Source organism: Massilia sp. WG5, assembly GCF_001412595.2.
Taxonomy (GTDB): Bacteria; Pseudomonadota; Gammaproteobacteria; order Burkholderiales; family Burkholderiaceae_D; genus Telluria.
In genome coordinates, this window is record NZ_CP012641.2 from 57,672 (window position 1) to 113,930 (window position 56,259).

General features: G+C 58.7%; 51 protein-coding genes and 3 pseudogenes (2 of these 54 running past the window's edge). 21 read left to right on the top strand and 33 right to left on the bottom strand.

All coding sequences use genetic code 11. The features are described 5' to 3' along the window. The 4 genes and pseudogenes from AM586_RS27180 to AM586_RS27195 all read right to left on the bottom strand — a co-directional run. Positions 1 to 1,080, bottom strand: partial view of a DEAD/DEAH box helicase family protein gene (locus AM586_RS27180; protein WP_047824925.1) — the beginning only. 1,293 nt of this gene lie to the left of the window's left edge; 1,080 of the gene's 2,373 nt are visible here — the first part of the coding sequence; it begins with the start codon at positions 1,078 to 1,080; its stop codon lies beyond the left edge, outside the window. Beyond that, positions 1,073 to 1,624 carry a hypothetical protein gene (locus AM586_RS27185; RefSeq protein WP_060567226.1) on the bottom strand — a complete coding sequence of 184 codons (552 nt, stop codon included), beginning with the start codon at positions 1,622 to 1,624 and terminating at the stop codon, positions 1,073 to 1,075. The genes AM586_RS27180 and AM586_RS27185 overlap by 8 nt, the downstream gene beginning before the upstream one ends. Before the next feature lie 338 nt (positions 1,625 to 1,962). After that, a pseudogene (locus AM586_RS27190) lies at positions 1,963 to 2,892 on the bottom strand (IS5 family transposase). 346 nt (positions 2,893 to 3,238) lie between these two features. After that, a complete protein-coding gene (locus tag AM586_RS27195; protein WP_060567211.1) occupies positions 3,239 to 4,279 on the bottom strand; it encodes an IS110 family transposase in 1,041 nt (346 codons plus the stop codon). Between the two features lie 254 nt (positions 4,280 to 4,533). Between AM586_RS27195 and AM586_RS27200 the strand changes: the two are divergent. Next, positions 4,534 to 5,685: pseudogene (locus AM586_RS27200) on the top strand (IS30 family transposase). Here the strand turns inward: AM586_RS27200 and AM586_RS29125 are convergent. The 9 genes from AM586_RS29125 to AM586_RS27245 all read right to left on the bottom strand — a co-directional run bounded on the left by AM586_RS29125 (position 5,643) and on the right by AM586_RS27245 (position 14,335). After that, on the bottom strand, positions 5,643 to 5,765 hold the full coding sequence (locus AM586_RS29125) for a hypothetical protein (RefSeq protein WP_257791544.1): 123 nt from the start codon (positions 5,763 to 5,765) through the stop codon (positions 5,643 to 5,645). The pseudogene AM586_RS27200 and the gene AM586_RS29125 overlap by 43 nt on opposite strands. Further along, positions 5,762 to 6,994 carry a Gfo/Idh/MocA family protein gene (locus tag AM586_RS27210; RefSeq protein WP_047824921.1) on the bottom strand — a complete coding sequence of 411 codons (1,233 nt, stop codon included), beginning with the start codon at positions 6,992 to 6,994 and terminating at the stop codon, positions 5,762 to 5,764. The genes AM586_RS29125 and AM586_RS27210 overlap by 4 nt, the downstream gene beginning before the upstream one ends. Before the next feature lie 2 nt (positions 6,995 to 6,996). Next, entirely contained in the window at positions 6,997 to 7,938 is a 942-nt protein-coding gene (locus tag AM586_RS27215; RefSeq protein WP_229412968.1) for a PDR/VanB family oxidoreductase, read from the bottom strand. A 65-nt stretch (positions 7,939 to 8,003) separates the two neighbouring features. Beyond that, complete coding sequence (gene nadC / locus AM586_RS27220; RefSeq protein WP_060567207.1) at positions 8,004 to 8,864, bottom strand: carboxylating nicotinate-nucleotide diphosphorylase; 861 nt, start codon at positions 8,862 to 8,864, stop codon at positions 8,004 to 8,006. Further along, positions 8,864 to 9,697: a sulfite exporter TauE/SafE family protein gene (locus AM586_RS27225; RefSeq protein WP_060567205.1), complete on the bottom strand. Its 834-nt coding sequence runs from the start codon at positions 9,695 to 9,697 to the stop codon at positions 8,864 to 8,866. Before AM586_RS27225 ends, nadC begins: the two co-directional genes overlap by 1 nt. A 14-nt stretch (positions 9,698 to 9,711) precedes the next feature. Then, positions 9,712 to 10,701: a hypothetical protein gene (locus AM586_RS27230; RefSeq protein ID WP_060567203.1), complete on the bottom strand. Its 990-nt coding sequence runs from the start codon at positions 10,699 to 10,701 to the stop codon at positions 9,712 to 9,714. A gap of 28 nt (positions 10,702 to 10,729) precedes the next feature. After that, entirely contained in the window at positions 10,730 to 11,992 is a 1,263-nt protein-coding gene (locus AM586_RS27235) for a Rieske 2Fe-2S domain-containing protein (RefSeq protein ID WP_373995248.1), read from the bottom strand. A 384-nt stretch (positions 11,993 to 12,376) separates the two neighbouring features. Continuing rightward, positions 12,377 to 13,987: an aldehyde dehydrogenase family protein gene (locus AM586_RS27240; protein WP_082439913.1), complete on the bottom strand. Its 1,611-nt coding sequence runs from the start codon at positions 13,985 to 13,987 to the stop codon at positions 12,377 to 12,379. A gap of 30 nt (positions 13,988 to 14,017) precedes the next feature. Next, positions 14,018 to 14,335, bottom strand: a complete 318-nt coding sequence (locus tag AM586_RS27245; protein WP_047824831.1) for a non-heme iron oxygenase ferredoxin subunit — start codon at positions 14,333 to 14,335, stop codon at positions 14,018 to 14,020. Positions 14,336 to 14,581: 246 nt separating this feature from the next. Between AM586_RS27245 and AM586_RS27250 the strand changes: the two genes are divergently transcribed. Continuing rightward, positions 14,582 to 15,871 (top strand): citrate synthase, encoded by a 1,290-nt coding sequence (locus AM586_RS27250; RefSeq protein ID WP_047824832.1) that lies wholly within the window; start codon positions 14,582 to 14,584, stop codon positions 15,869 to 15,871. A gap of 36 nt (positions 15,872 to 15,907) precedes the next feature. On the opposite strand, the gene AM586_RS27255 is transcribed toward AM586_RS27250, so the two are convergent. The 4 genes from AM586_RS27255 to AM586_RS29130 form a co-directional block, all read right to left on the bottom strand. Further along, the gene (locus AM586_RS27255) at positions 15,908 to 16,474 is read right to left on the bottom strand and encodes a MarR family winged helix-turn-helix transcriptional regulator (protein WP_047824833.1); all 567 of its coding nucleotides are present in this window, start codon (positions 16,472 to 16,474) and stop codon (positions 15,908 to 15,910) included. A 111-nt stretch (positions 16,475 to 16,585) separates the two neighbouring features. Further along, positions 16,586 to 17,608, bottom strand: coding sequence for a 2Fe-2S iron-sulfur cluster-binding protein (locus AM586_RS27260; protein ID WP_047824834.1), 1,023 nt, complete (start codon positions 17,606 to 17,608; stop codon positions 16,586 to 16,588). Between the two features lie 322 nt (positions 17,609 to 17,930). Further along, on the bottom strand, positions 17,931 to 18,593 hold the full coding sequence (locus AM586_RS27265; protein ID WP_156328180.1) for a hypothetical protein: 663 nt from the start codon (positions 18,591 to 18,593) through the stop codon (positions 17,931 to 17,933). Between the two features lie 146 nt (positions 18,594 to 18,739). Continuing rightward, positions 18,740 to 18,868, bottom strand: a complete 129-nt coding sequence (locus AM586_RS29130) for a hypothetical protein (protein ID WP_257791543.1) — start codon at positions 18,866 to 18,868, stop codon at positions 18,740 to 18,742. Positions 18,869 to 19,095: 227 nt separating this feature from the next. On the opposite strand from AM586_RS29130, the pseudogene AM586_RS29025 reads away from it, so the two are divergent. Then, positions 19,096 to 19,694: pseudogene (locus AM586_RS29025) on the top strand (IS5 family transposase); the annotation flags it as partial. A gap of 55 nt (positions 19,695 to 19,749) precedes the next feature. Here the strand turns inward: AM586_RS29025 and AM586_RS27285 are convergent. Together AM586_RS27285 and AM586_RS27290 are read right to left on the bottom strand one after the other, a co-directional pair. Then, positions 19,750 to 20,679 (bottom strand): IS5 family transposase, encoded by a 930-nt coding sequence (locus AM586_RS27285; protein WP_047824837.1) that lies wholly within the window; start codon positions 20,677 to 20,679, stop codon positions 19,750 to 19,752. Positions 20,680 to 21,023: 344 nt separating this feature from the next. Then, complete coding sequence (locus AM586_RS27290; RefSeq protein WP_060567200.1) at positions 21,024 to 22,064, bottom strand: IS110 family transposase; 1,041 nt, start codon at positions 22,062 to 22,064, stop codon at positions 21,024 to 21,026. A gap of 1,486 nt (positions 22,065 to 23,550) precedes the next feature. Here AM586_RS27290 and AM586_RS27295 point away from each other — a divergent pair. After that, positions 23,551 to 24,825, top strand: a complete 1,275-nt coding sequence (locus AM586_RS27295; RefSeq protein ID WP_052233892.1) for a site-specific integrase — start codon at positions 23,551 to 23,553, stop codon at positions 24,823 to 24,825. Between the two features lie 354 nt (positions 24,826 to 25,179). On the opposite strand, the gene AM586_RS27300 is transcribed toward AM586_RS27295, so the two are convergent. The 3 genes from AM586_RS27300 to AM586_RS27310 form a co-directional block, all read right to left on the bottom strand. Then, positions 25,180 to 25,371, bottom strand: coding sequence for a hypothetical protein (locus AM586_RS27300; protein WP_047824839.1), 192 nt, complete (start codon positions 25,369 to 25,371; stop codon positions 25,180 to 25,182). A gap of 546 nt (positions 25,372 to 25,917) precedes the next feature. After that, positions 25,918 to 27,069, bottom strand: a complete 1,152-nt coding sequence (locus AM586_RS27305; protein WP_047824840.1) for an IS5 family transposase — start codon at positions 27,067 to 27,069, stop codon at positions 25,918 to 25,920. Between the two features lie 83 nt (positions 27,070 to 27,152). Then, positions 27,153 to 27,980, bottom strand: a complete 828-nt coding sequence (locus AM586_RS27310) for an IS5 family transposase (protein WP_047824841.1) — start codon at positions 27,978 to 27,980, stop codon at positions 27,153 to 27,155. Between the two features lie 108 nt (positions 27,981 to 28,088). Between AM586_RS27310 and AM586_RS27315 the strand changes: the two genes are divergently transcribed. The 8 genes from AM586_RS27315 to AM586_RS27360 all read left to right on the top strand — a co-directional run bounded on the left by AM586_RS27315 (position 28,089) and on the right by AM586_RS27360 (position 33,797). Next, entirely contained in the window at positions 28,089 to 28,640 is a 552-nt protein-coding gene (locus tag AM586_RS27315) for a site-specific integrase (protein ID WP_082439917.1), read from the top strand. A gap of 556 nt (positions 28,641 to 29,196) precedes the next feature. After that, a complete protein-coding gene (locus AM586_RS27325; protein ID WP_047824843.1) occupies positions 29,197 to 29,490 on the top strand; it encodes a hypothetical protein in 294 nt (97 codons plus the stop codon). A gap of 15 nt (positions 29,491 to 29,505) precedes the next feature. After that, a complete protein-coding gene (locus AM586_RS27330) occupies positions 29,506 to 29,823 on the top strand; it encodes a hypothetical protein (RefSeq protein ID WP_047824844.1) in 318 nt (105 codons plus the stop codon). A 69-nt stretch (positions 29,824 to 29,892) separates the two neighbouring features. After that, positions 29,893 to 30,270, top strand: coding sequence for a hypothetical protein (locus tag AM586_RS27335; protein ID WP_156328181.1), 378 nt, complete (start codon positions 29,893 to 29,895; stop codon positions 30,268 to 30,270). 79 nt (positions 30,271 to 30,349) lie between these two features. Further along, positions 30,350 to 30,568 carry a hypothetical protein gene (locus tag AM586_RS27340; RefSeq protein WP_047824845.1) on the top strand — a complete coding sequence of 73 codons (219 nt, stop codon included), beginning with the start codon at positions 30,350 to 30,352 and terminating at the stop codon, positions 30,566 to 30,568. Between the two features lie 61 nt (positions 30,569 to 30,629). After that, positions 30,630 to 30,932, top strand: coding sequence for a hypothetical protein (locus tag AM586_RS27345; RefSeq protein WP_047824846.1), 303 nt, complete (start codon positions 30,630 to 30,632; stop codon positions 30,930 to 30,932). Between the two features lie 101 nt (positions 30,933 to 31,033). Next, the gene (locus AM586_RS27350; protein ID WP_047824847.1) at positions 31,034 to 32,209 is read left to right on the top strand and encodes an ATP-binding protein; all 1,176 of its coding nucleotides are present in this window, start codon (positions 31,034 to 31,036) and stop codon (positions 32,207 to 32,209) included. Positions 32,210 to 33,044: 835 nt separating this feature from the next. Then, complete coding sequence (locus AM586_RS27360) at positions 33,045 to 33,797, top strand: DUF3883 domain-containing protein (RefSeq protein WP_052233894.1); 753 nt, start codon at positions 33,045 to 33,047, stop codon at positions 33,795 to 33,797. 57 nt (positions 33,798 to 33,854) lie between these two features. On the opposite strand, the gene AM586_RS27365 is transcribed toward AM586_RS27360, so the two are convergent. From AM586_RS27365 to AM586_RS27380, 4 genes are read right to left on the bottom strand one after another with little or no spacing between them, the layout of a single operon-like run. After that, the gene (locus AM586_RS27365; protein WP_307164129.1) at positions 33,855 to 34,355 is read right to left on the bottom strand and encodes a Mov34/MPN/PAD-1 family protein; all 501 of its coding nucleotides are present in this window, start codon (positions 34,353 to 34,355) and stop codon (positions 33,855 to 33,857) included. Then, a complete protein-coding gene (locus AM586_RS27370; protein WP_082439910.1) occupies positions 34,348 to 36,132 on the bottom strand; it encodes a ThiF family adenylyltransferase in 1,785 nt (594 codons plus the stop codon). The genes AM586_RS27365 and AM586_RS27370 overlap by 8 nt, the downstream gene beginning before the upstream one ends. A gap of 6 nt (positions 36,133 to 36,138) precedes the next feature. After that, on the bottom strand, positions 36,139 to 37,341 hold the full coding sequence (locus tag AM586_RS27375; protein WP_082439909.1) for a nucleotidyltransferase: 1,203 nt from the start codon (positions 37,339 to 37,341) through the stop codon (positions 36,139 to 36,141). 8 nt (positions 37,342 to 37,349) lie between these two features. Beyond that, on the bottom strand, positions 37,350 to 38,981 hold the full coding sequence (locus AM586_RS27380) for an SAVED domain-containing protein (RefSeq protein WP_109370614.1): 1,632 nt from the start codon (positions 38,979 to 38,981) through the stop codon (positions 37,350 to 37,352). A 315-nt stretch (positions 38,982 to 39,296) separates the two neighbouring features. On the opposite strand from AM586_RS27380, the gene AM586_RS27385 reads away from it, so the two are divergent. After that, positions 39,297 to 39,929, top strand: coding sequence for a hypothetical protein (locus tag AM586_RS27385; protein WP_047824850.1), 633 nt, complete (start codon positions 39,297 to 39,299; stop codon positions 39,927 to 39,929). A 964-nt stretch (positions 39,930 to 40,893) separates the two neighbouring features. Here AM586_RS27385 and AM586_RS27390 read toward each other — a convergent pair. Both AM586_RS27390 and AM586_RS27395 read right to left on the bottom strand, forming a co-directional pair. Continuing rightward, on the bottom strand, positions 40,894 to 42,147 hold the full coding sequence (locus AM586_RS27390; protein WP_082439908.1) for a site-specific integrase: 1,254 nt from the start codon (positions 42,145 to 42,147) through the stop codon (positions 40,894 to 40,896). Further along, positions 42,144 to 42,857: a hypothetical protein gene (locus AM586_RS27395; RefSeq protein ID WP_156328182.1), complete on the bottom strand. Its 714-nt coding sequence runs from the start codon at positions 42,855 to 42,857 to the stop codon at positions 42,144 to 42,146. The genes AM586_RS27390 and AM586_RS27395 overlap by 4 nt, the downstream gene beginning before the upstream one ends. A 246-nt stretch (positions 42,858 to 43,103) precedes the next feature. On the opposite strand from AM586_RS27395, the gene AM586_RS27400 reads away from it, so the two are divergent. From AM586_RS27400 to AM586_RS27415, 5 genes are all read left to right on the top strand, one after another. Beyond that, a complete protein-coding gene (locus AM586_RS27400) occupies positions 43,104 to 43,916 on the top strand; it encodes a hypothetical protein (protein ID WP_162600617.1) in 813 nt (270 codons plus the stop codon). A 288-nt stretch (positions 43,917 to 44,204) separates the two neighbouring features. Beyond that, the gene (locus AM586_RS27405) at positions 44,205 to 44,738 is read left to right on the top strand and encodes a hypothetical protein (RefSeq protein ID WP_047824854.1); all 534 of its coding nucleotides are present in this window, start codon (positions 44,205 to 44,207) and stop codon (positions 44,736 to 44,738) included. Positions 44,739 to 45,005: 267 nt separating this feature from the next. Beyond that, positions 45,006 to 45,155, top strand: a complete 150-nt coding sequence (locus tag AM586_RS28495) for a hypothetical protein (protein ID WP_156328184.1) — start codon at positions 45,006 to 45,008, stop codon at positions 45,153 to 45,155. Then, positions 45,152 to 45,910: a hypothetical protein gene (locus tag AM586_RS27410; protein WP_156328185.1), complete on the top strand. Its 759-nt coding sequence runs from the start codon at positions 45,152 to 45,154 to the stop codon at positions 45,908 to 45,910. Before AM586_RS28495 ends, AM586_RS27410 begins: the two co-directional genes overlap by 4 nt. After that, the gene (locus tag AM586_RS27415; RefSeq protein ID WP_047824856.1) at positions 45,911 to 47,941 is read left to right on the top strand and encodes a phage integrase family protein; all 2,031 of its coding nucleotides are present in this window, start codon (positions 45,911 to 45,913) and stop codon (positions 47,939 to 47,941) included. It abuts the gene before it with no gap. Between the two features lie 758 nt (positions 47,942 to 48,699). Here AM586_RS27415 and AM586_RS27420 read toward each other — a convergent pair. Continuing rightward, the gene (locus AM586_RS27420; protein WP_047824960.1) at positions 48,700 to 49,098 is read right to left on the bottom strand and encodes a group I intron-associated PD-(D/E)XK endonuclease; all 399 of its coding nucleotides are present in this window, start codon (positions 49,096 to 49,098) and stop codon (positions 48,700 to 48,702) included. Between the two features lie 343 nt (positions 49,099 to 49,441). On the opposite strand from AM586_RS27420, the gene AM586_RS27425 reads away from it, so the two are divergent. Both AM586_RS27425 and AM586_RS27430 read left to right on the top strand, forming a co-directional pair. Further along, entirely contained in the window at positions 49,442 to 49,996 is a 555-nt protein-coding gene (locus AM586_RS27425; protein WP_047824857.1) for a hypothetical protein, read from the top strand. A 291-nt stretch (positions 49,997 to 50,287) separates the two neighbouring features. Beyond that, a complete protein-coding gene (locus AM586_RS27430; RefSeq protein WP_052233897.1) occupies positions 50,288 to 51,772 on the top strand; it encodes a glyoxalase superfamily protein in 1,485 nt (494 codons plus the stop codon). Between the two features lie 63 nt (positions 51,773 to 51,835). Here the strand turns inward: AM586_RS27430 and AM586_RS27435 are convergent, their stop codons facing one another. The 3 genes from AM586_RS27435 to AM586_RS28500 form a co-directional block, all read right to left on the bottom strand. Continuing rightward, positions 51,836 to 52,129, bottom strand: a complete 294-nt coding sequence (locus AM586_RS27435) for a hypothetical protein (RefSeq protein WP_060567194.1) — start codon at positions 52,127 to 52,129, stop codon at positions 51,836 to 51,838. 625 nt (positions 52,130 to 52,754) lie between these two features. Continuing rightward, positions 52,755 to 54,134, bottom strand: coding sequence for a DNA polymerase Y family protein (locus AM586_RS27445; protein ID WP_052233932.1), 1,380 nt, complete (start codon positions 54,132 to 54,134; stop codon positions 52,755 to 52,757). A 111-nt stretch (positions 54,135 to 54,245) separates the two neighbouring features. Next, positions 54,246 to 54,563: a hypothetical protein gene (locus AM586_RS28500; RefSeq protein WP_162600618.1), complete on the bottom strand. Its 318-nt coding sequence runs from the start codon at positions 54,561 to 54,563 to the stop codon at positions 54,246 to 54,248. A gap of 285 nt (positions 54,564 to 54,848) precedes the next feature. Between AM586_RS28500 and AM586_RS27455 the strand changes: the two genes are divergently transcribed. Further along, positions 54,849 to 55,259, top strand: coding sequence for a hypothetical protein (locus AM586_RS27455; RefSeq protein ID WP_060567191.1), 411 nt, complete (start codon positions 54,849 to 54,851; stop codon positions 55,257 to 55,259). A 73-nt stretch (positions 55,260 to 55,332) separates the two neighbouring features. Here the strand turns inward: AM586_RS27455 and AM586_RS27460 are convergent, their stop codons facing one another. Beyond that, on the bottom strand, positions 55,333 to 56,259 hold the 3' portion of the coding sequence (locus tag AM586_RS27460; protein WP_162600619.1) for a M48 family metalloprotease. The gene runs 57 nt beyond the window's last position; 927 of the gene's 984 nt are visible here — the last part of the coding sequence; the start codon falls outside the window, past its right edge — the gene reads right to left on this strand; its stop codon occupies positions 55,333 to 55,335.

Sequence of the window (56,259 nt, forward strand, 5' to 3'; positions counted from 1 at the left end):
TGCCTTGTAAAACTCGGGGTTCTGAAAAGCGGCCAGACGGATCAGCCGGTTCGCCAGCGTCTGCGGCAATTGCGCCTTTTCGAAGTAAATGAGGTTGGCCAGCGTCACCGTTAGCGATCCGGGCATGGGCCCGGTCAGCAGCTTGGTCGACGTATTCTCTCGCTTCCACGGCATGACCATGTCTTCATCGTCGATAAAGGTAACGTCCAGCGGATGTACGCCGTCCGTGGCCCTGAGGATTGTCGCGTCTATGTCATGAGCAGCCATCGGCTGGATCGACGCCAGGAACGCCCATTGATCCGGGTGCGGGTGGAGTTCGACATCGACGAATATGCTGTAGCCCCTTTCCCGCGGCAACTTCTGTAGCGGCAAGGCGATCAGATTGCCGAAGCCACCTTTGGGCATCGTGTCCTGGTTCGGAAACAGGCGGTCATAGGATGCAAGCTTCAGTTGCCGGGTCCGAGAGCAGGTATGGCTGATGATGGCAGTGCCCAAGCGTCGGGCATCACGGGCGGAAACGCGGCTGGCAAAGAAAACCCAAGCGTGCGCCCCGTTGCCGGATCGCGAAATTTCCAGCGCAGCGGGAACACCGAGCTCTTTACACGATTGCATGAAAGCCCGGGCATCGTCGCGCCAATCGGCTTCGTCAAAGTCGGCCGCCAGGAAATAGCAGGTGTCATCCTCTAGCAGCGGATACACCCCGACTGTGTGCTTGCCGGCTAAATGGTCATAGATCACCGCATCGGACAGCGGGATCAACAGGCGGTTGGTGCAATCTCCACATTTGATGCGCGGCTTCTCGCAGATTCCGGCGCGCCACTCGTTGGCGCAAGCGGGAGCGTAGCCTGACTTGCCCGTAGTTTTACCTTCCCAGCGGATCGGGAAGACGTCCGTGCGCCCGCGAAACAGGCGCCTGAATAGCATCACCTTCTCAGCGGTGGAAAACCGTGACGATTCCGGCTCCCGCGCTACACGAACGGCCGGTTGAGGTGGCCGCCATTCTATGTCGTGGGCTTCGAGCAGCGCGATCAGACGGGCGTTTTCGGCCTGAAGGGCCGCAATGGCAGACTGGTCAGTCATCGAACCCGTGCTCAGACAGCAATTCGTCCATCTCGTCGCCGACGCCGTAACCGAAGTTATGGCTGATGCGTCGAACCTCTTTCAGGCGCTCCAAAAGAGATAATCGCGCCGCGTCAGGCAAGGCGACAATGGTTTTCAATGCCTGCCCGAACATTCGCACGAGCGCATCAAAATATCCATCGTCCTGCAGACCAACATCGTTGCCGAACCCGGCCCCCCTCTCGCAGTAGAAAACGATCAGTTCCGCAAGCCCGTCAGGTTGACCAACCGCCTTCTTGTAGTCCGCAATTGCCTTCTTGGCTTTGGCGACCGAAGTGTCCTGGTTCTTGGACATATCCGGCCACAGCCAACGATCAATAGTAGCCTTGTACGATTTCAACATATGGTCGCCAAGCGCCAAGCGAGTGTGCAGGAAAGTCTGATTGTCCTTGCTGGCCGTGTACAGGCCATGTACCAGCTCGATCAAGCCGCCGCGGTCATAGTCAGCCAGCTTCGCTTTTACGTCGCGCCAGGAAAGGGAGAGCTTCTTCTTTTCAATACTCATCACTAAGACCAACCGGGCTTTTCGTTCTGCAAGGGTTCAAGCGATACACACATCACGCTCGGGCATCGGCAAATCTGGACAGGCTGAGTTGGCGGAAAGCGCGGCTGCCAGAATTTTTCTTCATAATGTCCCTCTGGCCATTGTAATCGCCTACCGGCCGGATCAGATGCGCAGTGCAAAAGACGGAAAATTCCTCGGTGCGGTGTCGTGAATTCATCAGGCTTATTGTGCAAGATGACGGTGTGACGCGTTGGCGCTGATCTGTTCGAAAGGAATGAAGAGGCTTTAATGTTGCGTAAATCGAGCGAAGGCCGAGCTAACGCCATTTGTAGTTCGTTTTATAACACTGGGACCGTAATCGGAGTACCCAGCCGAGTGAACCGGTTCAGCACGGCAGCCCGCACTTGTAACTCGGCAACCTGACGGTCAAAGTCGCGCGCTATGACACGCTCGCCCAGCAGCTTGAAGCAGCGCATCTTGGTTTCAACAAGGCTGCGCCGGTGGTAGCCGCTCCATCTCTTCCATATTGCCCGTCCCAGCCTTTTTGTCGTCCGCAGGATGTCGTTACGTGCATCGGCACCGCAGCGGTTTGCCTTCCAGGGCTTGGCGTTCTTACGGGTCGGGATAATGGCATGCGCGGCGCGCAACGCGATGGCTTCATGACAGTCCTTCGTATCGTAAGCGCCGTCGCCGCTGACGCTGGCAATCTTCTCGTCAGCAGGAATCTGGCCCAGCAGCGCTGGCAGGACAGGTGCGTCGCCGACACTGTTGTCGGTGACCTCCATGGCCCGGATCTCGAGCGTGGACGCGTCGATCCCGAGATGCACCTTGCGCTACTGGCGGCGGTACTCTGCACCATGCTTCTTCGTCTTCCATTCGCCTTCGCCCAGCATCTTGATACCCGTGCTGTCCACCAGCAGATGCAAGCCTGTCGTGGTCGGCACGGCGCCAATGGCAACCTGCAGCGTCTTTTGCCGACGGCTCACCGTGCTGTAGTCCGGCGCCGGCCAGTCGAGCCCAGCCAGGTGCAGCAGGCTTTGCGTCATCCCCATGGCCTGGCGTAGTGGTAAATTGAACAGGCACTTGATGCTCAGGCAGAACTGGATCGCCTCGTCGCTGAACGTCTGGCTGCGCCCGCGCTTGCCGCTCGGCTGGCTGTGCCAAGTCATCGCCGGATCGAGCCAGATGAGCAGCGAACCGCGTGACTTCAACGCTTCGTTGTACGTCTTCCAGTTGGTCGTGCGGTACTTCTGTGGAGCTGGTTTCATCCTGCTCAGGCTACCAGACCTACGCCTTCTACGCTGGCCGAGCCTGATTTACGCAACATACATGGACGCATCCTGGTTTGCCAGGTTTTCGATTCTGTGATGTGCAATGAGGTAGATTGCAGCCATACATCCGGACTTTGTTTGAGACGGTGCCTCTGTCCCTGATGGAATTTGCTGACCAGCTCCTGATCAAAGCCACGAGCTTAACGCTCCTTGTTGCGTGCAGGGTTTGCCGGTCCCGGTCTGACCTGTCTTGCCATCACATCTTCAATCGCCTGAGCAATCGGTGGAAGGATCCTTGCCAATCCTCCTTGAAATCGGTTGAGAAGTAACCTGGCCGTGTCGATTACGTGCCTGCGGCAGTAGGGACGTAATCGGCACGGAACCGCCTTTCGTCATACATGAGAAGTGCCCATACCCGACGCGCGTTCTTGTTGGCCAACGCGACAGTGGCGACATTCTTGTTTCGTCGCGACAGCAAGTGCCCGAGCCAACTTGTGGCAGTCTCCACCTTGTGCTCGGCATGTCGGAGCACGGCACGTGCCCCATGAATCAGCAGCGCGCGTAGGTAGCCGTCGCCCCGCTTGCTGATACCGAGTAAGACCTGCTTGCCTCCGCTCGAGTGCTGCCTGGGCACCAGGCCCATCCAGGCAGCCAACTGTCGACCATTCTTGAAGCAGCGTGCATCGCCAATTGAAGCCACTAGTGCAGTTGCGGTAATCGGTCCAATTCCTGGAATCTCGGCCAGTCGGCGGCTGGTTTGATTGTGCGCGTGCCAGAGCCCGATCTCTTTTTCCAGCTCACGAACCTGCAGGTCCAACTGCTTTAGATTCTCGGCAAGCCGCTGCAGCAAAGTGCAGAAGCTGCCGGGTAACTGTCCGGTAGACTCATCAGAGAGCAATCCCAACCGAGGGCCGAGATTGCACAGTCCCTTCGGGATAACGATCCCGAATTCGGCCAGCAGGCCCCGAATCTGGTTGGCCTGGGCAGTTCTCGCCTTAACGAAGCCTTGTCGTGCGCGGTGGATTGCCAGCAACGCCTGCTGCTGTTCTGTCTTGATCGCCACGAAACGCATATTGGGCCGAGTAACTGCCTCACAGATGGCTTCAGCGTCGGCCGCATCGTTTTTGTTTGTCTTTACATAGGGCTTGACGAACTGCGGAGCCATCAGCTTGACGGTGTGTCCCATTTCGCTCAGCTTGCGCGCCCAGTAGTGGGCGCTGCCGCAAGCTTCCATACCAATGAGGCACGGCTCGAGCTTCACAAAAAACGTCAGCATCTCAGTGCGCCTGAGTTGTCTGCGCAGGCAGGGCTTACCGTGAAGATCGACACCATGTACTTGGAACACTGCCTTTGCCAGATCAATGCCGCATGCACTCAGCTTCATTTTGGACGCTCCTTTCCGGTTGTGGATACCTCTACACATCCACTTTGGCATATCAATGCCGTGTCAGGAAGGATGCGTCCATTCCATTAAAGCCATGTATAGCCATTATCTTGCAAAGCCCTCGGATCGAATGCTCTTTGCGAGCATCTCAAATGAAGGCGTACATTACCCGTACATCTTATTAAGGTACGCAGCGGTGAGTTCAACTGGTCAGCGCAACAGTTCTGATTTAATGGCGTTTTTATGGAGATGTAATGCCAAGAACTGGAAGACCAGGACTGTCTGTTCAGCAGAAAAAAGAGTTGTGGATTCGATGGAAGGACGGCCAGTCCTTATCTGAAATCGGGCGGGCACTAGGAAAACATGCCGGGTCGATTCACGGCGTACTTGCGGCCTCTGGCGGCATCGCGCCCCGTGAACGACGCCGCCGTCCGGATGCATTGACGGTGTTAGAGCGCGAAGAGATATCGCGTAGTTTGGCAGCCGGGTGCAGTCTTCGCGCTATTGCTTCCCGCCTTGGCCGTTCGCCGTCGACAATCTGCCGTGAGGTCAGCCGGAACGGCGGCGCAAAGCGCTATCGTGCGGCGACAGCCGAGCTTTTTGCCGTAGAGCGATCGCGTCGGCCTAAACAGTGTAAGTTGGCTCTCAACAAACCGCTTAATGCTCTCGTGGCGGAGCGGCTAGCAGAAGACTGGTCGCCGCAACAGATTTCCGGATGGCTTGCTAAGTACCATAAAGGCCAGCCAAATATGCAGGTATCACATGAAACGATTTACCGGTGCCTGTTTGTACAAGCGCGTGGCGTACTGAAACGAGAGCTGATTTCACGACTGCGCAGCCGTCGCATGATGCGTCGCGGGAAAACGTCGACTACCGATGGACAGCCGCGAGGCCGGATCATTGACGCTGTTTCAATCCACGAACGGCCGGCTCAAGTGGAGGATCGCCGCATACCGGGTCATTGGGAAGGCGACTTACTCTCCGGCGCAAAAAACACCCATATCGCTACCTTGGTCGAGCGTCGATCCCGTTACCTGATGCTTGTAAAGCTCGAAGGGAAGGACACCGACAACGTAGTCAGGGCACTTGTCCGAGAAGTGAATGCTCTACAGGCTGGCAAAATGAAGACACTCACATGGGATCGGGGCACTGAACTGGCACAACATAAGCGGTTTACGGCAGCTACCGCAGTCCAGATGTATTTTTGCGATCCGCGTAGCCCGTGGCAGCGTGGCACCAACGAAAACACCAATCGATTACTACGCCAGTACTTCCCGGACGGCACGAACTTGGCGGAGTAGTCGCAGAGTGACCTCAACTCCATCGCGCACAAGCTGAATACGCGCCCCAGGAAAACTCTTGCTTATATGGCGTCGATCGATAAAATTGCCGAGCCGTTGCGTTGACCGGTTGAACCTGCCGCGGCCTTTTTTAAGATATCGCGCTCCTCGGTAACGCGTTTCAGCTTGGCCTTCAGACGCTTCATTTCCGCCTGCTGGTCGTCAGCCCTTTGTCGCTCGGCCCACCCACCTGATGCTCCAGCTTCACGTCGCACTGCTTGCGGCCCGATTCCAGCAGCGCCAGGCAGATTTCGAGCGTGGCCTTGGCCCACGGTCCGTCGTGAAGCGGCGCCGCTCCGTGCACGACCGCCGCATACAGCTCATCGATGACTTCAAAGCGCGGTACGGCCGGCGGCGCCAGCGCGCGCCGCTCGCGCACGGCATCGCCGTACACCACCACGGCGTCGGGCATCGGCCGGACATCTGCGCGCTCGCATGCGACGACGATCGGTCCGAAATGCTGGTGGTGGCCCGGCGCGGCGCTCGCGCCTCGCCCGGGCGGCGCCCGATAGGCCGGGCCGCCATAGGTAGCGGCTGCCTTGAGGCGGGCCTCTTCCACCGGTGACGCGATGGCGGCAAGGCGACGGCGCGCGCCGCCATACTCGTCGGCGTCCTTCGGCGCGCCCATTTCTCCCGTCCAGCCGCACCATTCGTCCGAATCGAAATGCCCGAATCCGCTGTAGACCAGCGAGGCGAACACACCGTCCTCGAACCACAACATCGCTGCGTATGCCCCCTCGGTGGGCCGCGCCGGATCCCAGGCACCCAAGGTGGCGCGCACATGCGTCGCCCGGCTGCCCGCCAGCAGACGCACCACGTCCACCTGGTGCGCCGCCTGGCTGAAGACGACGCCGCCGCCGGCATCGGTGTCGAGCTCTTCGGGGCGGCGCGGACGGTACAGGAAGTCAGTGTAATTGAGCGCCTGGATCATCTTGACTTTGCCGAGTTCGCCGCTGCCGATGATCGACCGCGCCGCCAGATAGGGCGAGTCGAAACTGTGGCAATGGCCGACGACCAGGTGCACGCCCGCGGCCCGGCAGGTTTCGATCATGTCGTCGCACTCGGCCATGCTCAGCGCCATGGGCTTTTCGACCAGTACGTGTTTTCCATACGAGGCGGCAATGCGGGTGTGCTCGGCATGAAACTGATGCGGGCTGGCGACGTAGATCGCGTCCAGCAAGGGGTCGGCGGCAAGCTGTTCCACGCTTTCGTAGACCCGCGCCGAGAAGTCGCTCGCAAACTGCGCGCGTGCCGCCATGCGCGGGTCGCAGGCTGCGACCAGCTGGATACGGGGATCGGCGCCCAGGGTTGGCAACATCAGCGTGAAGGCGCGGCCAAGGCCGACCACGCCGAGGCGGAGGCGACGTTGGTCCATGATCACAGGTCCAGCACCAGTTCGGCCGACCTGGCGCGCGACACGCACACCATGATCTGCGACTCCATTTCCTCGGGCATCAACACCATGTCGCGATGATCCGCTTCGCCCGCCAGCAAGCCGGTGCGGCACGAGCCGCAGGTGCCGCTTTCGCATGACGACGCCACGTTGCAGCCACTTTCGCGTAGCACATCGAGAATCGATTTGCCGACCGGTACCTCGAGGCTGCGGCCGGATTTTGCCAGCTGCACCACGAACGGCGTGTCGTCGGGCCGTGGCCGGCTGCCGTCGGCGAAGCTTTCGAAGTGAATGTTCGAATGCGGCCAATGGCCGGACATGTCGCGCACCGCGTCCATCAGGCCCTGCGGGCCGCAGCAGTACACATGGGCCCCGCTCGACCGTTCCAGCACCGGCCACAGGTCGAACGACGCCGCTGGGTCGCCATGGTCGTGGTGCACATGGACACGTCCGCGCAGTTCCGGTGCGTTCAGTTCCTCCAGGAACGCGGTGGTTTCGGGCGAGCGCGTGAAATAGTACAGTTTCCAGGGCGCGGCAGGCAGCTCGCCCATGGAGGCGATCATCGACAAGATCGGCGTGATGCCGATCCCGCCGGCGATGAAAATATAGGATGGGGCGGTTTCCACGAACGGAAATGCGTTCTCGGGCACCGAGGCCAGCAAGGTGTCCCCGACCCTGGCGTCGTCGACCAGGCTGATCGAGCCGCCCTGCCCGCGCTCGTCGCGCTTGACGGCGATGACGTAGCGGCCGCGCTCGGCCGGGTCGTTGCACAGCGAGTACTTGCGGATGGCGCCGTTCGGCACCCGGATCTTGATGTGCGAACCGGGCGTAAAGACCGGCAGCTGCGCGCCATCGGGGTGGACCAGCTCGAAGCTGCGGATACCCTCCGCCACGTCGCGCACGTGCGCGATACGCAGCGGTGTCATTCCATCAGGGGTTGCCGGGCCTTCCATAGGTGCTTGGGGAGCGGCTTTGTGGGCATCGATCAGGCTCATTGGAGCACCCGTAGCGACAGGTCGATGGCGCTGACATCCTTGGTCAGTTTGCCGCTCGATATGCGGTCGACGCCGGTGGCGGCAATCGCGCGCAGCGTCTCCAGGCTCACCCCGCCGGACACTTCGAGCAACGCGCGCCCGGCATTCAGGGCGTAGGCGCGGTGCATGTCCTCCAGCTCGAAATCGTCGAGCAGGACGCTGGTCGCGCCTGCGGCCAGGGCCTGTTCCAGCTCGTCCAGGCTTTCCACCTCGATCTGGAGCGGGACGCTGGCGTCGAGCGCACGCGCCGCGGCAAGCGCCGCGGCAATGCCGCCGGCTGCGGCGATATGATTTTCCTTGATCAGGATCCCGTCCCACAGCGCCATCCGGTGGTTGGTGGCGCCGCCGGTCCGCACCGCATATTTCTGCGCCTGGCGCAATCCGGGCAAAGTCTTGCGGGTATCGAGCACCACGCAACCGTTCGGGTTCGGCGACACCCCGGCGATCACGTCCGCGTAGCCACGGGCCCGGGTCGCCACCGCCGACAGCATCTGCAGGAAGTTCAGTGCCGAGCGCTCGGCACTGAGGATGGCGCGCGCATTGCCGCCGATCCGGCACAGAGTGGTCCCGGCGGCGACGCTGGCGCCCTCGGCACAGAGCCAGTCGACCGTGGCGCCCGGGTCGAGCGCATGAACGCAGTCCTCGAACCAGGGCTGGCCGCACACCACCGCGGCTTGCTTGGCCACCACCTGCGCGGTCATCAGCTGGTCTGCCGGCACCAGCTGTGCGGTCCAGTCGCCGCGTCCCAAGTCTTCCAGCAGGGCGTCGCGGACATTGCGCTTGCGCGCCTCTTCGAGTGTCTCATTATGATCAAACATCATTTATTCCAGAATTTGAAATTCGCGCTGGGCGGCGCATGGGTCAGCTCAGTCGCCTGCAACAGCAAGGCCGCTGCGCTGACAGCCAGGAAAGCAAGGATGGTTCTCCGAAACCACAACTCGCTGAAAAAACCGCGCAACCATTTGCCGATCAACAGTCCGCACGCCATCGGGAGCAGGCCGACCAGCGACACCGCCAGTTCACTCGCACCCAGCCGGCCATGGGCCGCCAGCGACGCGTACAGCGGGATGGCGCTGAACAGGTAAATCACGCTGATGCAGCCGATGAAATCCTCGCGCTCGAGTTTCAGCGCCGACAGATAGGCGATCACGACCGGTCCGGTGAGCGAAGAAACGCCACCGACCACGCCCGCCAATGCCCCGACGGCGACGCCAGCCAGCCGTTGACGGTGCGCTGGAATATCGAATTGCGGCCGGAACGCCATCGACAGTGCCGCCAGCAACACCGCCAGCGCCACCATCAAGGTCAGCATGCCCGAGGGCATGGCCAGCGCCAGCGGGACCGTCACCAGGGTCGCTCCTACCAGCGCCGCCAGCAGCGGGAAAAAGCGGCGCAGGCTGCCGATCGCGACACCGCTGTCGATTGCCTGCCACAGGTTGGCCGCGAGCACCGGTATCGCCAGCAAGCTGATGGCCTGCGGGGCCGGCATCACCAGCGACAGGGCCGGCACCATGACCAGCGGCAGCCCCACGCCGAGGATGCCCTTGACGATGCCGCCCGCCACGAACGCGGCGGCGACGCCGACCACGATGACAAGTCCGGCCAGGTTGACGCCGCGGAACGAGCTGAGCAGGTCTGTTATGGAAATCATTGCCTGTGCATCGATCAGATCTTGAAGGACTCGTAGCTGCCGGCGTGGAAGATCTCGTCGACCGACATCCGGCGCGCCGACAGTCCCTGCGAATGATGGTGGCGCACGAATGCTTCCAGGGTCGGCCGGTTGTTGGCCACACCGTAGGACCAGTAATCCTGTCCCATCGACTCGCGCGCCGTCTTCAACTGCTCTTCCACGAACGGCAGGGTCACCTTGGTGGCCGATGTGTCGCCCAGCCTGGCGAGCGCGGCCGACTTGGCCTGTTCGAACGCTTTGAGCACGGCACCCGGCAGCCACGGATGCTGCGCCGCCAGTTCGTTGCGGATGCCGACCACGTGCATGATCGGGAAAATCCCGGTGCGCTTGTAGTAGTCCTTGGCGGTGGCGGTCGGATCGGCAAACAGCCAGCCGACGTTGGGATTATTGGCGGCCGCGCCGCCAGGGGGGCGCGGCGCGATGAACGCGTCGATATCGCCGCGGTCGAGCATTGCAGAGATGGTGTCGCCTTCCGGCGCATTCTCCATCCGCACGTCGGGTGGCAGCGCAAGCTTGATTTTTTCGGGACGGCCCGGCTCGTCGATGCCGCCGCGCACCCAGGTCACATCCTCGGGCCGCACGCCGTAATCGTCCTGCAGGATCGAGCGTGCCCACACGTTGGCGGTCAGTTGGTATTCGGGCACCCCAATGCGGCAGCCTTTCAGGTCTTCCGGCTTGCGGATGCGGTCGGTGCGCACATAGATCGAGGTATGGCGGAACGCACGCGACAGGAATACCGGCACCGCCACATAGGGGCTTTCGCCCTTCGAGGCCTTGACCAGATAGCTGGAAAAGGACAGTTCGCTGATGTCAAACTCGGCATTGCGGAAAGCGCGGAAGAATATCTCTTCCGGTGAGAGCGTCATGCAGACCGGATCGACGCCGTCGATCTGCACGCTGCCGTCGAGCAGCGCGCGGGTGCGGTCATAGTCGCCCATCGCGATTGAAAGTTGAAGCTTGGACAAGTTTGTCTCCTGAATCGTTATCCGCGGCTCAAGCCTTCGTCTGGTAGCTGCCATCCAGCGCTGCCGCCTGCGGCTCGTCCCACACATAGCTCGTTTCGTACGAGCGCCAGTCGACGCTCTTGGGGATGATCGCCTGGTAGGCACAGACCCCGAGCCCGACCGCGCTGTCGGCGCAACCGATCGCCGGCTGCCCGTCCTGGAATGCGCGCACCGCGTCGATCATCTGGCGCCGGAACTCGACGACGGCGAGGTCGCTGGCGCCGAGGCGGTCCGCACTGCGGTTCGCTATCGGGCTCATCGTCACCCACATTGCAATATCCTGGTTCGGGAAACCGGTGATCCCGGTGAAGTTCCCTGCTTTCATCGCTTGTCGGTCCTGCCAGAACATATTGTGGACGTTACGCAGTGGCTTGTAGTGCTGGTCGAGGTCGACGCCCAGACGCTGGCCCAGGAACTTGCGCCACGTTTCGGTCTCCGGGGTCTTGGCCGGGTGGCCCCAGGCGATGAAATAGAACGCCGTGTTGGTGTCGTCCACCGGCACGTTGATGTTGGCCACGTTGTACAGATTGTTGGGCGGGATCAGCGCGGTGGCCGGTGCGACGAACACCGTCGAGCGCACATAATCGTGCGTCGCCGCATTGCTGATCGGGCGCCGCAGCGCGGCATAGCGGAAGCCGTAGGGGGTGCGCTGCACTTGCATCCGTGGCGCCTTGTCGGTGGAAGGACGCAGCCAGGCCTTGTCGTTGGCTTCGGCGCCCTGAACGCGGGCGGGCACCATGTCGGATGAATGCAGGCTGGAACTGTGCGCCGAGTCGATCGCGCCTTCCAGGATCTGCGCCCAGTTGCAGGGAATGATGGCCTTGGCGATGCTGACCCGGACTTCGGCGGTCGGCGCCCAGGCCGGCGGCGCGAACTCGGGCATCGTCTCGGCAGGACCGAGGTAGGCCCAGACGCAGCCGCCCCATTCCCTGACCGGATAGGCGCGATGCTTGACTTTGGCGGCCATGCAGCTGGAGGCCGGCTCCGATGCCATCTCGACGACGTTGCCTTCCACGTCCATCTTCCAGCCGTGATAGAGGCAGCGCAGGCCGTTGTCCTCGTTGCGCCCGAGTACCAGTGAGGCGCCGCGGTGTGGGCAATATTCGTCCATGACGCCGACCCGGCCCTGGGTGTCGCGGAACACTACAAGGTCCTGGCCAAACATGCGCGCCTTGACTGGCGTGCCGTCCGCCTCACTCACTTCTTCAATCAGGCATACCGGCTGCCAGTGGCGGCGCATCAGTTGCCCCATGGGCGCATCGCCTTCTACCCGACACAGCAGCTCGTTCTCTTCTTTGCTTATCACCGCAGACCTCTCTAGTTGTTCAACCGCTGCCTGGCTCCTGCATGCAGCGGCCGGATTATTTTTACCGCATCATAAAAGCTTAGTCCTCTAAGCAAAAGTATAGATGCCGCGCCAACCGGTGTCTACCGGCTAACGCTCGATACACGTGATTTTTGTAACTGGAAACCACAGGTGCGCCACATCGCGATCCGGCGGCTCGACGACCTGTCCTCAGCCGCGGACATGGCGTCCGAACGGCGTGCGGGGACGCCGCTGGCCAAGCGGCCAGCGTCACACCTACGTCCATGGAAAATGCTGCGCCGGAACAGCCGCTTCCGGCGCAGGCAGCCTTCAGTCCTGGTCCCCGTACATGATGGTGCGGTAGTACTCGTAGAAACCGCGGATCGGCCCTTCGGTCACCATGTTGCCGTCCTCCGGCGGCGCTGAGCCCCTGCCGCCCAGTTCCAGCACCGCGGTGCTGCCGGGGTTGGCCTGGATGCCGTCGCCGTGATACGGTCGACCAGCGCGCCCTTCCTCGCGGCCGAGGCCGGATTTCTTGTAGCCGCCGAATTCGGCGCCGATGAAGTGCGCACTGGTGTGGTTGATCCATACATAGCCCGATTCGATCCTGGCCGCGGCGCGATGCGCAACAACGAGATCGCGGGTCCAGATCGACGCGGTCAGGCCGTAGTCCAGCGCATTGACCTGTTCCAGCATGGTCGCTTCATCGCGCCACGGGATGACCGCCAGCACCGGCCCGAAAATTTCTTCACGGAAGATGCGCATTTCCGGCGTGACATCGGCAAACACCGTGGCTTCGATAAACCAGCCGCGGTCGAGCCGGGGGTCGGCCGGACGGCCGCCGCCGGCGACCAGGCGGGCACCCTCGCGCCGCGCCGAAGCGATGTAATCGACGACCTTTTTGTAATGCGCCTCGGAGATCAGGCAGCCCATGGTGGTTACCGGATCGGTCGGCAAGCCGCAGCGGTAGCGCTGCGGCACCGCTTCCGCAATCCGCGCCACCACTTCCTCGTACACCGACTCATGGACGAAGCAGCGCGAAGTCGAACCGCAAGACTGGCCGGCCCAGCCGAAGTTCATGCCGTTGACCGCGCCGCGCGCGGCCCGCTCGACGTCGGCGTCGGGGTAGATGATCAGCGGGTTCTTGCCCCCCAATTCGAGGGCAACCGGCATGATCTTGTCGGCAGCCGATTTCAGGATCGACACGCCGGTCGGGACGGCGCCAATCAGGGCTACCTTGCGTACCAGCGGATGGGCGACCAGCGCTTCGCCGCACTCGCGGTCGCCGCTGAGGATGTTGATCACGCCGGGGGGCATGACCTCGCCGACAATCTCGGCCAGCCGGTATGAGGACAGCGGCGCCTGGACCGGCGGCTTCATGATGACCGTATTGCCAGCGGCCACAACGGGCGCCAGCTTACCGGCCAGGAACATCAACGGATGGTTATAGGCGACAATCCGGGCCACCACGCCCAGCGGTTCGCGCATCGAGTAGTTCACGCAATCCGCTCCCATCGGCAGGGTTTCGCCCTTGAGCTCGTGCACCAGCCCGGCGTAATACTCGATCTGGGCAGCAGCGATGCGGGCATCGTTTTCCAGTTCGCTGACGGGATTGCCGCAATTGAGGGAATCGATATAGGCAAACTCGGATGCGGCCGCGCGGATCCGCTCGGCCAGCTTCCGGAGCAGCGCCGCGCGTTCCACCGGCTTGGTGTGGCGCCAGGTGCCGAAGGCAGCGTGGGCCGCGTCGACTGCCGCGTCGACGTCGGCACAGTTGGCATTGGCGACCGCGCCCAGGTCGGCCTGCGTGGCGGGATTCAACGTGCGCGTGTAACCGCCACGGGGCCGATGCCATTGTCCGCCGTAGTAAAGATCCCTGACCTGCGGGAGCCGCTGGAGATCCTGCTCCAGATCCTGCGCCGGACTACTGCCGGTTTTCATCGTCCTCTCCCCCATTTCTCACCCCTCTCATTAGTCGACGTTTACTTGAATCAGCCCATCCTCGATTTCGACCGGATAAGTCTTGAGCGCAACCGTGCAAGGCCGCCCCACTGCTTCGCCAGTCCGGACATTGAATGCTCCTTGATGGAGCGGGCATTCGATCTCGTCCCCTTCGAGGTAGCCGTCGGCCAACGAAGCCAGTCCGTGGGTGCAGTTGTCGTCGGTAGCGTAGATCTGGCCGTTCACGTTATACAGCGCCACGGCTTGTTCTTTGATCACGCAGCGGCGGACGGTACCTTCCGGCAGTTCGCCAATGGGAATGACTGGGATGAACGCAATTTTCTCCATGCTTTTGTCCTTTGATGCGGCGACGTATTATGCCGCCAGTTGTAGTGGACGCAGAGGAAAGTGGGGCGCAGCCGGCCTCGGGACACGGATTTTGCGTCGCTGTCTTCCGCATTGCGCCTCCTCATCTATTTACTTGCTTAGTCTGCAAGCGTGCTTTATTGTTCGCGCACATTAGCATGCTTCATCGACGCCGTTCAATATCGATTAAGCAATCAACCTATCGCTTCGGGACCAAAAAAACGATCTATGCAACCGCTTTCATTTTCTGTTCAACCTTCCGATACAGCCAAAGCGAAGGAAGACTATCTATCGTCGCGCGAGGCGGCAGCGATCCTGGAAATCAAGGCGTCGACCTTGTACACCTATGTCAGCCGCGGCCTCATCCGAGCGACGGCCCAGAGGGGGCGCAAGGAGCGGATGTACTTGCGGGAGGACATCGAAGCACTCAAAGCCCGCAGTCAGGCGCGCAACGGGCATGCCGCAGTGGCCGCTAGCGCACTGCAATGGGGCCAGCCGGTCATCAACTCGCGCATTACCGCTATTACGCCCGAGGGGCCGCGTTACCGCGGCCACCTGGCTACGGTGCTCGCCGAGCAGGCCGCCGGATTTGAAAACGTAGTGGAACTGTTATGGACCGGAGTGCTGGTGCACGAGCGTTTTACTTGGCCGATCGAGCCGATTCCGGAACACGTGGGCGGCTTGTTGACCAGCCTGGAAACCGATGAGCATGGCCTGCCAAAAATCATGCAGGCGTTCTCGATCACTACCTCGGCGCTGGACCTACCGGTCATGGAGGAAATGCGCAGGGGTGCCAGCATTACCCTTGGCCACCAGATCCTGTTCGTGCTGGCCGGCTGCTGCGGCCTACTGGGCCCACAGCGGCGTTTCGTCGCGCCAACTGGCCGCAAGTCGATCGCGCAGCATGCACTGGAGGCGATCGGAGGGGCGGTCGATGAAGAGACGGTGCGCGCAATCGACAAGGCGCTTATCATCAGCGCAGACCATGAGCTCGGCTCGGCTACCTTCGTCGCGCGCATCGCCGCATCGAGCGGCGCCAGCCTTCAGGCGTGCATTGCGGCGGCACTGGCGACCCACTCCGGCACCGCACTTGCCGCCGGTTGCGACCGGATCGAGGACCTGGTCCGCGGCTGCGACAATGTACAGCAACTCAAGCGGGTGGTGCAGGATGTTGAGCGCTCGCGCGGGCGCCTGATGAGTTTCGACCTGCAGCTTTACCCGAACGGCGACCCGCGCGCGCAAAGGCTGATCGAGTTGGCGAAGTCGCGCGCGCGGCAGCCCCGACGGGCAGAACTGATCTACCGCCTGGTGGAGGAAATCGAGCAGCAGCTGGGCATGCGCGCCAACATTGAAGTCGGGCTCGTATGTCTTACTGCCGCACTCGAGCTGCCAGACCGCTCGGCCGCAGCGCTATGGACGCTCGGCCGCAGCGCAGGCTGGGTCGCACATGTGTTTGAACAGCGGCTGGCCGGGTACGTGCTGCGCCCGCGCGCGCAGTTCGAGCTCGGTGACACCTGAGGACAGGCCGGCCTGCCTCCCGCTTCGTTCTCCGGCTTATGCCGGCCGGCTTCCGCGCGGTTTTTTGGCCGACGCGGCCCTGCCTGCTGGCTGCTGATTTTCTTCCGCTTCGGCGCGCGCAAGGTTCTCGATCATCAACAACAGACCACGCCGCATGTTGACGACTTCCTGGTCGCTCAGCCCTTCGACGGCCAGCGCATTGACTTCCTCGGCCAGCGGTATGAGCTTACGCTTGAGGCGCTTGCCTTCCGGCGTCAGGAACACGTGGAGGTTCTTCTTGTTGCCCTCGGCGTGCTCACGCGTAATGTAACCCAGGTCCTCCATGCTGCGCAGCGCGACCAGTGTAGTTGGCTCCATTACACCGGCCGCGATGCTAAGCTCTCGCTGAGTCAGCCCATCCTTCTCCCAAAGTATACGCAGGAAGGTCCAGTGACCGATTGCGACACCGGCCTTCGCAAGCCGGATCTGCAAGGAGCGCAGGAAAGCCCGCGTCGCATCCTTGATCAGGTGTGCCAGGCGGTCATTGGGAACGGCTTCGTGCCAGTGCTTCAGGATGGCACCCGCAATTTCATGGACACGGTGTTCTTTTGTTTTTGCGGTCATCTTCTGGTTCTGGTACTAAAAACGCCTGCGGCGTGCGGCTCGAGACGGTGACAAAAGATCGAATGCTGCACCGGTCACGGAAAGGCAAGCATTGTAGCAATATGTTGGCATTCAATAGAACGCGTCGTAGTGTACCTGCTCGCGCGGCACCCCATTCTGCGACAGCAACTGCTGGACCGCCTGCGTCATCGCGGGCGGCCCGGCGAAATAGATTTCGTGATCGGCTAGGCTTTGCCCCATCACCTCCTGCACCGCTTGGTGCACGAATCCAACGCGGCCCGACCACGACACATTGCTGTCTAACTCGGGCATCGAGACGACCGGATGGAAGAACAGGCGCGCGCCAAAACCGGGCAGCGCGGAAAGCAACTCTTCACCGCAGATATCCGTCGCGCAGCGTCCCCCATAGAAAAAATGGAGCTTGCGCGCCGCCGTAGCAGGATCGGCCGCAGCTCCTCGCGCGATGGAGAGCATTGGCGCTAACCCTGACCCACCGGCAATGCACACGATGTCACGCGGGCTTTCGGTACGCAGGTAGGCCAACCCATATGGGCCATCCAGGGTAACGGTATCGCCCGGACCCAGCCGATCGAACAGGATCGTGGTGCCCACGCCGTTGTGCACCCTTTTGATCTGGAAATGCAAGCTACCGTCGTCGCGGGCGGTATTCGACATCGAATAGGCGCGCGGCCCGTTAAAGCCCGCGCAATTAATCAAGGCATACTGCCCAGGCAGGAAAGCAAGCGGCGACTCGGGCTGGAAGCGGAATTCGCGGATGTCGTGGGTTACGTCGTGGACGCTGGTCAGGACGGCCGCAACACGCTGTGGTCGGATCCTGCTGACGTAGTGGTTGCCTAGCCGGACTTTGATGGTGCAATCGCTCGCCGGCCGCGACTGGCAACCCAGTACCCGTCGGCGGGCTCGGTCGCGGTCGGTCAACGCCGGCGCCTCCGGCCAGTTCGAAACGATTTCACCGTCGAGCAATTCGATCTTGCACGAACCGCAGGCTCCCACATTGCATTCATAAGGCATCCCGAGGCCAGCGCGCAATGCGGCGCGAGAGACGGTATCGTCCGGCCCGCAGTCGAACTGCTGGCCAGTGTCTGCGATCGTTATCTTGAAGCATGCAACCATGTTTTTCGGCCGGTCTAATTTTGTTAGTAGGCTAAGTATATTAATGCACATCCACACAACTCGCAAGCTGCTGGTGCGCACAGGTACCGCCGGTACGGGGCACTGCCCATGTCGACGAAACCGGCATCGGTGCGGATGTGACCGCCGCAGGAACAGCACCTGCGCGGGATGGTGCCGGGTCTCGGCGGATAGATGCAATGGATACCCTTGTGTTCGGGTGGAAGGCCTTCGATCCCGCCGGCGCGCTGGAGGCGGTGGGGCCCGGGGCCGCAGTGACTACCGCGACCCGCTCGCTCGGGTGCTTCTGTGCAGGGCGTGGAAGCTAGGTGTGCACGGCGCCTCCCTGACGTGGTTCGGCGGTTGGACCGGTCGGATCTTCGCTCGGGTTCGCAGGCCCGGTCTGCGCGACGGTCCCGTCGACCCGGCCTGCGGCCAGCCATGCGGCGATCCGCTGGCGCGCCGCTTCGCGAAGCTCGCCGTCGGCCGGCAGCGCCAGCAGCAGGGCGTCGCGCTGCGCCCGTTCTTCGGGCAGCAGCAAGTCGATCACTGCGCCGTCCAGCATGCCGCCCGGAGTCTGGTCGGGCTCTTGGCGGCGCGCGCATGCTGCTTCAACCAGGATAACAAGACGCGCCATGATCTCTTGGGGCGCGATCCGCACCTGCAGCGCCCAGCCAGTCCCTTCCAGCAGGTAAGCTGGGTCGTCGTTGGCGGGAATGTCGGCCAGGCGGTCCGGATGAATCCCAAGGCGTCCTACCAGCGCCCGGCCGGCGTCGCTGGTGCACGCGCGGGTCGCCGCGTCGCGTGGGTCGACGGCGGTCACTCCGCCCTGCGCGGCAACGCCGTCCGCTTCGAGGAAGCACCAGGTCCATGTGCATGGCCTGATGTTGGGCAGGCGCGTGGCCGGGCCCGCAACCGGCCGTGTTCGTGCGGGGCTGGCGCCGGCGTCGGTGCCGCCGCCGGGAATGATTGGGATATCGGATCGCATGGTTCGCTCCTTGGTTGGTAGGCCTTCAGTTTCGCGCAGGGCGCTTCCTGACAAGGGGTGGATAAACATCCGGCTGGCGACCGGGCCGGCGCGGCGCGGCGCGCGGTCCCCGGTGTCATGGGACGCGCACGGACGGCGCGCGGGCGCTATACAAGCCGGATCGGCAGGTAGTCGAGTTCGCCGGCGTCGCTAGGGTGCCAGAACAGCACCCGCCCGCAGCCAGGCAGCAGCAAGCCGCGCTCGCGCAGCGCAGGGACCAGGACGAGGTCGAGCACGGTCAGGTCCTCGAGCGTGAGCCACAGGTAGATACCGGCCGTCAGCCCCCGGGCGCAGGCCGGCCTCGACGGCGCGTCTGACGACGTCGCTTCCGACACCGAAGGCCTCCTGACCGCGCAGGCGCACAGCGCCCACCGTCGGCTGCGGCGGAAACGACCTGCCCAGCGGGTGATGCGACTAGGGTCTGTCTGACTGCACTTAATTGAGATGGGATGGTCGGAGGGCGATGAGCCGAACCGACCTTACCGAAAAGCAGTGGCGCCAGCTTGAGCCCTATCTGCCATCCAATCCACGTCATGGTCACGTCTATGTCGAGCATCGGCATGTGATCAATGGCATCCTATGGCGCCTGCGTACGGATGCCCCTTGGCGCGACATCCCCTCGCGCTACGGTCCCTGGCAGACCTTCTATGACCGATTTGTCCGTTGGTCGAGGAATGGGACCTGGCTGCGACTTCTCAAGGTCATGCAGGCTGCGGCCGACGAGGCTGGGCTGGTCGACTGGGATGGTGCTGCGCTTGATGCCACGCACATCAAAGCCCAACGCAGTGCTGGCGGAGCCCGAAAGACGCTTCCAGCAGCAGAAAAATGGGGGCAGTAACCGACGAGTGGCTGGGGCGTTCACGCGGCGGAATCACCAGCAAGATCCATCTTTGCGTAGATGGGCACGGCTTGCCGTTGTCCATCCTCGTCACTGCTGGACAGTGCAGCGACGCGGCCAACGTCGGGCAGGTGCTTGACGCCATCTGTGTGCCACGTGCCGGTCGAGGTCGTCCGCGAAAACGTCCCACTTCCGTGCGTGTCGACCGCGCTTATGGTGCTCGCCGGCTTTGTTGAGCAAATTGAGCGAAGGCCGAGCTGACGCTATTTGTAGTTGGTTTTATAACACTGGGACCGTAACCGGCCTGCCCAGTCGAGTAAAGCGGTTCAGCACAGCAGCTCGCACCTGCAGTTCGGCGACCTGACGGTCGAAGTCACGTGCCATGACGCGTTCGCCCAGCAGTTTGAAGCAGCGCATTTTGGTTTCGACAAGACTGCGCCGGTGGTAGCCGCTCCATTTCTTCCAGATCGCCCGGCCCAGCCTGCGTGTCGTGTACAGAATGTCGTTACGTGCATCCGCACCGCGGCGGTTCGTTTTCCAGGGTTTGGCGTTCTTGCGGGTCGGGATGATGGCATGCGCGGCACGCAAAGCGATGGCCTCGTGGCAGTCCCTCGTGTCGTAAGCGCCATCGCCGCTGACGCTGGCAATGCGCTCGTCGGCAGGAATCTGATCAAGTAGCCCTGGTAGGACGGGCGCGTCGCCAATACTGTTGTCGGTCACTTCCATGGCCCGGATTTCGAGCGTGGACGCGTCAATCCCGAGATGCACCTTGCGCCATTGGCGGCGATAGTCTGCACCGTGCTTTTTCGTCTTCCATTCGCCTTCGCCCAGCATCTTGATGCCGGTGCTTTCCACCAACAGATGCAAACCCGTCGTCGTGGGTACCGCTCCGATGGCGACCTGGAGTGTCTTTTGCCGCCGGCTTACAGTGCTGTAGTCCGGCGCCGGCCAGTCAAGTCCAGCCAGGTGCAACAGGCTTTGCGTCATGCCCATGGCTTGGCGCAGTGGTAAATTAAAAAGGCACTTGATGCTCAGGCAGAACTGAATCGCTTGGTCGCTGAACATCTGGTTGCGCCCGCGCTTGCCGCTCGGCTGCCCATGCCACTTCATCGCCGGGTCAAGCCAGATGAGCAGCGAGCCACGTGCCTTGAGGGCTTCGTTGTACGTCTTCCAATTCGTGGTGCGGTACTTCTGAGGAGCTGGTTTCATCCGCTCAGGCTACCAGACCCAAAGGTTCTACGCTGGCCGAGCCTGATTTATGCAACATACATGGACGCATCCTGATTTGCCAGGCTTTCGATTCGTGATGTCCAAAAGAGGTAGATTGCAGCCATACATCCGGACTTTGGTCGAGGCGTAGCCTCTGTCCCTGATGGAATTTGCTGACCGGCTCCTGATCAAAGCCACGAGCTTGACGCTCCTTGTTGCACGCAGGGTTTGCCGGTCACGGTCTGACCTATCTTGCCATCACATCTGGATCGCCTAAGCAATCGGTGGAAAGATGCTTGCCAATCTTCCTTGGAGTCGGTGGAGAGGTAACTTGGCCTTGCGGATTACGTGCCTGCCCCAGCGGGGACGTAATCCGCACGGAACCGCCTTCCGTCGTGCATGAGAAGTGCCCATACCCGGCGCGCGTTCTTGTTGGCCAGCGCGACAGCTGCGATATTCTTGTTTCGCCGCGACAGCAAGTGCCCGAGCCAACTGGTGGCAGTCTCCACCTTGTGTTCGGCGTGTCGAAGAACGGCACGCGCACCATGGATCAGCAGCGCGCGCAGGTAGCCATCGCCCCGTTTGCTGATGCCCAGTAAAACCTGCTTGCCACCGCTGGAGTGCTGCCTGGGCACCAATCCCATCCAGGCAGCCAGCTGCCGGCCATTCTTGAAGCAGCGCGCATCGCCAATCGAAGCGACCAGTGCGCTTGCGGTAATCGGGCCAATTCCTGGAATCTCGGCCAGTCGGCGACTGGCTTCATTTTGCGCGTGCCAGAGTTGGATTTCTTTCTCCAAATCCTGAACCTGGCGGTCCAACTCCTTCAGATTCTCGGCAAGCCGCTGCAGCAGACTACAGAAACTGCCGGGTAACTGTCCGGCCGACTCATCAGACAGCGATGCCAACCTGGGACCGAGATTGCAAAGTCCCTTTGGAATGACGATCCCGAATTCAGCCAGCAGGCCACGGATCTGGTTGGCCTGAGCGGTCCTCGCCTTGACGAATCCCTGTCGTGCGCGGTGGATCGCCAGCAACGCCTGCTGCTGCTCTGTTTTGATCGCCACGAAACGCATATTGGGCCGGGTGACCGCTTCACAGATGGCTTCGGCGTCGGCCGCGTCGTTCTTGTTTGTCTTCACGTAGGGCTTCACGAACTGCGGCGCCATCAGCTTTACGGTATGTCCCATCTGGCTCAGCTTGCGCGCCCAGCAATGGGCGCTACCGCAGGCTTCCATACCTATCAGGCAAGGCTCGAGGTTCACGAAAAACGTCAGCAGCTCCGCACGCCTGAGCTGCCTGCGCAGGCAGGGCTTGCCATGAAGATCGACGCCATGTACCTGAAACACCGCCTTTGCCAGATCAATGCCGCATGCACTCAGCTTCATCTCGGACGCTCCTTTCTAGTCGTGGACAACTTACACATCCACTTTGGCACCTAAATGCCGTGTTAGGAAGGATGCGTCCATTCCATTAAAGCCTAGTTGGGTCAGAAGGAAGAGTTGGGAGCGAATCCTGCACAAAAATGCTCTGCTTTCGATTTATTAGCACCTTTTCTCCCTTAGTCGAAGGCAACTGCTGAGCTGACGGCCATCCTCCAGCGGACTCAACTTGTAATTCCAGGCGGCGAAAAGCGCGGTGATAGGCTTTGTAGTTGGCCTGCATGCCGCGGCACGTAAGCCAGTGGTGGATCTGGCGATGGCTATAGCCAGCGGCTAGGCACTCCTTAATCGCTACGAATTTTACACGCACGTGCGCAGCCAAAGAAGGCTGCACTCTTTCCGTGCGAAGCCCTTCGAGAATGTCGTTTGGAGTTGGTGAATTCATATTTGTACGTGGCACGAGTAGCTGATCTGTTGTCTGTGCCGACCTATTGGGGACGCTGGTAAGGCGGTTGTCGAATTCCGTCGCGTGATGTCGACCCCTGGATGTTTTTGGCGACTCCTGCAGATTTCTGATTACTTCTGACGATTTCTGACGACTATTGCCGACTTTTGGCGAATCTTGACGACTCTGCTGTGGATAACTAGTCCAGGTGCGTACCTTAATACGTTCTGGCGAGACCAACTTTTCGAATTTGATAGTAAATTTCACGCGATTCGATTTTCTCAGCAGCGAAATTCTGATAAAATTTTTTCGTCGCTAAGCGGCATCGGCTCCGAAATCCAACTTTTCCCTCTATCTTGGAGCGAAAAGTTTTTGTAACACGCCGCCTAAGCGGCATCTTCCCAAGTCACCAGCACGAGCTGGTGCAACCGGTCTACGCCGGTTTTTAAACAAACAGCCTCACGGCTGTTTTTTTTCGCCACCACAGCGGTCAACTACGGACCTACACAGAGTGCCGAGCAAACCCAGCAGCCATGCGGGATAGCGGGCATTTTCAAACACAGAAACGCCTCAGAAACGAAAGTCGGACTGGCTTCGGGACCACGAAAGTGACCAGGCGCAGCGCACCCGAACGGGGATCGCGCACCAAACTCCAACCTTACGGGGACAAAAGAGCGGCTATCCGGACACCCCGGACACAGGACGCGCCGAGTGATTGCTCGGGCTACTGCTGCACACCGCGACGCTTTCGGGCGGGAACCATGCCATCGGGTGCTAGCGCCACCCAACCTGCCTATAGGCCGGATGCGCTACGCGAGAGACTGCGTCAATGTTCTACGCCTGACGGCAGTTGGTCAGGCAACCGGTAGCCGAAAGGCGCCGGCACGTTGTCGAAATTGCCATGAAGGCGACAGCGTGAAACAAGTGTCCTTACGGTAAGGTCCTTCACTCCTGGCAGATATCTCGGTAAGCAGTCGATACCTCCCTGCGCACAAGCCCTGTGCGCAGAGAGGTGTAGAACCGTCAAAAAATTGCGAAAGGACAACTATGCGCGTCATTACCACCATCAACCAGATCCTGGCTGCCCATGCCGGGACTCGCGTCAACGGCCGCGTGGCCAGCCGACGGACCCAAACAGCCGCAGGTGAGGCCCTACGTGCGATGTTCACCCGGCTGTACGAGCTCGGCTACAAGCTGGAGGATCCAACCAAACTCGGCGAGCGGCATATTGAAGCACTGTGCAAGGACTGGTACAAACGCAACCTGGCGCCGAAAACGATGCAGGGCTACCTGTCGCAACTGCGCATCTTCTGCGGTTGGGTCGGCAAAAAAGGCTTGGTGAAGAGTATTGAGCATTATCTGCCGAATGTTCCGCCGCACGAATTGCGCGTCAATAACGTTGCGGACAAGAGCAAAAGCTGGGCAGAGAATGGTGTTGACGTCGTCGAAAAAGCGCTGGAAGCAAAGTCGCTCGACAGTCGCTTTTACCTGATGATTTTGCTCCAAGTAGCCTTTGGCCTGCGACGAATGGAAGTTTTGCAAATGGTCCCTTGGAAAGTCGATAAGGGCAACAGATTCGCGGTCTACCAAACGAAGGGCGGTCGGCCGCGCGATATCGATATCGTCACGGAAGTCCAGCGTGAGTTATTGGATTATGTGAAATCGCAATGCTCGAAGAACGCACGTGTTGGCTGGATGGAGCGCATTGACGGAAAGCCGTGGAAGGGTGACTGGAAAGAGGCGTCGTTTAACTATTCCGAAAATCGCTATGATTATTTGATGGCTAGGCTCGGCATATCGAGAGCGACAACCAATTGCACTGGCCACGGTTTGCGTGCGCAATATGCTGAGAATGCAGCCCTTATAAAAGGGCTTATCCCGCCGACCTTGGGCGGAACACCTGGGCAAATGGACCGTGATGACATGAACGTTTTGCGCAGCCAAGTAAGCGAATCGCTCGGCCATTCCCGTATTTCCATTACCAGCCCGTATTACGGCAGCTTCGGCCGCGCTGGGGAGCTTGATGCGCCTGGCAGGGCCAAAGAAAATATTATCGCGTGCCTGCAAGCCGTGAAAATCGAGCCGACAACGACGATTCCTGACAGCCGCGTCGCCCACTGCTTCCAACTGCAGGCCGAGTTGGCAGGCATTCAAGTGTATGACGATCCGCGCAAAATCGAGGTGCTATGGGCCCATCATAGCCGGCGCCACGCAACCGACTGGCTGGCGCCGAGCGAGGGTATGAACTTGGCGGCCCTAGAAGCCGCGGCGATCTCAATCATGCGCGGCAGGAGCGGCGAGAAGACCGGCGTGAGCATTTGATAAACCAAGGCGTCCAATGGTCTAACCTTTCGGGCGCCATATTGTCTGAACGCTGAGACTATGCCGGTACCGCCGCTGTGGTGTCGCGCCAAGCCAGGTTGGCGCAAATAGTGCGTTGGGCCGACAATTCTTGACCGATGGTAGAGCGACGGAGAGCGCGGACTGACGGCGACGAAGTTGTTTAGAAGGGCGAACGACACGTTGTCGGACGCAATTAGAAAAAACTAGTCAAAAAATTCGAACAGCACGTCGACTAGTCGCGCCAGATACTACGGCATCGGACGCACAGCAGAACGCACCGGCACTTCCACCGATATCGGGCAAAAATGCGGGGGCGAAAATAGGTTCTAGGGCTTAGTAGTCGTCCCCATAGCATACGCTGGCAGGGTTGCCAGGATTGGCCAACTCGCGCTCGTGACATTCGTCGTCGTAGGCTTGAGCTTCGTCATAGTTTTCGTCGCCACCTTCGCTGAACATCGCGCAAAAACCGAACAGGAGTCCAATAAAAGTAAAAAAGCCGCTGTAGTTGCTCAGAAAATTGATCATGGTGTTCCCCTTGAGTTAGTGGTATATCGTATGGCTATACCTCTATTTTCGTTCACGTTTTCGATCGCGCAACCCAGCTTCTCGCGGATGTCTCTGAAGGTTATAATCTTCTGTGCGCCTTGCGTAGCCGCGTTAAAAAGTTTCTTTAAAAAAATGGGTAGAAAACTTATCGCTAAAATGAGTAAGGGTCGCAGGTTGCAAGGCAAAAAATTTTGGAGCAAAATAGTATTTTTAGCGGAGGTACCGATATGTCTCTAATTTCTCACATCAAACGGACTGGACGACTAATCTTTGCACTGATCAAAGGATTCTTCACTTGGGGACCGCGGCCCAGGCCACGTTATCCAGAAAGTCCCACCTTGTTGGCCCATGTCAAAGAAGTAGCCCGCCAAGATATTATTCTTTTTTTTGAACCTTTTACTAACGCAATCAAAGAATTTAAAAAAGAGCGAGCGAAGCGTTATTAGTTGGTTGCGCTGACATTGTTCAAAATAGCTTTACAAGAGCGCCTTCGATGATAATACGACTTACAGGGTGTGGACGAAATCAACCTTGATAAGCGAGCCTGCTGAGTAGCATACGCGCCTCGACAGCTAGCCAAACCCAAGCCGCCGATACAGCGAGTTTGCGGTCGTGATGCATCACTGTGCGGCGCCAGCGTTCGGTCCACGCGTGGGTTCGTTCAACGACCCAACGCTTAGGCAGAATCGTAAATCCTGAGCCGATATCAGCAGTTGGCGTAGGTGCCGTCTCGGGATCATACAGCGTTCCGATCGTGCTGCTACCTGGACGACGAATGACTTCGACACGAATATGATGCGCCTGCTCGATCTCACGGGCGCACTTCCCACCGTATGCGCCGTCGGTATAAAGTTTTTCCAGCCTAGGGCTCTTCACGCATGCTTGTGCCACCACGGCCGCGGCAGCATCCCTGTCTTGCACGCTCGCGGCGGTGACCGTGACTGCGATAAGCAGTCCCATCGTATCCACGACGAGATTGCGCTTTCGCCCTTTGACCTTCTTGCCTGCATCGAATCCGCTTTCGCCACCTTGCGGCGAGGCGCGCGTAGACTGTGCATCGATCACCGCCGCACTGGGCGTGCTCGCACGCCCCATGCGTGCACGCCATTGTTCACGCAGGCGGTCCTGCATTTGCTCGAACACACCCGCACTAACCCAGCGCGAAAATGCCTTGTAGACCGCCTGCCAAGGCGGGAACGTCTCGGGTAACAACCGCCAGGCGCAACCCGTGCGCAACACATACGAGCAAGCATTCACGAGATCGCGGCGGCTGTAATGCACAGGCGCTCCTCGTTGCCCGGGTATTCGCTCAAACAAATCAGCGACCAGCTCCCATTCGGCGTCAGTCAGGTTGGTGCTGTACGGCGATATGTCCTCGCGTCGGTGCGCCGCCGTATAGCCATATCGCTTGGCGCCCGCGGCCCGCTCCGCATGCGCCCGGCGCACCGGCTTGAGCCTTACGATGCCTTGCGCCCGCAGCGCACGACGAATCGTTGCATCGCACACGTGTAACCCACAGCGGCGATGCAGCTCGTCAGCGATTTCCTGCAAGCTGGCCTGAGCGCGCTCCGCGACAATATCGTGCAAAACCGCGATATGCTCAGGCTTCAACGCCGGCGGCCTGCCTCCTGCATTGCTTGACGGCTCAATACCGTCGAGTGGATCTTTCGTTGCCATGACATGCTCCTTCCACATCGGGATAGCATGCCACAGCTACGTTATTGATTTTGTCTACACCCTCTTAGAGACGGTTTAATAACTCACCGGAAACCCATCCTTCGCAATAACGAAGAGCCGAGCGGAATGAAAATCATCGCTTCCGATACATCGAGGCGCTGTTCGTAGTCTCGGACGAGGCGGCGATAGCGCATCAGCCACGCAAAGGTACGCTCGACGACCCATCGCCTTGGTTGTACCTGAAAGCCGTCCTGACCTTGTAAGCCGCGTACGACTTCGACGGTAAAGTCGAGATAGGTGGCTTTGTCCAGCAAGGTCCGTCGGTCGTAAGCGGCATCGCCGAACAAATGTTTGACCCATGGCCAGCGCTTGACCAAGGCGTCGAGGACCAATTGCGCGCCTGTCGAATCGGCGACGTCGGCAGGCGTCAGATTGACTGCAAGTAGGCGCCCGTCAGTATCAACCGCGATATGCCGTTTGCGACCGCTGATCTTCTTATGTGCGTCGTAGCCGCGCTCACGCGCGCCTGGCGCCTTCACGGACTGGCTGTCGACGATACCGGCGGAGGGAGCAACTTCGCGCTGCTCGCACATCCGGTCCAGCATCAATGCCAGATCATGGATCGTTTGGAACAGGAAGCGTCGCACCAGCCGACGGAACCAGTAATACACCGTTTGATAGGGAGGAAAATCGTTCGGCAGCATGCGCCATTCGCAGCCTGAACGGACCAGATAACGAAGTGCATTGATCACTTGGCGAAGCTCAGTCCTGCGTGGACGTCCAGTTCGGGCTGCACCCGGCAGTAATGGCTCGATGAGTTTCCATTCCTGATCACTGACATCAGTGGGATAACCCTTGCGCTCCTTGGCAACCCGGACTTTATGCCGTGCTCGTTGCTCCGCTGTCCACATGGCGTACTCCTGTCGAAGGGGACCATTTGGACATCATAGTTGCTTCGGAGTTTTCAAACCGTCTCTGAGCGCGATTGTCTGGTTCTGCTGCTCGGTATAACAGCGGGGATGCGGGTGACCGAAATCGCGCAGCTCGAGGTTCAGGATGTGCTGTTTCCGTCAGGCGCCCTACGCGGTGAAGTCAGCCTTCGTGCCGCAATTACGAAAGGGTGCCGGCAGCGCTGCGTGTACCTCAACCACTCAAAGGTCATTCAGGCGCTCGACCGATACCTGGTCTACCGGGTAACGCGGCGCCTACGAACGACTGGCGACCTTGGCCGCTATCGAGGCCTTGAACCTACGAGCATGCTGATCCTGACCCACAAAGGCTATAAATTCCACCTCAACACTAAGCGGCGGGTGAACTTTGTCGGCGAACGCGTCGATTATTTAGCGTGCGACAGTCTGCAATCCCACATCACCAAGCTATACCGCGATGCTGGCATCAAAGGCGGTTCATCACACAGTGGCCGGCGCACGATGGCGTCGCGGTTGATCGCCCAAGGGCACGCTGTCGAGACCGTTCAGCAACTGCTCGGCCACGCTGAGCTTGATCATGTTCGCCCGTATTTGCAAGTTTCGCAAAAGCGGCTCGAAGAGATGTTCACCGACGTACTTTAGCTGATTAGAAAGTTAAACACCTCTTTCCGAATCCGCCAGACGCCGCAACTTGGTTGCGTTTGCGAAGTGATATTTCGTCAATTTTCATGGACCTCGCAAACACAGCGTTATAAAATTGCGTAGATGAAATGTACATTATCTGCCCAACATCGAAAGGATGCAGAAGACTCGACCTGTAAGGAGAAGGGATGAGGATTCGCTGCGCGGCTGCGCTTCTTTTCAGCGTGCTTATGTCCGGCTGTAAAGGCTCGCCAGGCTTACTTGAAGGTACATGGAGGACTGATGGTGCGCTCCCGATGACGATCACACTTAGGCCTGGTGAGACAGAGGCGATGGGCGTGATCGAACACGTTGATTATTCGACCGAAGGGAACACTGTGCGAGTAACGTATACGGACGGGCTGATGAAGGGAAGCGCAATCAGGTTTGTGCTCGTGAGCCACGATACAGCAACTAACCCGTTTTACACCTTGCGTCGAATTCGTTAGAGGAAAACGCGGCGCGTCTAATGCTGGCTAGTTGGCCAGCAAACGATAATCAACTACAGGAACGTACGATGGCTGAACTCAGCGAAAACGAAGGTGCGGCACTACGGCGCCTCATCGGGCATGCGAAGCGTGACACTGGTCAGAGCCGGCGTGTTGCCGACTTCCTCTTGGCGTGGTGGAACCCTGGGCAGTGCGGCGGCTTTGACTTCACAACGATGTGGGGCTGCGATGAAGAGATTGTCGAAGACATGATCGTCGTGTTTACCTACATTGCCCGACACAATCATTACCCCGATACTCTCGGCTTCGAAGCGGACTTTGCCGCCATCATCTACGAGTGGCGCCCGGAATTGGAAGAGTGAGCGGAAAACAGACGCATGATGAATAGTAAGCACTTTTCGAACAAGCAGGTCTCTACCTGCGAGATCGCGGGCGCCGTTGCGCTGTGCGCGATACATGACTTGCGGGTAAATCTGTTCCGCTTCGGTGGTTTTCCCCAGATTACGGTTGAACAGGTGGAAGCAGGCTTCAACGTCAAGGTCAGCGTGGAGGACAAGCTCCCTTCGGAAGCAAGCTTCGTGTTAAGCCAGGAAGAAGGGATAGCTGCCGCGAAGGCGTTTCAACGAAGCCAAAGCGGACACGATCCAGCAATCTTCGACCGGGTACAGGAAGCTTTGGCTCGTGTAATCGGCTGATCTAGGAGAAGCAAATTCTGGCGCCCGCGCGGCGCACCGTTAAGGCCAGTTTGCCGATAAGAGACCAAAATGGGACAAGCAAAACAGCGAGGCAGTCGGGAAGAGCGTGTTGCACAAGCCACGAGCAAAGATGACGCAGCGGCTCGTAATGTGTACATCGAAACCGTCTTCATTACCCATCTCGTTGAGGGTAAGGATGTGGCAGAGTACGACAGCGAAATCACTGACAAATTTGAGATGCAGGCAGGCTCCGCGAGTAACGTTCGGAATGCGCGCATGCAGGTTGGGCTCCGCAATAGCAAAGGGGAGATCTATCGGGAGGTGGGCATTACCGGGCTAAGTGAATTCCTCAGCTTCGTGCAGTACCTGCAGGATATCGGTCTTGTCGATGAGCTCGCGGCTGCGTCGGGGCCACGTGGGGGCTACGACGCGATCTTTGGCGCATGAGCTTCTGCACATCCGAGGTGTGGCGTCGACCCCGGCCACTTACGTGGAAGTAGGATCTCAGGAGGTCAAGGAAAAGGACATGAACATGAACGATGCGACCTGCTTGCTTTGTGATGGGCCGGCGAGGACGAAAGATACCGACCTAGGCCGCGAGATCGAAGCTGCAGAAAACAGGATGACGCCCGATTTTGAGTATCGATTAGCGCACCTCATAAAATTAGAGAAACAGGCACGCGCCGAATATGATGCCGTTCGTGATGGCTGGCATGAGACGATTAGTGTGAAGCCCATACAGTGAGGGAAAAGCGCCGTGAGCGCCCGATCCCGGCCGGCAGCCGGTGAGTACTCGAAAGAACAGTATGGCCACCACTGCAAGCAAGAAATTTGACATCCTGGACGTGAACTTGGCGATCCCCATGGGTGTTGCTATAGACGCTCACCTGGGAAACCTGCGAGCGTCCCTCAGCGACCATTTTGAGCTGAAGGCACTTGAGTCGACCCGCGAGAAGATGCTGCGAGCCCACATCATCTGCGTAGGTACTGAATTCCCCAGCATTGCCGAACTGGAGCAAGCCATCAGGCAACTCGCAGGCGTTGAAGATTTCCCTTGGCAGCGCTTTGGGGGCGTGCCCGTGTGTGAGACCGCGACCGTGCAGTTCTAACCAGCGGCAAACGCGCTAACTGGGAAAAGACTATCGAAATATATGCAAGTATACGTAGTACGAGATATACTTGCTTATACATCCCTACAAAAAGGTAGTTTATGGATCCCGTAAGAAATCCTTTTGCACCCGGAGCAGGTAGCCAGCCTCCCGAGCTGGCCGGGCGCGAAACCATCATCGAAGACGCGCGAATTGCCATCGATCGGGCTCTGCTATGCAGACCCAGCCGTCCTCAAATGTTCCTTGGCCTGCGAGGCGTAGGAAAGACAGTGCTTCTGAACGCAGTTGAGACTATGGCCAGGGAGCGCGGCCATTTGACCTCCATTATCGAAGCGCCAGAGGATAAACCGCTGGGGGAGCTGTTGCTGCCGCGAGTACACCAGATACTGCGCAAGCTCTCGCTTACGGACAACGCGAAAGCCAAAGTGTATGACGCGATGCGTGCGCTAAAGTCGTTTGCATCGGTCTTCAAGTTCGAATACGGGGATCTTTCCGTAGCGGTGGATCCTGAGGTCGGTGTAGCCGATAGCGGAGACCTTGAGAACGACCTTCCAGAACTGTTCGTTCGGATTGGCGAGGCCGCCAAAGCTGCTGGAAAAGCATGGACACTGCTGATTGATGAAGTTCAATACCTCAAGCAGAAGGATCTGGCGGCGCTGATCGTGTCGCTGCACAAAATAAATCAGGCCCAGTTGCCCGTGCTGTTTTTCGGGGCCGGCCTCCCGCAAGTTGCGGCGCTCTCAGGTGACGCGAAGTCATACGCAGAACGGCTATTTCTTTACCCGGACGTCGGTGCGCTGCCGGAACATGACGCAAAGGCTGCAATCCGTCAACCCGTCAATGATGAAGGCGCCCTCATTGATGAAGAAGCCCTGAAGGAAATCTTTCAGAAAACGCGCGGCTATCCGTATTTCTTGCAGGAATGGGGCCACCAGTCTTGGAATCTGGCGAGTGGGAACGAGATTACACTTGAGGACGCCAAGAAAGCGGAAGCAACCACACTGAAGCGTCTGGACGAAGGCTTCTTCAAGGTCCGATTTGATCGCCTAACACCGAAAGAACGTGAGTACGTGGTCGCGATGGCCAAACTAGGCAATGGTCCCTATCGCTCCTCGGACGTCGCTGATGCGCTCGGCGAGACCGCACAAAGCCTGGGGCCGCGGCGTTCGCAGATCATCAGCAAAGGTATGATCTACAGTCCATCGCATGGCGACATCGCATTTACTGTACCCATGTTCAACGACTACCTGCTTCGCAATTTGGCCAACCTCGGTTGAAGAGTCGCTCGACATTCTTGATGAGGTTGCGTCCTCATCGGGAAGGGAAAGCGTGATGCGTCACGCAAAGGAAAACAACAATGCTTAGATCAATGCAGACAACTGAACCGTTACAAGCATGGACACAAGTGCATCGCCATCTGGTTACCTATGTCCGCGGTGATCGCTTACCTGGAGAGTACATTCACGAAAAATTGGCAATGTACTGCAGAGGCATGGGGACCGTACGGGACACAATTAAATGGGCAGTAGACAACGGGTTATTGGTTGCTCACCATGAAGATATTCCTACCAACTATTCCCTAACTGAGCGTGGTCGCGATTGGTCTTCGAACTCCTAGGAAATGCGTCGATGACAGTGCCCAGCACAGCCTTACTCTCTGACCATAAGGCCAGTTACGACCTAGTTGTTCGCACCGCGCGTACCTGGAAAATTTCGCGCGCCCTCGCGGAGCAGGTGATCGCTCGCGACATAGCTTGCATTTACTGCAGACTTGTCTTCTCAGTACCTTTTACAAGTAGGGCCACATGTCCTTCGTGGGAGCACATCGTGAATGATCTGGATTTGATCACTCTGGACAACGTCGCCTTATGTTGTGGCAGCTGCAATTCGAGCAAAAGGAATAAGTCGCTTCGGGAGTGGCTTCAGTCCGACTACTGCCTGAGATTGGGCATTACCGAACAATCGATTGCGGCGGTGGCGAAGTCTGCGCTGGCAAGTAACTTGTGCCCAGCACCGCTGAGCTTAGGATAACAAGATGCCGGCTCAAGCGGGCCACCGAGGAAAACTAGCGCCAGACCATCGCAGCGATAACAAAGGGAGATCATACGAGAGATGAGCAGATCAGAGGACACCATCACAACGGCAGAGTTGCGGCAAGCGACCGCCGGCGGCGACTCCTATATACGAACCAAGAACAATATAGTGGTTGGACTGGCCTTACGGCCAGATCTCAACCCCGCAGCCCCTAGTGTCGTGCTGGTCGGCAAAGGGCCGCGGATCGTGGAAACAGCGGCACTGTTCTACAAACAAAGACAGGCAGTGCCCACGTTCCTCAAGGAGGGCATTAACAAGTGGCGTTTCGTTGGCCGGTACCGTGCCGCCCGCTTGAGCAGGACGGCACGCGATATCGCAACGCACGGGGCAAGCCGCCCACTTGGTAGCGTAACTGCGGTGCTTTTCCTAGAGCAGGAGGCCGAGCCGGAAGTCACCGTGCAAGGGGGATGCTATGGCGATGCCGAAAGTCGCAAGCAGACCGAAGAGGCGGCGATCCGCTTCGTCCGGGCCGAGTTGCGCCGACGCGGCTTTACAGTAGTCGACCGGCAACGTGATAACTGCGGTTACGATCTGCTTGCCACCTCACTGCAAGGTCGCCTGCTTGTCGAGGTGAAGGGAACCACATCGATGGCGCCGCGGTTCGTCATTAGCCGCAACGAATACCGGTGCAGCCTGATCGAACCGGACTGGCGCTTGTTCGTTGTTACCAGTGCGCGTAACGCGCCCTGTCTGCATGAATATGACGCCGATGCGATGGCCGCAGCGTTCGCGCTCGATCCACTCGCTTGGGAGGCGACGCCGACGCCTTGAATATTGCTCGGGTTCGCCGTCGCGCGCGTCGGCACTGGCCGAAGTGATAGGGCCTCTCTATAGGGTTAACCGCAGCAACGTGCTAGTAGCGTTCGCGATTCGTAGCTCCTGACCATTATCCACCCAGACTCTGAACGCATTTGGCAATGGCTGAGTGCCTACGATTACGAAGATAATTCCAGAGAGTGCAGGCCTGGCCGCGATTGCATAATCGCGAGCGAGATGTCGGTCCTCTTCTGAAGGAGACGGGTGAGCCTCAGGATGCGTGTGCCAAATGCCGACACAGTGTAGGCCCAGCTTGAAGAACTCGACGCGCTCTGCGTAGGCAACCTTTGGGTCAAACTGGACCCGTCCTCTACTAGCGCGTCGCGGTTTCAACAGGGTCGCACGTTCGACAAGGACCGATGAGCTGGTGAGGTCGCGAGTGTAGAGCTGGCCAACGGCTTCGCAAGACGCAAATTTGGTCTGAGCGTTTGCGCACATCACTGAGGTCGCTGCTGGAGTAAACTCCAGACTCCACTGTGCGCCTTCAAGTTGAAACCTCATGGGTTCATACATCCTGGAGCACGTCCGTAAGCAGTCGTGTCAGCATTACCCCGCCGCGAGGACCACCTTGGCTAGGAACGATAGCTTTGGTCGTAATAGGAACGCCGAGCGAATCAAAGAATGCTTGAGAGCGAACTAAACTCCAGACCGTCGACTTGGCTAGACCGTTGTCTAAAACGTCCAGAATGCGCTCTGCCGAGAAGCCGGCTGCTTGCAGGATGTCTGCGCTTCCATAGGGATGAAAACCTTCGCTGCAGGCAGGCAGATTTATACGCATCTGCGCTGCAGAGTAATCTGCGACGTTGACCCGGGCAACTGCTGGGTCACTAGGTGGCCAAGGTTCACTCGTCTCTGTCGCAACGACATGAGTCGCCGCACAGTGAGGCTCGACCCAAGCATGAATGACAGGGATATCGCCGAGAAGGGCTGTACGCACATGAGCCAGAAAGATACGCACCGACGACTCAGCAGTCACGTCGATGACTAGGTCATATTTGTTTGGCGTGCAATTCTCTGCACACCAAGCGCGCGCGTCTCCAGGATACCCTCGCACCTCGACTCCAGGTATCTCTTTCTTGATGCGTGCTGCCATCGCTACAGCCTTACCCTTGAGGATAGACGATATCCCAAGCAGATGACGAGACACGTTTTCAGGCCCGAAAACCTGCGAGTCGACGATGTCGATTGTGCCAATCCCAGCGCGCGCCAGCACATCGATAACGGAGCTGCCAAGAGAGCCCGTGCCGAGCACAAGAACTCGCTTTCCCTGACGTTTGTTGAACGTTGACGTGGAATAGTCCCGTGTCAGCGACCAGGTCGGGTCGACCCGCATAAGTTTGATAGGAGCTGCGTGCGGGAGGGTCACCAACGAGACTACGGACGGCGCAATCTGATAGCCGTACAGCTCGTTGCCATGGCATAGCACGACAAGCAGCGGCCTAGTCCCGACCGCAATTTTTTCGCCCTTCGAACGTTTTGGGGTGTCTTCTGAGTCAGCTACCCATCCTTTGTCGGACAGCCACTCTGCAATCGAATGCTGTGATGCTGTGACGGCGCGTACTAGCTGTTCCAAGGCGAGAAAGCTCTGCGGCCAAGTGAGCGGGCTCCAGCGAAATTCCTCTGGAACCCGAACAAACACCGCGCTACCTTTGACGAGGGTTCCAGAGCTGAAGCCATGTTGGTTCGCTAGTTCGACGGGGTCTGCAGAGCCCAGCGTCACAACCTGAGTTTGAATACGCCGGTCACGACTACCTTTTGGAATAAATGCGGCGATTTCGCCTTCGGCCCAGCCGTCGACCTCGGCCATACTCACCAACGTTGTACGCGGACGAGGTCGTCCTCGCGGCGACTTTTGTCTTTGGTCGCAGAACCGATTCCAGTACGACAGGCGTTCAGAATGCAGCTCCTTTTCTCGCCACTCTACGTTCGACGAGCGCTGAAGAAGTTCGGTCTTGAACCGGCTGATTGCCCGGATAACGGCTGCTACCGGCTGCTCAAAGTCTACTGGCTGGCATTCCTCATCGAGACAAACTCGCCCGTCCTCTTCAACATGCGGTAACTGCAAGCATAGCTCGGCCGCTACGTAAAGTTCACAAGGCACCGCCGGGAAGAGTGCGCCTATACGCAGGCGAGCACGTTCGACAGGGTAACCCTGCTCGTGCAGCTCCAGCTCCCACTCAAGCGTCTTCGAAGTGCTACTACGCTTGAGCTTTGTCGCGAACGAGCTTGCGGGACCGTCGAGCCATGACTCGACGGCGTGCACCGCATCAGGAAAACGAAAGACCGACATTCAGATTTAGCCCAGCGTATCCGACGAACCAGGTTTGATAGGTGCCGACGGGTTCAGCGGTCCGGCACTGGCAAGCAGTCCGTCCAGGACGTTAGCCCTAGGCCAGCTGGCCTTCCATGCTTCGACGCCCACATTGCCAAAGACTTCGCGAATGTCCGCTTCAGGCGCGGTTTTGGCACCGTTGTGAAGCAGTTTATCGAGGTCGCCTTCAAGTCGGGCGTGCCAGCGCTTGAACTCGGCAGCTCGAGCACCTTCATCGCTATTCCAGCGGTCTGCGAAATTCTCGAACGGGAGCTTCGGGTTAGGTATCAGGTACTTGACACCGTTGTGCCCAATATATTTAGGCATCATCTCGACAAGCTTGAGCACGACTTCAAGCGGCGAACGGAAGCCCGCTCGCTGCGTGCGGATGAGTTCTTCGTACGCGCGTGTCACTAAGGTGACGATGATGATTGAGATGGGTTGGGCTACTTTGCGCTTTTCGTCGGCGAACCAGTACATGTTGTCTCGGTGGAGCTTCATCAGCTGGACTGTCCGGCGCAGGATGTCGTCGAGGCCCACAGGTTCGTCCGGCAGAGGTTCGACGTTCGAGCGTGCTACTACGCCTTCGCTTTTTTGAAGTGGTGTCGCGAAGATAAACCGCTCATCTGCATGGTTGCAGAACCACTCAGCGAATTCGCCCGGGTTCGTAGGCGCCCAGTAGGTTTCAGGGTCACGCACGCGCAAGGTGCCGCCGGCGTAGCTGGTGCCTCGAACTGCAGGAGTTACGTCGAAGTAGAAGGGTTTTCCTGGATAGCCCAGACGCCAGCAGCGGCGCTTTTCTTCACGCTTACCCGTAACCTCTTCATTACCATCCAGTGCTTCGCCAAACTTATGAAACATCGTTTCTGGTGGCAGTGCGTCGTATCCTGGGCCAGCCAGCTCGACGAAGATGTCGATATCAAAGTTGACTGGGTGCCGCGGACTGATGGTGGTCTGCGTACGCATGGAACCTTGCGGCGAGACGATAACGTCATGGCGCGGCAAGCTCAGTTTTTCAGCGATGGAATCACCGAGAATTTCGTACTCTCGTTCAGCGACTGCCTTATCTGCTGCATTGAGTTCAAGTCGGCGCAATAGCGAGCTGATGAGTTGCTCCCACTGCTGCTCTTCTTGGCGCGCGATGAGCGAATCGACGATTCTCTTCGACAAAGTTTGAGATGTTGTCATGATAGCTTTCAGGTTTGCAGGGACACCGACAGGTTCTGGCCTACCGTGCGTACTTCTTGGGACGAAATTTCGATAGTTGGAGCAAAGGGACCGTTACCCGGCAGGGACTCATAGCAAACGAAGGTCGCGTGATGACGAGCCTGCATCTTCTGGCCAACCAGCAGTACTGCAGCAGCCGGCGCGCCAACATACAGGTGTACCTTTTTGACGTTCCATACGTTTTGCAGACGCCTCAAGGCCTCGTCTACCGCAGTGCCGAACAGCGTCAAATCGGAAGGGTGGCGGATGGTCGAGTGGCCGAAGTTCTCGACCGAGATTTCGATAGTAGGCAAGGTCAGGTTGCCCTTGTCTGCCGAGACCGTTGAGAGCCTGAATGCTGCGACAGGGAAGGTCAACGATACGATGAGGTTCGCCTCGTCTTCGGTACCAGTGTGGTCCCTCAACGTTTTGGCCTCATACTTTTCCGGGGTCGGCACTACGGCATCAGTGGGCCACGCCCAGCGCGTACCCCAAGTTTCGCCAATCTTGTTTCGATGAGGCTGGAATACGTGGGTGCCTGCCATGTCACCGAGGAGCCGGCCAGCGAGAAGCAGTACGGACGTGCCATGAAACGGGAACACAGCCAGGCGAGGGCGCGGGCCTCCGCCGGTACGTACCCCGTTAAGCCTAGCCTGCAGATTGGACAAGTCGAATTTCAAAATAGAGAACACCGCACTCCAGTAGCTCGGCTCATGCGGTGCGTGATGCTGCCCACCGAAGGCAAAATATGATTCAGGGTTCTTGCTTGAGCGACGCAGACCACTGGCCCATAAGGCTTCGTCCATGTCGCGGTCGCTGATGTGCGGAACTTGTCCAGTTACGTTGCCCAAGAAGTAGACGATGTCGGCTTCCGGGTAGCGAAGCGTTCCCAGCAGGCGCTTGACCTCGCGGATGGAGTCTGTGCGCATCTTGCGCAAATCCTCAGTTTTGTACGCGTCGGGGTCGACCTTGTCGATGAGCCGGTGGCATTCGTCGCACAGGAGAAGGAAATTTGATGGCTCATCAACAAGCAGGGGAGACTGCACAGGGTCGCCACGAGGTCCGTCAGCCGAAGCAGCAACGATGTGTGCAAAGTAGCTAAATACACCTTTGCCTCCAGTTGCGGCATGCTCGCCAAGGTCTTTTCCGCAACCAGGGAACTGGCAATGGTAGGCTGCAAGGTACGCGACTTCTTTCTTGACCTCCGGGGACACGTGGCCCAGCCGGCCAGTAATTTGGTCTGCAGTCTTCGCCCAGCTAGTAATAAGTCCTTTTTTTACGAGAACAGGTGCCAAGGTCGACCGGTCGACCGATTGCGGCTCAGCCAGGGTCGTGACATCCCAGAAGACATGTTTCGTGCTCATATTGGCACTTACGGCCGCGATACACTCGTCACCAAATTCGCCGCTGGCTACTACGCTCCAAGCAGGCGCAGAAGCTGACCTCTCAAACATGGCAACTCTGAACTTGTTCGCAACGAACAACGCGTCTGCCCCTTTGGCAAGCGTCTTGCGAAAGCCTGCTGCCAGCTCATCATCAGGTAATGATGGAACTGAAACAGTTGTCGGAACCCCAGCGGCAGATGGCACCGACGCCACCAAAGGAGATTGCAAAGTTTCCATGCTTGTGCCTGATGTCCTATTGCTAAATAATCAGCGTCTTTACGTTGCCTTGTAGGACAATATCCTACAGCAATACGGGTTTCCGGGCAGCTATAGAAATCAGGAAATTTTTCCGGTTTGCATGAAAGGCAAGTTTTATTCAGGTAGAGCGCACTAGTCTGTGGTGACTCCGTAGTGCTGAGGTAGCGCCACTTACACGCATGAGGTATGAAGAGTAGTGTCCCGATGCACGGAAGGCGATGGCAACTAATTTCTTCCGAGTTGTTTCAATTTTTGTAAACTCTACCTTGGCTAGGCTTCCGAGAACGTGAGGTCATGATTAATCGGCCACTCTTTGTGCCGCAGCCCCGGCAGTGGTGCTGGCGGCGCGACTGGCACGTGAAGTGGGAGTCGGCCTGGACGCTTTTATGGAAGTTCGCGTACCTCAACCAGATAGCCACGAGTGACCTGGCACGGCTGGTCATCAGCCGCCAGTGCGGCAAACGCTCCGCCATTCTCGCCAAGCCACAAGTCGATCTGCGCGACAGCGCCGTATTCGATATTGCGGTGCTCGCTTCGCTCTTGCGCGTCTCCCAGGTGGCCGTGCGCGAAGCATTTCTCTTCGATATCGCACCGGGCAGCGTGCTCGACTCCAGCGATTGCCTGAGGTGGTGCGTAACGTGCATGCGCTCGGGCTTTCACAGTCCACTGTTCCAGCTGCGTCCTACCCGTTCCTGTCCGATTCATGGGCACATGTTGGTCGACCGCTGCCCGGCTTGCAGCAGGACGATTCCATACAAGCTGACGAAAGCGTTCAGTCAGCACCCCTTCACGTGCCCGCACTGCGGCGTCGACATGGCACCGACCATCCGGGAGGATCGGCCAAAGATATTACGACTTCAGGCACATGAGGCGGCATTGCTGGCGACCCACTGCGCTTTTATCGCGTCGCCGCAGACGTCGAACTGATCAATGCAACGGATGCCCGGCATCTCTTCAAGCAGGTCGCCAGGTTTGGAATCGCCGCCGTCCGGCATGACGAAGTGGACGTCACATCGAGCTATACGGGATTCCTCACCCATGTATTGAAGGACGCGGTTCCGGGAGCGAAGGTCAAACGATTTGGAGGACGAGCGCAGTCCATCACCAAGCATGAGTGCGGGTGTAGTCATCTTGGCGACTTCCATGACGACGGAGATGATGATGAGGCGAAGGACACAACGTGGTCGAAGACCGAGTCCACGGTAACGTCCGATTCGACAGAGTGCCTTGTGCGTTTGCTTGACACCTATAAAGCCATTCGGCGACATTTGTGGCGACATGTCCTCAAGGAGCACCAGCGCTGTATTCGTAGCGCGGCAAAGTCGCTCTGGTGGAACATGCATGGAAAATCGACAGCCGGGTTTTGTCCATGTGCGATGGCATTTCTCCGCTGGCGCATGTTCTGGGAAGGTTCCTGTGCGCCCCGGTATCTATATGTGGCGTCCACAAAGGAGCTGTATGGCATCGTTGGATGGCATCTCGCCAGACCAGAGACCATCCCCTCGCACTGGTCAAGAGCAACCAGGAACTGGGTTGCCTGTCATGTTTTCGCCGCCTCCGCCATGGATTGCTTTGGCGTCCTGATGCGTTGGTCGGACAAGGCGGGCAGCAAGGTCAACGTACGCTGGGACCAGCCGAGGAGCCCCGTCAACTATGCAAGCCTCTGGGCCGTGTCTGGTCGCGATTGCAACGACAAGCCAGCCGTGGTCTACGTACGCAGCCCGCCTGTCGAGCGCCTGCGTACGCTACCTACGACGTCAACGCGATCGCACTGGCAATCGCATCAGGCGCAAATCGCGCAACTTGCGCCGTAGGTTGTCGGGCGACTTGTAAGCCGCAAGGTAGTCGCCCGCGGCGCACGATCGCCGCGCCGCGCGGGATCCGGTCGCACCTATAGCAGCGGACTCCACTGTGCCTCAAACGCCAGGGCATCGGGTCGGACCTGTTCGGTTTGCCGGATCAGGTCAAGCGCCTCCTGCTCGGTATAGACCATCGTCGTTCCAATATCGCGGTGGCCGAGCCAGGCGGCAACGCTGCGCATGTCTTCCCCCTGCATCAGGGCGGCTTTGGCAAACGTATGACGCAGCCAGTGGGGCGACGCCTGATCCAGTTGCTCCTTCCGATCGTGATCCCCGATCGACTCGAGGAAGGTCGCCGCGGCGCCCAAGCGCTGCTTCACAACATAGTACAAACCGTGGCGTGAGGTGATCGCGCGCCATTTGCCGAAGTCCCGTCGCGTCGACACGCTTTTTAGGGGTACACCACGCGAAGTTGTCGCGCTTCGGTGCGTCCTTGGCGACAAGAGCAGGGGTGTTGTGTCCGCGGGGCCTGGGAGCGCCTGCAGGCCGAAGGCCTCGCGATACGCCACCAGGGCCTCGAACACCTGCCGGGTGACCGGGATCTTCCGCTCAAGACCGCCTTTCGCTGTTTCCACGGTAACGTGCATGATCCAGTAGGTTCGTCCAGATTTCGGATCAGACAGTCGCCGGAACGCCCCCATGCTCGCCTTGACCAGCTCGCTCGAACGCAGGCCAAGCTCCCGCAAGGCAATCAGGAGGAAGCGGTCGCGCACATGCCGCTGCCGCGCTTCGAACGTGTCTTTCGGCTGTTCTTCCATGGTCTCGAGCACGAGGTCAAAGAGGTCAAGCGATACGGCGCGGTTGGCGTTGATTTTTCTTTCCGTACCCGCGCCGTGGAAACCCATCGGGTTGGCTTGGATATAACCGACTTCACGCCAAGCGCGAAACAGCGCGTGCACACACTTCTGAACATCGGAACGGCTGCTCGCCGAGGGTACGCACCTGAATGGGGTGTACCCGGCCTCGCCCTGTTCGGCGTAGCGGCCGGCGTAGTCCCGCTCGCACAGCGCGTGCTCCGGTAACTCCTTCAGGAAACGATAGAAGGCGTCGACGTCCTGGACAGTCCACCTGGACGGCAGGTTCATGCTGACGTTTTCACAATACCAGCGCAATTTCGCCAAGTGCTGCCGGTAGGCCATTACGGTCAGGGGAGAGTTACGGCGTGGGCGGTTCGCGATCGCCTGCAGCCAGACTTCAGCAGCGTGCCAGTCATCGTCGACTGGACCCAGCGTGTGGCTGACTTCCCGGCCTGAAGCAGGGCTAAGCGGTCCTAATACATTTGTCATCGCAATCCTTTATTTCCTGTCTTGTCTTGTGCACTGACCAGCCGGCGCATGGCGTCGAGCTGCTGGAAGTCGCGCTGCCGCTGCAGCTCAAGGTCTGCACAACGGTCTTTCCAGTGGCGCACCTCGCTGCGCACCTCGTCGATCGCCATCAGGGCAAACCTACGGTTGCCATCGGAACTTTCCTGGATGCTGCGAAGCTGTTCAACAAGTTTCTCGTTGGCCTGGCGCTGCTCACCGAGTTCGCGCTCCGCAATTTCGGCGCGCTGTGTCTTGAGCGCGAGGTCGGTGACCAACTGCGCCGCGGTGGCCCGTAGCGCTCGTAGTTCGTTTTCGCACTCCGCAAGCCGGTTCTTGAAAAATTCAGCTTGGGCTGACCCAGTGGCTGGATCTGCTGCAGGCAAGCTGGCCAGCCGTAGATCCAGCTCGTCGGCAATTACACCGCGGATGGCGTCGGTAAATCGTGCGCGCTGAACGTCATCGAGTCCGGCGGCTCGCTCAAGCTGCTCGGCGGTGTCCATGATGCGCGCCCGTTCGCTGGCGATGGTCGCGGTCGATGGTCGTCGCGCCGGCGCATAGGCACGCAGCAGGCGCTGGTAGATCATTGGACTGAAATAATTACCGGTCGCGTCACGCACTGCCTGGATAAAAGCGCCCACGAAGGGACGGTGATTGCTGGCGTCGAAGGGAATTTCCTGGTCGAGCACGGCCACGCGCTGCGCGATGCGGCGGGCTTGGTCGTCTGGGAGGCGGAAAGGGGGGCGGCTCATCGGGTCAGATAGGCATAAGGTACAGGTATCTTAACAGGTATATTTATGACTTTCAATTTACACTACTCAACATAGCCCACGTTATGTTGAGTAGATTTGACCGAGGGTTCTGGTTTGATAGGCCTTGATTCTGGCCAGATTCTCCATCCGTCGTGTACGTTAATGTTTTCCACAGGAAAGGAGCCGTTGATGGGAATGAGGAAGGTGCGCAAAGAAGCGTTTTTGAAAACCCATCCGTTCTGCATCTTTTGTGGTGGCACCGTTTTAACCGACACGGTGGAACACTGCCCACCTCGAGCAATGTTCCCGGACCGAGCGTGGCCAGAGGGGTTCGAGTTCCCGGCATGTAGCAACTGCAACCACGGTAGTGCAGACGATGACCTCCTCATATCGTTCTTGGCACGGACTGATCCGTTCACCGATGGCGAAGGCGACGACGGTCGGATGCCGGACATCATCCGTTCGGTACACCAGAAATTCCCTCAGCTTGTATCGAAGATGATGCCGTCCGCAATCGAAGCGCGCGCCATGAACCGGCGTCTTGGCATCGTGCCCGAGCCTGGTGCCACCAACCAGGAAGCCGGCCCTGTACGGGTTACCGATGAAATCGACAATGCTGTTCGGGTGTTCGCGGGCAAGCTGACCAAGGCGATCTACTACTTGCACACCAGCCAAGTGTTTCCAACGAACGGAAGGATAGGGCTAAAGTGGTTTACTAATGCTGATCTCGTCACCAACAACGGACGCTATCGCGTTTTTGAGTCATTCCAAGGACTGGACGGTATTGTCCCTGCGCTCGTCCGGTCAAGGTCGCTGCTCAACGATCAATTCGAGTACAAACTCAGCCTTTCGACCGACTTTGAACTGATGGCTCTGCAAGCGCGTTTTGGTCGGGGTTTCGGTTTCGCAGTAGTTGCGTGCACGGACCGCGCCAAGCTCGACGCGCTATTCTCGAGCGTTGAGGAACGAATGGGCAAGCCAAATCCGTTCAAACCAATCTGACTTGAAAAAACCACGCATAAACGCTCTTTTTGCCGCTCTGCGTGGGCTTGGCGAGTTGACGCGGCAATTCCAGCAACGCCTTTCCGCGCAGAGTCGCTTGATAGATGACCTGGTGAGCGCTGTAGATGACGGGCGGTCGACCGGTATCTGACCGCTGGGTCAAGCTTCAGAAGTCCCACATTTACCTCATATCGCCGAGAAGTCGCAAATTTACTTCATAAAGAGTTCCACTTTTACTTCATCAGACGGCGAGCTATCCTGTTCGATTCTGCAGGCATCGGGTGTTCTATGCGAAAAACCAAAAAGAAAAAAAAATTGGAGCAACCGGACCTCGATGAACGGATCCGGCGCTGTTACGGCTACTGGGGATTCTGCCAAGGCTACCTGGTGCCGAGGTGGATCGAAGAGATGGCTGGGCATGAGGCGGTCGACATCTACTGCGAGCGCTACATTGGGCAAAGCGAGCACCTGGACCACTTTGGATGCGCGATCGAGCTCGAGCATCGCGCGACGCCGATTTCCACGCGAAAAGAACTACGCCGGATCGCGGTCAAGATCACGCGGATGGGCTACGACTTCACGGCCGCCGCCGCGCTTGCTCTCGAGGTTGCGCAGGAGCGCTCAGGACTGCAGGTCGAGATGGAGGCGCGAAGGACTAAGGAAAATGCCGCGCTTCCGCGTCGACAGGCGGATGCCCTGCCGGACGGCAAGCGCATGCTGCGCGAGCTTCGCGCCAAACAGCTACCTCAAAGCGCGGCGGCGAATCTAGAAGTCATCCGGACAGTCGTCGGCTTGCCAAGGAAATGCGTCTCCAAGAAATGATTTTCTTTTCCATACCGGCTTTTCCTCGTGAACTAAGATCGCTGTTTTCGTCCAGTTCTGCGGTCGAATACCGCGATTAATACCCCCAAAAGCGCTGGTTCGTGAACGATGAAGTACCTCATGTGAACGGTCCATATGTTGCTCAAGTAATTGTTTCATAAGCAGAAAATTTCTAATCGTTAGGGTTATTGAGTGGAACTCTTTCTAGAAACCGATCTTCGAACTGGTTAACATGCGAAGCACATCGACCTTTATTGTGTGAACGACATGGACAATTTCACCACTTTGCTTCGCATGCTGACCTCGATCAGCGACCCGACCACCTTGGTCTTCTTGGCCGCCATAGCCGCGCTCGGCGTTGTCGGGCTTGCCCTGTACGTCGTGGCGTTGGCTCTCAAACAGGGCAGGCGCTCATGAGCCGCATGGCTTTTGCAATGCTTCCGTCCGCGTGGGCAAAGCGCAAACCGGCCATGCACATGCACGCCGAGGCGGCACGCGTGGCCGTCCTGGGCTTGCGTATAGAGGAGGCCGACACATCCACGGCGCTCGCCTTCCATGGGCTGTCCCAGCTCAGCTGGCGGCATGAAAAAAGCTCGGCCACGGCAGCGATCCTTGTGCTGTTCGCGTTGACGATCATCTCGAACCGGGCACAGCGCAAGGCAGGCTTGCGCAGCAACAATCTGGTCGGTGCAACCTACGAGGACATCCAGGAAGTGGCCCCGCTGTCGCGTAAGCTGATCGCGCGTGGATTGCAGCTGCTGCGTGCGGTCGAGGCGATCGGCATGGAGCGGGTAGGGAACGCCAACCTGTATTCGCTGCTCGGGATCGAAGAAAACGGCAAATGGTGCAAATTGCCCCAGCAGCACCTTTGTGAGACCTACAAGCACATGTCCCGGCTCAAGCACTACTTCGACCACATCAAACGCCCTGGGTCGCTGCACGCACTGAAGCTCTACATGCTGTTGTTGTCACTCCGCGAGAACGTCAGCAATGTGGCGCGCTGCAGCTACGAGACCATCCAGGAATACACTCAGCTGCGACGCGAGGAGATCCGCGACGCCATCCAGCTTCTGATTGCGACCCACCTGATTCGGTTCGCAGGCGACGAAGACGCCCCGAAGCGCAAGGGCGACCCCATGCACAACCGTTACTTCATCATTGGTCTCGCCTGAATGATCCATACCACGACCGACCTCCAGCCGGGCATCCGCAAGCTGCACATCGGCCACTTCGCCTTCATGCGCGCGTATGTGCAGGGCCTAGATTTGCGAGATATTTGGGACCGGTATTTGGCCGTGGAGGGCAACCGTACGGACGTGCGGCACGTACGCAGGGCGGTTGCGTGGATGCGCGATGCGTTCGCGGCCGCGGCCCACCGTCACAAACGTCACGCGGTGGCCAGGCTCGTGCGCATCGACGTAAGCAAAGTGCGGGACCGGGACGGTTCGCCGGCGCCGGCGCCGTCATTGGAAGATTTCGCGGCCGAGCACGGTCTGGAAGATTTCTCGTTCGAAGACCAGTTGGCCTACTACCAGGAGGCATACGGTACTGGAACCCAAAAGGAGAAGCGGAGCGCGCGTCTGCTGCGCCGCCAGCTCGAGGCGATAGCCTGGCTCGAGCGTGCCGCGGCCGAAGCGCCGCATCCGGACGACGGCGTGCGCGCCTGGCTCCCGTTCGACCTGGCCAGCCGGCTGGAACAGGCTGGCATGGTCAAGCTCCGACAACTGGTCGAGCGCATCAACGGGGTGGGCAGAAACTGGCACGCGCCGGTACGCGCCATCGGCGCCGGCAAGGCCGATCGCATCGTCGCCATGCTCCGCACCTTCCATGCAAGCACCGGTCTGCGCATCGGCGCGCATGTGCTGGCCTCCCGCTCCGAGCTCGACATCGATGCACTGCACCTGGTGACGCCGGCGTCGACGTCGGTCGTCCCCTTGGAAAAGTTCGCGGTGCCGGGCGACCTGGACGGCAGCAACGGCCGATTCCGCGCCCCGCGTTACCAGTGCCAGCTCGCGGCGACGAACGACTATGAGGCCTTGATTTCGTTCTTGCGCGAGAAACAAGGCAGGCACGCCGGCGGCGCAGGCGCCCGCGCACGGATGGACAATCCGCTCGGCTGGCTGCGCCACCTGGGGCCGACGGCGCGCGCATATCGAACCGAATGCGAGCGCTTCATGCTGTGGGCCATCCTTGAGCGCCAGAAGCCACTGTCATCGATCGATTTCGACGATGCGGTGGCATACCGCGCGTTCCTGGCGGATCCGCAGCCGGCCGAGCGTTGGTGCGCACCACGTAGCCGTGGCCGCTGGGGGCCGTCTTGGCGCCCGTTCGAGGGACCTCTGGAGGCCGCGGCTCAGCGACGTGCGTTGACGATGCTGGGGACGTTCTATCGCTTCCTGGTCGACCAGCGTTACCTGACCGGGAATCCATGGACCGGGATTAGCAAACCGCGCGCACCGACTGGCGCCGCGGAACATACGCGCAGCTTCACGCAGCAGGAATGGGACTTCATCTGTGAGCGGCTGGCGGCCCTGCCGCCGACATCGGCCAACCTGCGCTTACGCATGGCGTTGCCAATTCTCTATGTCGGCCGTCTACGCCGGGCGGAGATCGTGCAAGCCCGGGTAGGGCACATTCGTTGGACAGAAATGCCGGCCACACCTGACGAACCAGCGACGGCCAGTTGGGAGATCCTGGTGACGGGGAAGGGTGATAAGCGGCGCCTCGTACCATTGGGCCAGGTGCACATCGACTCGATCGCACGCTATCTCGCGTCGCGCGGGCTAATTGCGGATGTCACCCATCCCGACAATGCGAACGTGTACTTGCTCGGCCAGGCGGTCGACCTGCATGAGCGTACGCCTTGGGCAGCAGGTAAAACGGTCGATCCGCTACGAGGTATCCATGCCCAGACCCTATACGAGCAGCTGAAGGTATTCTTTGCCGACTGCGCTGCCCAGCTGGACCGTGTAGCTCCACAGTCGGCGGCGCAGCTGCGCCGCGCGAGTACGCATTGGCTGCGGCACACCGGGATCACACATTCCCTCGCCGCCGGCACGCCTCTCGAGGTCGAGATGCTGGTGGCTGGACACGCGTCGCTAGCCACGACTTCGAAGTACGCGCACGCGGAAACACGGCGGCGCCTGCAGGGCAGCGCTAATTTCCTGGCGAAGCAAACACCAGTTGTTCCAGATGCACCTTGAGACAAGTACTTTGCATCGTTACTTTACTGATGATTCTTACGGAATTCTTTGGGCGAGTACACAGCTGCTTTCGCCGGATCGAATTGCCTGTTCGGTCTAGGCTTCCTTGGATGGGGTCGCCTACGTAAGCCGAGCAGCGTCAAGACGGCTGCAATACCGAACAGAGACATTCCAATCGCTTTCAGAATACTCAAATCGTCCATAGCCTCTGATTTGTAGAGATAGCTGTGCTTAGCCATTATAGGCACGCATTTCATCTTGAGAGAAGCTAAACGACGCCACGTGCAGGTCACATTGTCTGACGATGAACGTCTGCTTAAAAGATGGGCATTGGACTGAAAGTTCCATAGCTGCTGGGTTTGATTATCGAAAAAGCGCAGTTTTCCACAGAAACTGTGGATATCTCTCGGTCGTACGCGGCAGTGGTGAACACTTTCGCGCGCGAAAGTAAGCAGCGCTTTGCTTGCTTGTAGTGATCGAAGTTGTTATGGCTTGCATGGACATGCTTTAACCGGAGGGAGAGTTAGGTGTGCGTCACATGTTTGTTAGTTGCATTTTAAAAGATACAGGTGTGGGTACAGTACCACGCGCACTTACCCCTAGAAAGAGCGCCAGTACCTCGTGATCGTTAGGACAGTGCCGCCGCTGAGATAAAGCCAATGTTGATTCCAGCAGTCGGCCAAAGCGATGATGTGGGCCATTCGCTAGACCCGCAACCTGCCAGAAAACTGACTTAGAAATCGCTTGCCTCGATAGAGTTATACCTTCTCAAATGCTTTTTTGAAGTTCTCGGGATGGCAGTGAAAGCGGATATGACTCTGGTCGTTGACCCGGCGGCTAGCCTCAGTAAACGCTGGTGCGATATAGCCCCAGTCGGCTTGGGTGGAAAAGATAACAATGTAGTCCAAACGGCCTCCGTGCCAGCGATTTTCGATCCGAGCCGATTCGTCCTTTGATTGAACGGTTTTAACCTGGATTCGGAAGTAGCGCCCTTCGTCGTCGGCGATAACAAGATCTGTCCGTCGCCCGTGGTCAACCAAAGGTTTTAGTACTTCCCAGCCAAAGCCGGTTAGCCAACCACTCAGGATGTGTTCGTAGGAGAGGTTCTTGTGTGCAGCGAGTGCGGGATCTTTGAGGGTGGTATGCAATACAGGCATGACGAGCAATCTGTCTATGCCGAATGCCAGCCTTTGGGCTATCTGGAAACGGGCCGAGGCAGCTAATGCCGACCTCCCGATTAGCATTACCTCGCTGACTTGCCAGCAGGAGGCGCAACGGTTGCCACACCGGGTTAGTCGGCTAAACGCCTGAACTGACCTGAACTGCGCTCTCAGCCCTAAGGGCCGTAATGACGAATGACGGGAGAGTAGACTAAGAATGATATGCCGTCAACTTGAAGAAGGACTGTTGCTCTTCAAATAGGTTGCTCAGTGTCGATAGCGTCGTATACTGAGCGGCCGAGATTGGCCAACAAGGCAATCGAAGCCTACCCGGAAGAATATGACTGATCTAGACATTACGTTGGACACGCACCAGTCAGTGTATCGTGAGCGTCTTCTCGAGCACTTGCTCATCGGAGATTTGCTGAAATACTCCTGGCTTCACGCCGGTGCGACGCTAGAAGTTTCGCAGCCTTCGATCGATCGCTCAGGCCACGACGTGGTTTTGGAGGCAAACGGGGTAACGCGACATATCCAGTTGAAGTCCTCATCGCACTTGGCCAAGACGTTATCGCAAAACGTGCACCTTGGGCTCGCCAGCAAACCCTCGGGGTGCGTCGTGTGGACCCGCTTCGACCGCACAACGATGCGACTCGGCCCGTTCCTGTTCTTCGGGGCAGAGCCTGGCCTGCCACTCCCAGCGCTGGATGCATTCAGGACGGCGAAGCACACAAAGGGTGACAAGGACGGGGTGAAGAAGGAGCGGCCAAATTTGCGTGTGGTTCGAATGTCGCACTTTCGAGAAGTCGCCGATATTCCTGCACTCTACGAGGCCCTATTCGGCAAAAGCACCTCAGGTCCAGTGCACGGCCAAGTTTTGTCGCCGGATCGGTAAACGAGGAATAGATTTCTGCATTCGTCACGATGTTGTGTGTACGAACCCAGCGATGCTGGGCAGTAGCGAAATACCATGCCCGGCGGGAGCCGACAACTTGGCAGGCAGCTTCACCGTATGTGGTTCTCTGCTCACTTCAACGATATAATGCTTGTGGGTGACCGTCACCTGCCGCACGCGCCCGAAAGGGTATGACGAAGACGGGGAATATTTAGAACCCTTCCATATCGTGGTTTTTACCTATGGGCGGTCCGCAAAGCGTGTACCGGAAACACCGCCCGTGGAGAAACCATGGATACCCAACAACTCAAGCAGTTGGCTGGGCGCCTACGCGCCCTTTTACAAGACGTCGCGGTCGAGATCGGGCATGGCCAGGCGCTGGATCTCAGCGCTTCGCTCGTCGGGCTACGGAATTGGCCCGAAGTCCAGGCGTTCCCCCAGCGCGTTCAAGCGCAGGAGCTTGACCTGTCGGCTACAGCTCGCCTCGCGTACCGCCTTGCACATAAATACAAACACGAAGTAAGTTCTGCTGACCTACTACGGCTGCTACTTCCTCCTTCTGGCTCGCGAAATGCATCTGCACTGCAGATTTGGCCAGCTGGACCCGCTGCAGGAGTTTACGTCACGACGTCCCAAGCGGCAATCGATGCGTTGGTGGCCCGATACCAGGAAGCGACGGACGGCGCGGTTTTCTATGCCGAACGCGCCGGCACGAAACACGACGCCGCCATTAATCTCGGTGAGGACGGCTTGTGGTCGAGCGGGCTGGAACGTGTTCCGAGCGGGACATTGATCGTGCTCGGACCAGTAGAACTAGATCAGCAGTCTTGGTCCGAAGCAAGTGATCGTGTGGAGATGGCCTGCATCCGGGCCGAGGATTCTGGCCATCGGGTAGCGGTCCTATTCAAGACGCCAACGCCAGCACTGTTGGGCGCCGACGCGACCAGGATGCTGGTTGACAAGGGTTACGACGATCTTCAAGAGTACTTAGTTGGCACCGTCGCGGAAGATGGCACTCTTCAGCCCGGCCTTGTTCGACAATACAGCGCACCTCTCAAGTGTAGGGCCGTGACCGATACGCAATCGCTCCCAGGACCGGTGGCGGAACAACTGAAGGCAGTCCTTGCGACGAGAAGTCGAGGCATCATTGCATTGGGGTCGATAGAAGACGTCGAGAATCACGGCGCAAAAACTGCCGAGGCTGTGCTGGCGTTGACGGAGCATTTGGGCTTGGCCGCGCGCATCATGCCGCGACACCGCAGCAGCATGAATAAGTTCGATCAGGTGCCAGCCGCCGTAGGTCAACTGCCTTTCCTTGCATCGGTCGAAAGCGCGTATGCGCAGGGATACAGACGGTTTTTGGTCGACCCGCGCTATACCAACACCGAGGTTATGGCCCGGTTCGTCGAGGACGCTTTGTTCATAGCATGCACCTACGCAGCAACTGTCGACGACCTTGCGATGCATACCGCCGAAGCAAAAGGCCGCAATCCGTCGCTATTGCCTTGGCTTCTCGCTGCTGTGGTGATAGCCCCCGTGCAGACCCAAGCTGGAACGGAAATTTTGACCGACCTCTATATCGGTGTAGAGGACGCTTACGTCGACAACACGGACCATATCTTCGATTTCGTTGCTAGACACCGAACGATGCGAATCGAAGATCAGTTCAGGGCACTGGTAGAGAAGGGAAAAATCGATATCGGGGTCGCAAGCGAAGCCGGAATCGGACAGCGAACTATAAAGCGTCTCGCGCGGCTGCTGGATGTGAACGAGTAACACCGTGGTGAAAGGGGGCTCGCCCCCCTTTATTCAAATCGTCAGTTATATGGCGCGTTCCGCTCACTGTACCAATTCGGGACGCCACTCTCGGATGATGGCGGCAAAATCGGTTTCAAACCCAAGCGTATCGGGGTAGCGGTTGTTTCGTGCGACATATGCGAATACAACGATCATGTCCTCAACAATTCCTTCGTCACAGCCCCACATCGTTGTGAAGTCAAAACCCCCGCATTCTGCGGGATTCCACCATGCCAAAAGGAAGTCAGCAACTCGACGGCTCTGACCAGTTTCGCGCTTCGCATGTTCGATGAGGCGCCTCAACGCCACATTTTCGTTCTCGCTCAGTTCCATCATGTTCACTTTCTGCAATTGAATATCGTTCACAGGTAGACCGACCAGCGGCGAGCACATGTATGCGCAACTAAGTGCGGCGGTATCCCTGAGCTAAACGCTCGCGGCTATGGCCTCGACTGTAATAGGCAGACTCATCGTATCAACGACGAGATTGCCATTTTTGCCTCTTCACTTTATTGCCTGCAGTCGCGTGTCATCGCCAATGCACAGGAATGGTCAGTCCGAGCACTCGCGAAATATTTTCGAGTGCAGCGACAATTTCTTGATGTCGATTTTTATCGTAGGCGTGTCCAGAATCTCGCTGCGATAAAATGCTTTTCAATTCATGAAGATTATGTAGGTCCAAAGCGTAGAGATTTCTCCAAGTCAACTCACCGAACAATTTGTATATGACCTCGGTGCCGTCTCGATCGCTAACTAATCTATTCGGTCCTATTAACTTTACCAGAGCTTCTTCAGCTTCTTCTTTTGTTTCGAAAGTGTATAAATGTTGCAATAGTGCACCAATGGCGACAGGTTAATTCGATGACCCGGTACGACGGACTCCTTCCCACCGAGCAGATTCTCTAGGATATTGCACGCCGGTACTCTAGGCTGTCAACAACCAGTGTTGAACGGCTAAGTTTTACCCGAACATGCCGTGAAGAAACCACCGCGGCTCGACGGTACCGTCTTCCGTCGCGACCCGCTCCCTGTAGATCCAATAGAAAACTTTATCGTCCGCTTCCGCGATGAAGTAATCGCGAGACTGCGCCGTCGACCACCATCCCGCCTCAATACGCTCGGGCTTCGATACGATCTTCAACGGCGAACTGTAATAGGGCCGGTCATCGCGCATCAACAATGGGATCGGCTTAGCGAGAATCCACGTAGGGCGGATAAATTGATCCACATTTGGCGGCAAGGCCGCCTCCAGCTGCCCGGGCCGTACAGGCGTCGAAATGGACGCCCAGGCATTCGCGAATTCTGGCCGGTAGTCGGCCTTCGGGTCCGGCCTTAAGACATTCTCGGCGCCGAGACGCGCCATCAGTACCTCGAGCAGTTGTTGCTGGTCTTCCTCACTGCCCCCGGGATCAGGGAACAGCGACTCGCTCGGCGGCGCCATGGGCACGACATCGGTTGCCTCGAGCACCAGCCCAATGACCGGTGCCTCGAGTACTTGCCGGCCGAGCCGCTCTTTCAGCAGTCTCACCAGGTGATCGTCGCGCCATACAGGATCGGCAAGCGTGATCTCGAGCGTTGACGGCGGCCGCGCAACCCGTCCGCGCTCATGAATCATTTCGAGCACAATCCTTCGAACGGCAAGCTGGCGAGCGGTCAGCCAGCCGAGCATTTGCAATATCAACCGGTGACCACCGGCCAACAATTCGTCGGCTTTTTCGACGCGATCGAAGATCTCGATCCGAGCACGAAACACTTCGGGTGGCTCGATCCAGTTATGGAGTTCCGTCGACAGGCCATACGCCGCGTCCAGAACTTCGAGCAGCTCGCGGCCGCAGCGACGCTGCAGGCCAGGACGCGGCAACCGACGGAGCTCGCCGACCGTAGTGCAGCCGATCCCGTCAAGCCAGACGGAGAAACGTCGCGCCGGCGGCAAGACAGAAACCGGGACAGGCCCAAGACGTCGCTGCAGCGTGAGCATTTTCAATGTACGTGGGCGGCCCGCGCCTCTGGCCAGCACCCATGCGCCACGGGCCGTCGGGGCGCAACTGATCCGCCCCGTAAAACCTAGGGCTCGCATGTCGGCGCTGATGCGGCTGCACAGCCGGCGCACGCCGCCGAACAACGTCAGGGATGCCCCGACGTTCATCAACAGCACCGACTCTTCGAAATGTGTAACCTCCGGCGTGTACTGCAGCAAGGCCATTGCGATCGCATCCAGGCAATCCTCTTCACGTACGATGTCGCGCTCTAGGATGACGGTGTGAGGCGCGAGCATAAGAACCCCACCGCGTCCCATGCCATGCCGGACACCTTCACGGCGCGCCGAGTCGGACATCGCCATGACGTGCTGGCCTTCTACGATCGCACAACAGGGGTCGGGCAGGTGGCGGGGAAAGTACGCCTCCAAAGCCAGGTGGGGGAGGTAGACCGCAACCCAAAGACGCATGGTCCGCTAGTCTAGGTCGCTGGAGATGAGCTGCACGTACCAGGACTGGACGCTGCATTGCCGGTTCGCTTCGTTGAACTCGAAGCCACTGATGGTCATGCTGCCGTCGCCGATCCACCGCACCACCGCATCTCGCAGGCGCGGCAGGACGTCGCTTCCTACGCCTTCGTTGCGCAGGATGGCCAGGTACATGCTGCGTCGAAATTCATGATCATGCTGTTCCGTCAACGTGAGTCTGCCGATATGCACGGGTTGTGCCGTGATTGCTCGATGCCGAGGCAGTGGCCGGCCGTTCTCGAATAGCTGCGCGACGCGAACAAACATGACATTTGGAAATACTGTATAAAATTACAGTATAACAGACGTCCATGTTGCCGAAATGGCTGTAGGCACAAAGATAATGCATGTGCAAGGGTGAAAATTCACACTCGTGTGAGGATTCTCCCGATTTTCTTGCTACTCTATCAATGCACCAAGCAGTTATCGTACGGCTGATCTGATAAAGTTCACTATATTGCTGCACTAAGCAGTGTTAGATTTTCACGCCTGATTTATAATTACTGTTTCGCAACTTTTTGTGGCATCCATTCCGACAAGCTTTAACAAATCATGCTAAGAAACGATCAGAAGGCAGCGATTCGTCAGGGCTTCGAAATGGGCTTTTCCGACACTCGTATTGCTCGCGGTGTACCGGACATTAACCACATGCAGGTCTACAACTACCGTCACAAGCTGAAGATACCCACCAAGGATATCGTCAACCGGCGCTACGACATTTGGACCGAACTCATCTACAAAGGCGTCAGCATCAGCCAGATTGCTAAGATGTACGACGTCACGGAAAACAGCATCAAAGTGCTACTCTGGAAGAACCGCAATATCTCCTTGGTCGAAGCGAAGGCCCGAGTGTTGAAACTGCGTGAGGAAAACCAGCAACTTGAGCTTGGCGATGGGATACCGAGTCTTGGTCAGCTCGGCCTGCAGTTCAAGCCGATCACGCCCGAGGACAACACGGAGTAGGGCGCCCTCTCTACATACCGCACTTTCGCGCGCGAAAGTGAACCGTCTGGCTAATTTCTGGAAGTGACATTTGCTATTGCGGCCGGACGGCCGTAGCCGGCGCATCCTGGACGCGCTTGGATCCCTCGAACTGGTATACGGCAGCGAATTCGCCATCGGCAGATACGAAGTTCACGGATATGTCCAAGGTTCCGGCCGGCAGGGCGTCCATCAACTGCTGCAGCTTCCCGTCGCTGATCGTGAAGCTATTGTCTGCCGGATGAAACACCCAGTAGGCCTTCAGTGCCAGGCGCTCCCTTTTCGGCCCGAGGATCAGGCCGTCACTGTCTTTCGCCAGGTCCAATGGTCCCACGCCCTCCAACTTGAACGTCAGCGACTCGCCCGTGAAAACGTTGTCCGGGCCTAGCCCAGCGATTGTCAGCGCCGGTAAGGAGGGCGCGTCGTCGGTTTCCTTTAATGCCGTAACGTGCACCGTCTGAACGGTGCCATGTGCCGTCGGCGCCGACGCAGATGGATTCAGCCCGGTGACAGCCCGAAAACCGGACGACGGCACTTGCCGCTGGCCCAAGGCATTGGGAAGACGCGCTGACAATGCTTGCGCCGCCAAACCGTGCCCCGGGCAGGCATACTGCAGGCGCTGGCTCGGGTGGGGGTGGTGGTCGCCTTTCTCCTGATAGCCTTTCATGAACTCGCCCCAATACCTGGCGACGGTTTCCTCCATTGCCCTGCATCCAACCAGACCAACCGCGATGTGGTCGGCATCGCTTTCGCGGCCTTCCGCCCCACGCTCGGTCCAGCGGGTCCAGAAGCGGTATGCGTCCAGGCGCGCGATATGGCCAACTTCGTGCGCCAGGATGAAACGCACTTCGTTGTCGCTCCACTTTGACGCGTCCAGCATTTCGGGGGGAATAACAATCACGGCGTTGCCGGAAAAGGCGCCCGCCGAAGCCGGAACACTGCCGACGACGAACGTCGGCTTCAGCCGCAGCTTAAGGCGATC

Excerpts from the sequence above, each read along its gene's own strand:
- AM586_RS27255 (WP_047824833.1), bottom strand. The coding sequence starts at position 16,474 with ATGACCGCAAAAACAAAAGAACACCGTGTCCATGAAATTGCGGGTGCC.
- AM586_RS27325 (WP_047824843.1), top strand. The coding sequence starts at position 29,197 with ATGGCTGAACTCAGCGAAAACGAAGGTGCGGCACTACGGCGCCTCATC.
- AM586_RS27250 (WP_047824832.1), top strand. The coding sequence starts at position 14,582 with ATGCAACCGCTTTCATTTTCTGTTCAACCTTCCGATACAGCCAAAGCG.
- AM586_RS27335 (WP_156328181.1), top strand. The coding sequence starts at position 29,893 with ATGGGACAAGCAAAACAGCGAGGCAGTCGGGAAGAGCGTGTTGCACAA.
- AM586_RS27215 (WP_229412968.1), bottom strand. The coding sequence starts at position 7,938 with ATGACACCGCTGCGTATCGCGCACGTGCGCGACGTGGCGGAGGGTATC.
- AM586_RS27360 (WP_052233894.1), top strand. The coding sequence starts at position 33,045 with ATGAGCAGATCAGAGGACACCATCACAACGGCAGAGTTGCGGCAAGCG.
- AM586_RS27425 (WP_047824857.1), top strand. The coding sequence starts at position 49,442 with ATGACTGATCTAGACATTACGTTGGACACGCACCAGTCAGTGTATCGT.
- AM586_RS27415 (WP_047824856.1), top strand. The coding sequence starts at position 45,911 with ATGATCCATACCACGACCGACCTCCAGCCGGGCATCCGCAAGCTGCAC.
- AM586_RS27300 (WP_047824839.1), bottom strand. The coding sequence starts at position 25,371 with ATGATCAATTTTCTGAGCAACTACAGCGGCTTTTTTACTTTTATTGGA.
- AM586_RS27405 (WP_047824854.1), top strand. The coding sequence starts at position 44,205 with ATGCGAAAAACCAAAAAGAAAAAAAAATTGGAGCAACCGGACCTCGAT.
- AM586_RS29125 (WP_257791544.1), bottom strand. The coding sequence starts at position 5,765 with ATGAAGCGTCTGAAGGCCAAGCTGAAACGCGTTACCGAGGAGCGCGAT.
- AM586_RS27455 (WP_060567191.1), top strand. The coding sequence starts at position 54,849 with ATGCTAAGAAACGATCAGAAGGCAGCGATTCGTCAGGGCTTCGAAATG.
- AM586_RS27305 (WP_047824840.1), bottom strand. The coding sequence starts at position 27,069 with ATGGCAACGAAAGATCCACTCGACGGTATTGAGCCGTCAAGCAATGCA.
- AM586_RS27245 (WP_047824831.1), bottom strand. The coding sequence starts at position 14,335 with ATGGAGAAAATTGCGTTCATCCCAGTCATTCCCATTGGCGAACTGCCG.
- AM586_RS27350 (WP_047824847.1), top strand. The coding sequence starts at position 31,034 with ATGGATCCCGTAAGAAATCCTTTTGCACCCGGAGCAGGTAGCCAGCCT.
- AM586_RS27370 (WP_082439910.1), bottom strand. The coding sequence starts at position 36,132 with ATGTCGGTCTTTCGTTTTCCTGATGCGGTGCACGCCGTCGAGTCATGG.
- AM586_RS27445 (WP_052233932.1), bottom strand. The coding sequence starts at position 54,134 with ATGGCGATGTCCGACTCGGCGCGCCGTGAAGGTGTCCGGCATGGCATG.
- AM586_RS27315 (WP_082439917.1), top strand. The coding sequence starts at position 28,089 with ATGCGGGTGACCGAAATCGCGCAGCTCGAGGTTCAGGATGTGCTGTTT.
- AM586_RS27345 (WP_047824846.1), top strand. The coding sequence starts at position 30,630 with ATGGCCACCACTGCAAGCAAGAAATTTGACATCCTGGACGTGAACTTG.
- AM586_RS27240 (WP_082439913.1), bottom strand. The coding sequence starts at position 13,987 with ATGAAAACCGGCAGTAGTCCGGCGCAGGATCTGGAGCAGGATCTCCAG.
- AM586_RS27410 (WP_156328185.1), top strand. The coding sequence starts at position 45,152 with ATGAGCCGCATGGCTTTTGCAATGCTTCCGTCCGCGTGGGCAAAGCGC.
- AM586_RS27290 (WP_060567200.1), bottom strand. The coding sequence starts at position 22,064 with ATGAAGCTGAGTGCATGCGGCATTGATCTGGCAAAGGCGGTGTTTCAG.
- nadC (WP_060567207.1), bottom strand. The coding sequence starts at position 8,864 with ATGTTTGATCATAATGAGACACTCGAAGAGGCGCGCAAGCGCAATGTC.
- AM586_RS27235 (WP_373995248.1), bottom strand. The coding sequence starts at position 11,992 with ATGGGGCAACTGATGCGCCGCCACTGGCAGCCGGTATGCCTGATTGAA.
- AM586_RS27310 (WP_047824841.1), bottom strand. The coding sequence starts at position 27,980 with ATGTGGACAGCGGAGCAACGAGCACGGCATAAAGTCCGGGTTGCCAAG.
- AM586_RS27385 (WP_047824850.1), top strand. The coding sequence starts at position 39,297 with ATGATTAATCGGCCACTCTTTGTGCCGCAGCCCCGGCAGTGGTGCTGG.
- AM586_RS28500 (WP_162600618.1), bottom strand. The coding sequence starts at position 54,563 with ATGTTTGTTCGCGTCGCGCAGCTATTCGAGAACGGCCGGCCACTGCCT.
- AM586_RS27420 (WP_047824960.1), bottom strand. The coding sequence starts at position 49,098 with ATGCCTGTATTGCATACCACCCTCAAAGATCCCGCACTCGCTGCACAC.
- AM586_RS27285 (WP_047824837.1), bottom strand. The coding sequence starts at position 20,679 with ATGAAACCAGCTCCTCAGAAGTACCGCACCACGAATTGGAAGACGTAC.
- AM586_RS27375 (WP_082439909.1), bottom strand. The coding sequence starts at position 37,341 with ATGACAACATCTCAAACTTTGTCGAAGAGAATCGTCGATTCGCTCATC.
- AM586_RS27260 (WP_047824834.1), bottom strand. The coding sequence starts at position 17,608 with ATGGTTGCATGCTTCAAGATAACGATCGCAGACACTGGCCAGCAGTTC.
- AM586_RS27340 (WP_047824845.1), top strand. The coding sequence starts at position 30,350 with ATGAACATGAACGATGCGACCTGCTTGCTTTGTGATGGGCCGGCGAGG.
- AM586_RS27435 (WP_060567194.1), bottom strand. The coding sequence starts at position 52,129 with ATGATGGAACTGAGCGAGAACGAAAATGTGGCGTTGAGGCGCCTCATC.
- AM586_RS27295 (WP_052233892.1), top strand. The coding sequence starts at position 23,551 with ATGCGCGTCATTACCACCATCAACCAGATCCTGGCTGCCCATGCCGGG.
- AM586_RS27330 (WP_047824844.1), top strand. The coding sequence starts at position 29,506 with ATGATGAATAGTAAGCACTTTTCGAACAAGCAGGTCTCTACCTGCGAG.
- AM586_RS27365 (WP_307164129.1), bottom strand. The coding sequence starts at position 34,355 with ATGTATGAACCCATGAGGTTTCAACTTGAAGGCGCACAGTGGAGTCTG.
- AM586_RS27400 (WP_162600617.1), top strand. The coding sequence starts at position 43,104 with ATGGGAATGAGGAAGGTGCGCAAAGAAGCGTTTTTGAAAACCCATCCG.
- AM586_RS27210 (WP_047824921.1), bottom strand. The coding sequence starts at position 6,994 with ATGGACCAACGTCGCCTCCGCCTCGGCGTGGTCGGCCTTGGCCGCGCC.
- AM586_RS27185 (WP_060567226.1), bottom strand. The coding sequence starts at position 1,624 with ATGAGTATTGAAAAGAAGAAGCTCTCCCTTTCCTGGCGCGACGTAAAA.
- AM586_RS27430 (WP_052233897.1), top strand. The coding sequence starts at position 50,288 with ATGGATACCCAACAACTCAAGCAGTTGGCTGGGCGCCTACGCGCCCTT.
- AM586_RS27390 (WP_082439908.1), bottom strand. The coding sequence starts at position 42,147 with ATGACAAATGTATTAGGACCGCTTAGCCCTGCTTCAGGCCGGGAAGTC.
- AM586_RS27380 (WP_109370614.1), bottom strand. The coding sequence starts at position 38,981 with ATGGAAACTTTGCAATCTCCTTTGGTGGCGTCGGTGCCATCTGCCGCT.
- AM586_RS27265 (WP_156328180.1), bottom strand. The coding sequence starts at position 18,593 with ATGCGATCCGATATCCCAATCATTCCCGGCGGCGGCACCGACGCCGGC.
- AM586_RS27225 (WP_060567205.1), bottom strand. The coding sequence starts at position 9,697 with ATGATTTCCATAACAGACCTGCTCAGCTCGTTCCGCGGCGTCAACCTG.
- AM586_RS28495 (WP_156328184.1), top strand. The coding sequence starts at position 45,006 with ATGGACAATTTCACCACTTTGCTTCGCATGCTGACCTCGATCAGCGAC.
- AM586_RS27195 (WP_060567211.1), bottom strand. The coding sequence starts at position 4,279 with ATGAAGCTGAGTGCATGCGGCATTGATCTGGCAAAGGCAGTGTTCCAA.